Raw genomic sequence first — 41866 nt, 5'->3', positions numbered from 1 at the left:
TCGCCGGATGTGCAATGCTGGCAATCTTTAACGGAATCTTTTTTGTGATGCTGTACACCTCCTTTGCTTGGGTGGACCGGATGGCTGTTCCAGGAGAAGCGATTATGCGCATCACCAATCTTTTGATCGGACTGTCACTCATCCCATTGGGCAATGTCATGCCGAAGGTCAAACGAAACGGTGTGTTCGGATTGCGCACCAAATGGAGCATGGCAAACGACACCTGCTGGAATCTTTCCCAGCGGTTTGGCGGGTTGAGCTTTGTTATCACCGGCTGTTTGATTGTGTTGGGGAGCATCCTCATTTCCAATCCAACCTACCAAAGCATTTTGATGATTGTGCTGATTTTGTTGGATACTGTTTTCTGCGTGATTTATTCCTACCAGGTCTATCAGAAGCATGGAAAATCCTGAAAATATGTATGCAAAAAGGTCAGGGAACCACGGTTCCCTGACCTTTTTGCGATTGGAGATAGATTTTTATTTGGATGCTGTCATCTTCCGAAAACCGACGCTTGCCATCAGATAGCCTGCTGCCGGCGGAACAAAGGCGCAGCTGGCAGGACTGTGGCGTCCATGCTCTTCGCCGCCCTCGCAGATAGCCTTCGCAGGCATCTCTACTGAGTAGATGACCGTCTGTTTTTCTACGCCGCGCTTTTTTAATTCGCGGCGCATGACGCGGGCCAGCGGACAGCCGCAGCCGGTTGTATCCGAGATGTCTCCCCAGCGCAGCAGGGAAGGGTCGACACGGTTGCCGGTGCCAAGACAGGTTACCAGTGGAATGTGCAGTTCCTGACATTTCTGCGCCAGAAAGAGCTTTGCAGTGACGGTGTCGATGGCATCCAGGATCAGGTCGGGATGCTCGTCAAAGAGGAAATCGGCATTGTCCGGCAGGAAGAAGCGTTCGTGGCAGATGAGGTTTACCTTGGGGTTGATCGAAAGCAGACGCTGTTTTGCAGCCAGGCATTTGCTCTGTCCGACCATGTCGGCAGTAGCAAAGAGCTGACGATTGAGGTTGGTGATGTCTACGGTGTCGTTGTCGATGAGGATGAGCGTTCCCACGCCCATCCGGCAGATCGCTTCAGCAGCGGCGCCGCCGACGCCGCCCAGTCCCAGAATGGCAACTTTTTTGTGGGAAAGGTCGTCGATGATCTGTGTTCCAAACAGAGTTTCGGTGCGTTCCAGCCATTTTCTGCTCATAGCTTCTCCTCCAGTTTCCGGTTTTAGACATGAAAAAAGCGCACAGCGGTTGTGCGCTTTTGATTTTTTATAGATACCCCGCCGTGCCGTCGCCATGGCAAGTTAAAACCCGTCGTATGGACAGGTGGGTTGCTGCCCAACACCTTCACGCTCCCTTCGTCCGCAAAAGCGGGAGGTCTGCAATCGTGTGCCGGAGCTTGGCGTCCCTTTTAAAAAGTGTTGGATTATAAAAACCATACTTTCTCGAACACGGCAGGAGTACAAGCAAGATTATTTGCAGCAGTCCTGATGATTATTCCTCATCATCGACAACATCGTAGTCCTCTTCCAGACGTTCCATAAAGATATCGGCGATTTCATCCATCTCGTCTTCGTCCTCGATGGTTTCCAGAAATTCTTCTCCATCCACTGTGACCACCTTGAGGATGACCAGCTCACCGCTGTCCTCCAGGCTTTCCTGTGGGTCATCATAGACAGGGGAAAGTGCCATATAGCGGTTTTCACCGTTGTCGATTGCGTCCAGTACCTCAAAGGTATGTTCTACCCCGTCGTCATCCTCCAGAGTCAGGATATCATTGCCAAATTCGTTGTCGATCATCGTGCTGCATCCTTTCTTTTTTTGCTACGACTATATTATAGCATTCTGGGGGCAAAGTCAATCATAATTCGAGATTTTATAGTTTGTTCAATAAAAAACTTTCAATTTGTTGAAAATATCTATTGAAAAAGTGCAAAGAATCAGCTATAATAAAGACACAACAAAGGTAATATTAAATATAAAACAGAAAGGGTGATTCCTATGAAAACAGGAGCAGAACCAGTTATGATCCTTTCTGAGGAATCAAAAGTTTCCTCAGGGAGATCCCAAAACAGATAATGAAACTCCATTGAATCAGCGATCAGAAACCTGATAAAAAGTAAAAGGAGCATCAAAAGATATTCCAAAGTGCTTTGAAATCGGGAGGAACAAAGATCGAAAGCAATGAAGCAAAATAAAAAAATGGTATCCATTATCTGAAAAGTTTATATTTAATATCAAAAAGATTCTGATGGATGTAGTATCAGAAGAAAAGGAAAAAACCTTTAAAAAAAATAATCAAAACTGAATAAGAAAAAATGAAAGGAAGAAAAACCTTTTTAAAAATTGAGAAGAAAGAAAATCTTCTAAAAAAATCAAAGGAACAAAACCTTTTAAAAAAATTAAGACGCAAAAATCTGAAGAATCATGGTTCAGATTTTTCACAATCAATGATATTACCTTTTCACTGTTAATATAGATCTTGAAAAAAGAAACCTAGTTAACATTGATTTCTTAAAATATACTTGTAAGGTGAGTCCGATGAAATAGCAGATTAAGACAAGGGCATTCCTAATTCGAAGATAAGCGTAAAAGTAAGCAAGGCAAAAGGAAATGTGATAAAAATGAAAGCATTCCCGAATAAACCGAATGTAGTACGTTATCTGAAAGAATATTAAGAAAATGAGGATACTACCCATGTACTAATCTAATTATCAAGAGAACTCCAAGCAAACGATAAAGCTTCCAAAAGGGCTGTGAGAAATCACAGCCCTTTTTTAATGGTATGAATAAGTTTCCATTTTTGGGTTTTGTCGGTGGAAGTTCACAGACTGTATGTAGAATCCCCAAATGGAATATGCTATAATGAACAACAGAGCATGTTTTTTGCAATTACCATCCGATGCAAAGATGACAAGATAGATATACAAATAGGAGATGAACACATGAATTATCCGTTGGCAAGGGAGTGCATCGCTCCAGGCGTGCATTTTTCTTCGATTACCGACCGTAAGTTTAAACATAACCGAATGTCAGTGAATCTGGTGATCAATCTGGACCGCGACAAAGTTACCAATCGTGCGGTTGTTCCGTTTATTCTGCGTCAGGGTACAAAAAAATGTCCTGATTTTACCAAGCTCAATGAGCGTCTGTGCGATCTGTACGGTGCAAGTCTGGATGCAGGCGTCGATAAATTTGCAGAATATCAAATTATCACGCTGGGAATGTCGGGCATTGACAATCGCTATGCGCTCCACGGGGAGGACATGGTGTCCGAGTGTGCCGGACTGCTGGCAGAAATTTTGTTTGAACCTAATATTACCGATGGCAAGTTTGATGCACAGGAAACCGCTTTGGAAAAACAGTACCTGCTGGATACTATCAATGCAGAGATCAACGATAAGCGTTCCTATGCAATGACACGCTGCAAAGATATTATGTGTGCCGACGAAGGCTGTTCGATCAAAAAATATGGCTATGCAGAAAAGGTGGAGCAGATTACACCTGAATCGGCTGCGGAAGCTTATGAAGAATTGCTGCGTGTAGCACAGGTAGAAATCCTGTTCGAAGGCTGCGGCGATCCAACAGCAGCAAAAGAAATTTTCCGCAAAAAGTTTGAGGGCACCCAGCGCACACCGATTTTGGTGGCAAGCTACTGCGGCCGCAACCAGCAGGGCGAGGTCAAACAAGAAGTCGAACGCATGGACGTCAAACAGGGCAAGCTGGTCATGGGCTTCCGTGTGGAAGGCGTCACCGAGTATAAAAAGATGAACGCAGAGAGAATCGCAGTTGCGCTGTTTGGCGGCACTGCAAACTCGCTGCTCTTTAAGAACGTGCGTGAGAAAATGAGCCTGTGCTATTACTGTTCTGCCGGCTATGACCGCAACACCGGACTGATGATGGTACACAGCGGTGTGGAGGCAGAAAACATCGAAAAAACAAAGGAAGCGGTATTGCAGCAGCTTCAGATGATGCAGCGCGGAGAATTTGAGGACAAGGATATTACCGAAACAGTCATGTTTATGAAAACGGCGCTCAAGGCAACCACCGATTCGCTGGGTGCGATGGACAGCTGGTATCTGACCCAGATTCTGGGCGGCACCGAGGTTTCTCCGGATGGAGAGATCGAACTGAGCAGCCAGGTGACCAGGAAAGATGTCATCGAAGCGGTCAGCTGCATCAAGCTGGATACCGTGTATATGCTGCTGCCAAAGGAAAAGGAGGGTGAATAACATGAACAAACAGCTTGTAACCAACGGACGTCTGGGAGAAAGCTACCTGCGGGTGGAACATCCGTCCGGTCTGACCATGCTTTTGTACCCGATGCAGGGATATTCGACCTCCTATGCAATGTTTTCGACCAAGTATGGTTCGATCGACACCTGCTTTAAAACCGGTGAGGACACCGAGTTTGCCACCGTACCGGCGGGTATTGCCCACTATCTGGAGCACAAAATGTTCGAGAGCGAGGACGGAGATGCGTTTGAACGCTATGCCAAAACCGGCGCATCGGCAAACGCCTTCACCAGCTTTGACAAGACCTGCTATCTGTTTGCCTGCTCGGATCACTTTAAGGAGTCGATTGAGATTCTGCTGGACTTTGTGACCGATCCGTACTTTACCAAGGAAACGGTGGAGAAGGAGCAGGGCATCATCGGCCAGGAAATTCGGATGTATGACGATGATCCAGGCTGGCGCGTCATGTTCAATCTTCTGGAAAGTATGTACCAGAACAACACCGTCAAGGTGGATATCGCAGGTACCGTCGAGTCGATTGCACAGATTGATGCGGACCTTCTGTACCGCTGCTACAACACCTTCTATAACCTCAACAATATGGTACTGACGGTAGCAGGCAACTTTGATCCGCAGGAGGTACTGGATGCAGCGGACAAAATCCTGAAAAAAGCGCCGGAGCTTCACATCGAGCGCAAGGTGGCCGAGGAGCCGGCGGCAGTTGCAAGAAAGCGGTTTGTACAGCATCTGCCGGTAGCGGTTCCGATGTTCTATATCGGATTCAAGAGTCCGAATGCGGGAGAAAAGCAGAATTTCTGCAATATGATTTATGATGAAATGATTCTGGACCTTGTCACAGGGGAAACCACCGAGCTGTACCGTCAGCTGTACAACGATGGACTGATCAACAGCGGCATTGTCGGCGAAACGATGCCAGGACGCGATTATCTGTGTTCGATGATTTCGGGCGAGTCCAAGGACCCTGACCAGGTGTATGAGAGGATTTGCAGAGCATTTGAAAAAGTGGCCGTCGAGGGAGTGGATGACGAAGCCTTTGAACGGGTGAAAAAGTCCACCTATGGACGGTATCTGGGTCTGTTTGCAAAGCCGGATGCGCTTGCAAGTGCGATGACCAACTGCTATTTTGCAGGGATCGACATGTATGACCTGGTGGAACTGGTTGCCAATAGCTCCAAAGAGGAGCTGGAAAAACGTTTGCGGGAGGACTTTTCTTCCGAGAACAGCAGCCTTTCCATTGTGATGGCATAAATCAGTTGTAAGGAGCAGATTTTTCATGGAACAGACATTGACGATCGTCTCTTTCCCAGGGTTGGGATTGGAGTTCGATGTAAACAGGGTGGCATTTGAGATTGGAAGCATACCGGTTTATTGGTACGGCATCCTGATTGCGCTGGGCTTTATGCTGGCAATTTTGTATACGAGCAAACGTGCCAAACAATTTGGCGTGGATGCCGACCGCATGCTGGACGTCATCATGGGCGGCGCCATCGGCGGCATCATCGGTGCAAGAGCTTACTTTGTGCTGCTGCGCTGGGATTATTACGGACAGAATCTGGATCAGATTATCAACACCCGCAGCGGCGGTATGGCAATCTATGGCGGTATCATCGGCGGATTGCTGGTCGGCTTATTGATGTGCAAGATCCGCAAGGTAAAAGCACTGCCGATGGTAGATCTGGCAGCAGGCGGATTTTTGATCGGTCAGGCCGTTGGCCGCTGGGGCAACTTTGTCAACATCGAAGCTTTCGGAGGAAATACCAGCCTGCCATGGGGAATGGCGTCCGAAACCATCACTTCCTACCTGACACAGCATGAAGAGGAGCTGGAAGCGCTGGGAATGAACATTGACCCGAACATGCCGGTTCATCCGACCTTCCTGTATGAGTCGATCTGGTGTCTGTTGGGCTTTTTATTCATTGCATGGTACACCAAACGCCGCAAATTTGACGGCGAACTGATTTTGATTTATATGATGTGGTACGGTGCAGGCCGTGCTGTCATTGAGGGACTGCGCACCGACAGCCTGATGATTCCAAACACCTCTCTGCGCGCTTCCCAGATACTGGCTATTGCAATGGTCGTAGTGGCAGCAGTCATCTGGGCGGTAAAAACTGCCAAAGTGAAAAAATCCGGCGGCAGACAGTTGTATGTGGACACCGAAGAAGGCCAGCTGGTGATCAAAGGGGAGTTCTATAAAAAGAAAAAGGATTCCTCCGAGGAGCAGCCGGCAGAACATCAGCTGTTCTCCCAGGAATCTGTACAGGATCAGACAGCTCAGCAGACGGAAGAATCTGAGCAGGATCAGACAGCTCAGGAGATGCAGCAGGTAAACGATTCCTGTGAAGAAACAGCACAGATGCAGGCGGAAGCTGCCTGTGCAGAAATCGAAGCGGAAGAGATGCAGGAAGAAACAAAAAAAGCAGCCGAAGAGGCAGCAAAAACCGAGCTGGAAGCTGCCGAGATAGAGGCAGAAGCTGCTGCGATGGAGAGCGCCGAAATGGAAGCAGAAGCAGCATGTGCAGCAGTAGAAGCAGATTTGGAGGAGGAAAAGACAGAGGAGAACAAATAGTTTTTCTCTGAGGGAAGATAGACACAGGTGTTATTGCGAAGGAGGAATTGCAATGGCCACAATTATTGATGGAAAGATGCTTTCACTGAAACTCAAGGAAGAGATGAAGGGTCGCATCGCACAGATGAAGGAGGAGGGCATTGTCCCGAAACTGGTGGTTGTACTGGTGGGCAACGACAGCGCTTCCCAGGTGTATGTGCGCAACAAGCACAAATCCTGCGGAGAGGTCGGCATCGAGTCCGAGGTCATCACCATGCCGGAGGAAACCACCCAGCAGGAGCTGCTGGAAGTGGTGGAACGCCTTAATCAGGACAACAGCGTCGATGGAATTCTGGTTCAGCTGCCGCTGCCAAAACAGATCGACGAAAAGACCGTCCTGCGTGCGATCCGTCCTGACAAGGATGTGGACGGATTCCATCCGGTCAATGTCGGCCTTCTGAGCATCGGTGATGAATGCTTTGCACCGGCCACTCCGAGTGGTATCGTTGTGATGCTTAAAGAGTATGGCATCGAAATCGCTGGCAAGCACTGTGTCATCGTCGGCAGAAGCAACATCGTCGGCAAGCCGATGGCTGCATTGATGCTCAAAGAGAATGCAACCGTTACTGTCTGCCACTCCAAAACAAACAACCTTGCCGAGATAACCCGTCAGGCGGACATCCTGATCGTTGCAACCGGACGCAGAAACACCGTTACAGCCGATATGGTCAAGGAAGGTGTGGTTGTCATCGACGTAGGTATGAACCGCAATGAGCTGGGCAAGCTGTGCGGCGACGTCGACTTTGAAAATGTCAAAGAAAAGGCATCGTTTATTACACCGGTTCCTGGCGGCGTTGGTCCAATGACCATCACCGAGCTTTTGGAAAGCACCATTCTTGCGGCAAAACGCCACCACTAAGCGGTAGATAAAAATAAAATCACAAGATTTTGAAAGCGGGGCAATCTGCTCCGCTTTTTCCTTTTTTGCAGAAAGAAACAGGGAAAAGGACTTCGGTCAAAAAGCACAGCAGAAAAGCGGTGAAAAGGGGAAGATTTGGCGTAAAAAAGGCGTTTTTTTGCTTGACAAGGTGCGTGCGATATGGTAGGATAAATTGTACCGCATGTCACGGGCTTAAAAAGCGTGCGCCAAAACAGGCCACCGCCTGAAAAGACAGCGAGTTTATACAGAAAGAGGAATATGATTATGTACGCAATTATCAAAACCGGCGGCAAACAGTATCGCGTATCCGTAGGCGATGTAGTTTATGTTGAAAAGCTCAATTTGGAAGCAGATGCAAACGTTGAATTCGACGTTATCGCTGTTGGCAAAGAAGATGGTATGGTTGTAGGCACCCCAGTTGTTGAGGGCGCAAAAGTTGCCGGTAAAGTTATCAAAAACGGCAAAGGCAAAAAGATCACTGTATTTACCTACAGATCCAAAAAAGACAGCAAACGCAAAATGGGTCACAGACAGCCATATACCAAAGTTGAAATCACTGCAATCAACGCATAATGATTCAGGCAACATTTTTTGGGACACCCAAAAAGCTCAGCGGCTTTTCGCTTAGCGGACACGCAGGTTATGACGATTATGGACATGACATTGTGTGTGCCAGTGTCTCTTCGGCAGTGCAGATGACTGTCAACGGCGTCACCGAGGTATTGAAGCTTAATGCCAACGTGAATGTCGAAGAAAATTTAATTGAAATGAAACTCTCAGAACAAAATGCACAGAAGGCACAGCCGTTTTTACAGGCGCTGCTGCTGCATTTGAATCTTCTGTCGGAAGATTATGAGGGAACGATCCAGGTAAATCTTACGGAGGTGTACAACAATGCTTAGACTTAGCATGCAATTCTTTGCTCATAAAAAAGGTGTTGGTTCCACAAAGAACGGCCGTGACTCTGAATCCAAACGTCTCGGCGCAAAACGTGCAGACGGTCAGTTCGTACTGGCTGGTAACATTCTGTACCGTCAGAGAGGAACTCACATTCATCCAGGAGAGAACGTAGGCATCGGCAGCGACGATACCCTGTTCGCTCTGAAAGATGGTAAAGTTAAATTTGAGCGCATGGGCCGCGATCGCAAGAAAGTAAGCGTTATTCCGGTTCAGTAATCATTTTTGATGACGAGAAAAATCCCGAGATGTTTGTCTCGGGATTTTTTTAGGTTTGAAGATAAGATGGTGTATTAGAGTGCTAAATCCCAAAATCTATTGGGAAGCGGTTGCGTATTAAAAACAGAGGGAATTTGGACGTGGAATATCGCGGCAAATAACGCAGAAAATAAATTGCAAGGCATCCACCGATGTAGTAAAATAAGGGCAGAATCACTTTTGGGGAAGAGAGGATCGGCTATGAAAACGATCAACCAAAGTTTGATGCTGTCCAGCTTTCCGATATGGATGGCGTCCTTTTTGCTGCCAATCTATTGCACCAGCTTGGGACTGACACCGCTGGAAACAACGGGAATGTTTTCGGTTTGCTCCCTGTTTATTCTGCTGAGCAAATGGGTGTCGGGAAGATGGTGCGACCGCATCGGAAGAAAAACGGTGTTTTTGCTGGGACTGTTTCTGATGGCATTGTCCTATCTGCTGCTCAGTTTTGCACAGGGAATGTGGCTGCTTTATCTTTCACAGATGGTGGATGGTGTGGCGACGGCGCTGCTGTCGGTTTCGCTTTATGCGATGGTGGCAGATCGCGACAAAGAAATAGCGGTGGAGAGAGGAAAGCAGTCCGCGGCACAAAACCGTGGTGGCTTGATTGGTCTGATTCTCTATTTTGTGCTGCTGTCACAGACCGGTTTTCTGCAGAGCTGGAAGCTGTTTTTCCTCATCAGTGCAGCCGCTGCATTGGCTGCAGTCTGGATGGCAAAAACAAAGCTTCCCAAAGACGAGGGAAATGCGGAGGAAGAAAAGGTTCCTTTGCGAAAATTGCTCACCACAAAGGTCACCCATCTGATTGCGGTGCGCTTCTGCTTTTCCCTGGCACTTAATGTCCTTGGTGCCGTGTTTGTGCTGGTGATGATGCAGCGCTTTGAGAGCAACATGACCGAGATAGGGCTGGTTTGTCTGGTACCATCCTGTTTGCTCACCTGGTGGACGCCTTCCATCGGTGCCGCGGTCAAAAAGTTTGGAGAAAGACGCTCCTTTTTTGCGTCAAGTGTACTGGCACTGATCTTTCTGATCTGGATGGCACAGAGCGGCACGACGCTTTGGTTTGGACTGGGCTGGAGCGGATACAGCTTTGCAGTGTGTGCAATGGGACTTTCCTTTGACGCGATCTTTTCGTTTGAGATACAGGATGCTGCACGCGGAGCTATGAGCGGCTTATATTCGTGCAGCATCAACGCAGGAAGTATGATTGCTTCTGCACTGGGCGGATTTTTGCTGCAAACCTTGGGTGTGCAGGCACCATTTTATGCTACGGCAGCTTTGCTGCTATTGACCCTTGCGGTTTTTGCAGCGCCGATAAACAGAATTCGACGGAGAAATACCGTTTGAGATAGATAACATCATGTCTTTGTACTGGAGAATTGCCGCACGGTGCAAAGAGAGGACTTGCGGCAAACATTGAAAAGAGGCGAAACAAATGTTTATTGATAAAGCGACCATCAAAGTACAGGCAGGTACCGGCGGTAACGGCGCTGTATCCTTCCATCGTGAAAAGTTTGTTGCAGCAGGAGGTCCTGACGGCGGCGACGGCGGACGCGGCGGCAACATTGTTTTGCAGGGCTGCGAGAGCATCAACACCCTGATCGACTTTAAGTACAAGAGAAAATTCATCGCACAGAACGGTCAGAACGGCGGAACCAACCGCTGCTTTGGCAAGAGTGCACCGGACCTTGTCATCAAGGTTCCGGTAGGAACGGTCGTCAAAAACGCAGAGAGCGGACAGGTCATGGCGGACATCGTCGATGAATCGCCGGTCATCATTGCGCGCGGCGGCAAAGGCGGTTGGGGAAACAGCCATTTTGCGACACCAACCCGTCAGATTCCGCGCTATGCAAAACCAGGCATTCCAGGCGAAGGTTTTGATCTGATTCTGGAGCTTAAGCTCCTGGCGGACGTTGGTCTGGTCGGCTATCCAAACGTCGGCAAATCCACCCTGATCTCGGTGGTCAGCGGTGCAAAACCGGTCATTGCAAACTATCACTTCACCACCCTGACTCCGGTTCTGGGTGTGGTCAAAGTTGCAGAGGAAAAATCCTTTGTCATGGCGGACATTCCTGGTCTGATTGAAGGCGCCAGCGACGGCGTCGGTCTGGGACATGAATTCCTGCGCCATGTGGAGCGCTGCCGTCTGATCGTTCATGTGGTGGACGTTTCCGGCTGCGAAGGCAGAGATCCGAAGGAGGACTTCAAGACCATCAACCACGAGCTTGCAAACTTCAGCGAAGAGCTTGCGACCAGAGAGCAAATTGTAGTAGCAAACAAGAGCGATATTGCGACCGAGGAGCAGATTGAGGACTTCAGAAAGTTTGTGGAGGAGCAGGGCTGTCAGTTCTTCTGTATCTCCGCAGCAACCCGCAAAGGTGTCGAGCCGCTGATCCATGCGATCTCTCAGAAGCTGGATGAGCTGCCGCCGATCAAACGCTTTGAGGTCAACTATGTGCCGACCATGCCGCAGCAGGGTGAGGACAAATGGAAATTTGACATCACCGTCGACGAGGACGGCGTTTATGTGGTCGAAGCAGACTGGCTGGTCAAGGTGCTGGGTATGGTCAACATCAACGACGAGGAGTCGCTGGGATACTTCCAGCGTGTTCTGCGCCAGAGCGGCATCATCGACCGTCTGGAGGAGATGGGCATTAACGAAGGGGATACCGTCAGCATCCTGAACTTTGAGTTTGATTATATCCGATAGACGGCACAGCCGGACAGAAGGGAATGTTTGAAAACGGAATCGTTAAGCAATGAAAAAGTAGACATCAGACTGTACAGTCCGCAGGCACTGGCCTTTTTGGGCGACGCGGTATATGAGATTCTGGTGCGGGAACGAATTGTTCACCGCGCCAATATGCCGGTCAACAAGCTGCATCTGCAGGCGGTGGAACAGGTGCGGGCCTCCTATCAGAGCAAGGCGTATGCGGTCATCGAGCCGATGCTCACCGAGGAGGAGCTGGCTGCACTCAAACGCGGCAGAAATATCAGCTCGATCAAGCCTCCGAAAAATGGTTCGATGCAGGACTATCGGCGTGCAACCGGTCTGGAGTGTCTGTTTGGATATCTGTATTTGCAGGGGAAAATCGACAGAATCAATCAGCTGTTTCTGAGTATTGAGGAAAAGTTAGAGCAGGAGCTGGGGGAATAAACCATGACAAAAAATGCGATTGTTCAAAAACAGAATATGGCCAAAACCATTGCAATGGATCTGCTGGTTGACTTGATTGCGGGCATTGCATTCGGCATATCGGTCAATGTATTTACCGCACCAAACCACATTGCGCCTGGAGGCGTCACCGGTTTTGCGACGCTGATGAACTATATCTTCGGCGTGCCGATCGGTTTGATGTCCTTTTGCATCAATGTGCCGCTGCTGCTGATCGGTGTGCGTGTGCTGGGAAAAGAGTTTTTCTTCCGCACACTTAAGTCGGTGGTAATCATCAACTTTTCGGTCGACGTCATTGTACCGATGATGGTGCAGGGCTACGTCTACACCGGTGAAAAGATCATGGCAGGTTTGATGGGCGGCGTGCTGATGGGTGTCTGTGTCGGTTCGGTGCTGCAGCGCGGTTCCACCAGCGGCGGTCTGGATATTGTCGGACGTGTTGTCCGCAAAAAAATGCCGCAGTTTTCCATCGGCAAAATTATGTTTGCCGGCGATTTTACCATTCTTGTTGTCTCGATGCTGGTCTATAAAAATATCGAGAGTGGTCTGAATGGTTTGATCTGTATTTTTGTTTCCTCCAAGGTGGTCGACTATCTGCTGTACGGCATGGAAAAAGGAATGATGCTGTATGTCATTTCGGACAAAGCGGAGGAAATTGCCAAGGAGATCATGTCGAGTATCGTCCGTGGAGCGACCATGATACAGGCAGAGGGCGCCTATTCGCGCGACCCTAAAAAGGTGGTTCTCTGTGCAATCAAGGAACACCAGTATCCTGAGGTGAAAAGGCTGATCAAACAGATTGACCCCAATGCATTTTTGATGGTCAACGATGCACATGATATTTTAGGTTCCGGTTTTAACGATATGAATGCCGACTGATCGGCTGGACACATCAAAAATCCCTGTACGGATTTCCGTACAGGGATTTTTGTGCCTTGTGCAGTTGGAAAAGATGAAGGGAGAATTAGTAGTTTTTGATCTCCGGTTTTTCTGGATGTGGAGTCTTTGTCTGCTGATATTCGTTTTTGCAGTTTTTGCTGGTCTGAATGGTAGTGTCGGTCATGTTGTTTTTACGGCAATTTTTCTCGTTCTTCTTAGCCATGTTTCATCCATCCTTCTTAAGGTAATGATCTGCGGATTTTTTCAAAGAAATCTCTCATCCGCACTCATAGTATGTGATTTTCGGGCAAAGATATACAATGTAAGATTTAAATCTCCAAGGATAAAAATTCCTTGTGATAAGTTACAATTTGCTGGCCAATATTTTTTTCATATTATTTACAAAAACAGGCTTGCAAATAATATACCAATGTGGTATTATTTTTAGGTAAAAGGAATACAAAACCTGCAGAGAGATTTTGTAGGTCATAAGATTAAAGGAGGAAGATTGATTATGAAAAAATGGGTTTGCAAAATTTGTGGCTATGTTTATACAGGTGAAACACCTCCGGAATTCTGCCCACAGTGTAAAGCTCCTGCTTCCAAATTTGAAGAGCAGGTTCAGGGCGAATTTGTATGGGCTGATGAGCACAGAATCGGCGTTGCAGAAGGCGTAGATGCAGAGATCCTCGAGGGTCTGCGCATGAACTTCCAGGGCGAGTGCACCGAAGTTGGTATGTACCTGGCAATGTCCCGTCAGGCAGCAAGAGAAGGTTACCCAGAGATCGCTGAGTACTACAAGACTGCTGCTTTTGAAGAGGCAGAGCATGCTGCAAAATTTGCAGAGCTGCTGGGCGAAGTAGTTACTACCTCCACCAAGAAAAACCTGGAGCTGCGTGTTGCTGCTGAGGCAGGTGCTTGCGCTGGCAAGAAAGAGATCGCAACCAAAGCAAAACAGCTGGGACTGGATGCAATCCATGACACCGTTCATGAGATGGCAAAAGACGAAGCTCGTCACGGTTGCGCATTCCAGGGTCTGCTCAACAGATACTTTGGCAAATAATCGTAGAAACGATAAAAAGGGCAGAACCGAAAGGTTCTGCCCTTTTTTTATAGATCAGGGAGGAAGAACAGATGCTTTTGGTTTTGGAATATCCCAAGTGCAGCACCTGCAAAAAGGCGCTGGGATGGTTAAAAGAAAATGGTGTGGAGTTTGAGGACCGCCATATTGTAGAGCAGAATCCAACGGTGGAAGAACTGACCGAATGGTACCACAAAAGTGGGCTGGAGCTGAAAAAGTTTTTTAACACCAGCGGAAACCTCTATAAGGAGCTGGGACTCAAGGATAAATTGCCATCCATGAGCGATCAGGAAAAGCTGGAGCTGCTGGCAACCAACGGGATGCTGGTCAAACGTCCGCTGGTGGTTGGAGATGATTTTGTGCTGGTCGGTTTTAAACCGGAGCAGTGGGAAAAGTTAAAAGCATAATAAAAAAGACACTTCACGCTCAGTGAAGTGTCTTTTTTATTATGAGGAAATGTGAGAGTATAAAATAAGATTGTCGCCTTCACACAGGACCGTATCTCCATCAGGGATAAATTCGGATCCATCCCTTTGGATGAGCACGACCAGTGCATTCTTTTTGATGTCAATTTCACGCAGCGGACGTCCAATACGGGGATCAAAAGAATCCACTTTACGCTCAATCAATTCGACAGAATCGTTGTCGCTGTATTCCTTGGCGCCGATAATCAGGGTGTCTCCTTCCAGCAGGCAGGTATTTCCTTTGGGAAGAACCGCTTTTTTATCTCGAATAATGGCGGCGATCAAGGTGCCAGGGATGGTCTGGACATCCTTAATCAGCTGATTTTTCCAAGGATGGTTTCCATGGATTTCCACTTGGATAAAATGAATACTGGTTTCTTCGGAGTAGGTGTTGAAGGTTTTCAGTACATTTTCCCGTGCGTCGATCATGTCTGCCTTTTGTGCAACCAGAGGCAGCAGCGTTCCCTGAAAGAGAATCGAGAGCAGGACGACACAGAAAACGATATGGAAGATATACTCCTGACCGTAGGAGGGCGAAACCGCAGCGACGATGGAAAACACAATCGAAGCAGCTCCGCGCAGGCCTGCCCAGGAAACCACAAGCTGCTGTTTTAACGGGGCACGGAAGGGCGTCAGCAGGGCGGCGATGCTGGCAGGACGAGCCACCAATGTGAGGAACAGAGCAATCGCAATCGACGGCAGCAGCACCAGCGGAAGCTGTGAAGGAAATACCAGCAATCCCAGCAGGAAGAAGATGAACATCTGCATCATGCCGTTAAAGGCGTCGAAAAAGTTTGCCATATTCTTTTTGCGAGGAAGATCCTGATTGCCCAGCAGGATACCGGCAATGTAGGCGCTGAGATAGCCATTGCCGCCAAGCAGGGAAGGAATGGCGTAGGAGGCGAGTGCAACGGCCACCAAAAAGATGGAGTCAAATCCGTCCACCTCAAAAAGAAAATTGCGGAAGGCCCAGCCGGCAAGCAGAGCGATCGCAACGCCGGCAATCATACCATAGACAATCTGTGAAAAGATGACATAGGCAATCTGGGAAACAGAAACACTTCCTCCCATGGCAGAAAGAAGGATGACGGTGAGGGTGTAGGCACAGGGGTCGTTGCTTCCGCTTTCGATTTCCAGCATCGGTGCCGTACCATATTTCAGGTTTAGCTTTTGCGAGCGCAGGATGGAGAAAACCGAGGCGGCATCGGTGGAGCCAAGAACAGCACCGATCAACATACCCTCCATAAGATCAAATCCCAAGAAAAAGTAACAGAAAAGGCCGGTCAGTCCAGCAGTGATGAGAACACCAAAGGTACTGAGCAGGACGGATTTGACAGCGACCGGACGGGCTGTATTCCACTTGGTTCCAAATCCACCATAAAACATGATAAAGATCAGTGCGGCGGAACAAAGCTGCTCTGATAGGGCATAATCGGAAAATTCGATTTTGAGCAGTCCATCCGATCCGAACAGCATACCCAGTGCGATGAAGAAAAACAGGGTGGGAATTCTGAGCAGATGGGACAGCTTACTTCCTATCAAACAGGCGGTCAATACAAGGGCTCCCAACAAGAGCAGTAAATTCATTTTTTTCCTCCTTAAATAAATTTGGTGACACCGTCGATTTGTCGATGTAACCCACTAAAGAAAATTGTACCATAATTTTATGAACTTTTCTATTTTGAAATGTTCGAGATTTTCACCAAAAAAACAAAAGACCGGCTGGAATCTTTCCAACCGGTCTTTTGCCAGTATAGTATAGTGAAAAATAGGAGAAGGCCACTTTTACCAGCTCCATTATAGAAAACAAAGGTGATAAATGGATGAAAAAGTTTTGATTAGACCATGAAAGTTAGGACAAACGAGAATGAATGAAAGCTGCCATCTTTCTGTACAGAAGCAGGGTCAGGACGGAAAGAAGCAGACCTTTGATCAGGTTGAACGGAGCAGCGCCAAAGATGATGTAAGCGTCGAGGCTGTCGATCATTGGGTTGACTGCGTTGCAGGCGTCAATAATAGCTTCCAGAGGCATAATTTTAGAATAGAATGGGATCAGCATAAATTTATTGGCCAGAGATCCTACGATGGTAATTGTAACAGAGCCTGCCAGTACCGACAGAACAACACCTTTGGTGGAAGGTTTTTTGCGGAAGATGGTCGAGGAAACCAACGCAAAGCAGCTGAGAATGATCATATCTGCCAGCTCACCGACGCAGCCGGTATGGCTGGAGAGCATCTGAATCAGGTCTTTGATGACGGTGACATAGATGGCAGGCAGTGGACCATAGATAAAGCCCATAATCAAAATCGGAACACCGCTGAGGTCAAACTTCAAAAACGGTGGCATGAATGGAATCTGAATCCCGAAGAACATCAGGATGGTGGAGATTGCAGCAAACATGCCGACGAGTGTGATCATCTGTGTTTTGGAGAGAGAACGCATGGTGTTGTTGGTAGAAATTGTGTTGGTCATAAAAACACATCCCTTTCTCGATAAAAATTTTGCTGGGAGGGTCTGTTGTCTTTGCCAAAAGCGATGGATACAAAAGAGCATAAAAAAAGCTCCCGGAACATCAATTCAGGGAGCGGATGCGCACAATGAATACACCGTTTCTTCATTCCGGACTATACCGTTGGTTTGGGAATCTGACCCAATCGACCAGAATGGTTCGCGGACTCGTAGCTTTTCGCTCATTACCGCCAGTGAGGACTTTCACCTCGCCCTGAAACAGACTTTCTTAGTAAATATGAACTTGTGAAAAAAAGTGTGGCAAAACGTTTTCTCATTTCTTTTTTCCACACACATTATATACGACGAAATCATAGAAGTCAAGCATTTTTGCACAATTTCTTTGTGAAAATAGCAACAATATAACATCTAATTGACTAAAAATTGTCAATGTGAATCGACATATTACACAGCTATTTCTTTAAAACAGAAAATAGAAGCAGGAAAAAACAACAGCCCAGGCGATACCGGCAAGTACATCGCGTACAAAATGAAGGCCGGCAACCAATCGGGAAAGGCCGGTGAGCAGAGCAAAAATCAAAGCAAGCCAGGCAAGGGCTGACGGGAAGATTCCCATTTCTGAAAGCCAGAGGAGAGAGAGGGCAATCAAAAAGGCACAGGCAGTATGACGACTTGGAAAGGATTTTCCGGTATGATGGGAAAGCAGTGGAGTAAAAGAAAAACATTCATAGGGACGCGGTGCGTTGATACGTTTGCGCAGGATACTGACCGATACAAAGCCAAGGCCAGGGACGATCCAGAACGCCAAAAGACGGGCGGAAAAATGACCGGAGAAAAAATAAAACAAAAGATACAGGGAGGATAGTCCATAGAGGACAAAGAGAGTGACAGGGAGAAGGCGGCATAGAGCAGTGATAAGTCGCAGGCGGGAAGGAGAGCGTCGAGCCCAGTCGGTGACGGCCCGATACTGTTGTTCGTTCATAAAAAAACCTCCTGAAGCATAAGTATTGATAAAATCATAGGAGAAGGGGGAGAATAGATGGAGGAATGGATCATCGAGACGATGCAGTCGATGGGAGAATGGGGATTTATCGGTATTCTGCTTTTGATGGCGGCAGAGAATATCTTTCCACCCATCCCATCCGAATTGGTGCTGACCTGTGCCGGCTTTCTGACCACCTGCAGCACCTTGACCCGCGGACAGGCGATTGTATCGGCGACCTTGGGATCGCTGCTGGGAGCGGTGATTTTATATGGTTTGGGCAGAATACTGCCGGTAGAGCGGCTGGAGCGGCTGGGGTTTTCACAGCAGGAAATAGAGCAGGCATCCAACTGGTTTAACCGAAAGGGAAAAATTGCTGTTCTGCTGTGCCGGTGTGTACCGGTGGTGCGCAGTCTGATTTCGATTCCAGCGGGAGCGGCGCGGATGCCGATGCTGCCGTTTTTGCTGTTGACCACCGTGGGAACGGCGGTATGGGACACGGTTTTGATTATGCTGGGTGCAGCGGCAGGAGCATCGTGGCAGACGGCGGCAGGAAAATTCCACTACGATAGCGCCCTCATTCTGCTGGTAGTGTTTTCCTTTGCGGTGACGCTGCTTCCGTTTTATCTTTTAAAAAAGCGAAAAAAGAGCTGAAAACAACAAAGTGCACCTCGACCCGTCAAAAGGTCGGGGTGCATTGTTTTACAGGAAGATTATCGAACGTAAATATGTTCGATTTCAGCGACGTAAACGTCATGAAAATCCTTTAACGGGTAGGTGGCATTGCACAGCTCGGTATCCACAAAGCAATCTTCGCGCAGAGTCTGTACATACAGCTTGCGGCAGATCAGCACGGTGGTCGCTTCCTCAAAGCAGGGAACACCGTCGAGGTGGGTCAATTTCAGACCGGATTTCTGAATCTTATCTTCATCTCGTCCCGAAACCCGTCCCAGGTAGGTCATTTCCTGCATGCGATCTCCGCCAAAGAAGCAGAGGGAAAAACGATCGGAGGTGTCCACAAATTCCTTAGTGTAGCGCTGTGGACGGATAAATACAAAGGCAACCTCTTTGTTCCAGAGATGTCCCAAACCGCCCCAACTGGCTGTCATGGTATTGGCTTCCATCCGTCCGCCAATTTCCTTTTCGGCGGTAATCAACATCCATTCTTTGCCGATTGTCTGAAAAACACTGTTCTGTAATTCACTGGGCTGAATCGAATGAAATTGGTTCATGCAAAGCTCCCCTTTCAAAATAAAATCCTTCCATTTTATGATACCTGATTTCAAGGGAATGTCAAGGGGATTTGTGGCGAGCGAAAGGCGGCGGTTACTCACAGAAAGCGTCGCACAGCTCCCGCTGACAGTCGGCAGAAAGAGAGAGGGTAGCATCGACGTTGCGGGTAAATTCGGCAGGGATAACTCGTGCCGGCTGTGGACAGAGTTCTGCCAGAAAGTTGGCTGCCTGGCGGCGGGTATCATAGTCGGAGAAGGTCAGGTTATTTTTTGTCAGATTGACAGCGGTGGAAAAGAGCGACTGGGAATTTTCCACCATCAACAGGTCGATATGTTGATTGATGCACAGCGCCAGCCACTGACAGAGAAACTCACCCTGCTGCAGTGTCTCGGCGGGAAGCTGGTCACCCAGCCAGGCGCGCATCCGTGTGCCGTCCAACAGCTGAAGCCCCTGCTGGAGGGTGAGCTGGATGCCGTCCACCACGAGAGAAAGTTCCTCTTGAAGCTCGATCTGAGTGAAACCGATGCTGTCCAAAATCAGCGGAAGATTGTCCCGTTTTACCATGAGGTATCCCTGAGTGGGAATATCAAACGTCTGCTGTAATCCTTGCTGGATACCTTCGATGCCAAAGGAGGAAAAAATGTTCCGCACAGGTTCACTCACCTGTTCCCGCGTGAGAACTAGAGTATCAGGAAAGGAGAAAATGAGGATCTCTCCACTGACAGGCTGAAACCGAAGGAGGAAAAACAGGTTGGGAGAGGCAGTATCCTCACAGAGAAGCAAGGTCATGCAGTCGGAAGCATCGGGAAGATAGAGGCTGGCATCTGAATCGGGAGCGACAGCGGAGGAAGAGAGCGAGGTTTGAGGGCGTACAAACAGGATGGCTGCCATCCAAACGGTACAGAAGCAGAGAAAAGCACTGGTAAATCCGATGAAAAAAGCACGGACGTTGAAGCTGCGGCGCATAGGGAAAGACCTCCTTTTGCAACAAGGGTGGACAAAAGAAGGGAACAATATGCATACAGAAGCAGGGTGCGGATTTTTCCGCACCCTGCTTCTGTGTTTTGTGTATTAGTGTGATTTGAAAGAGAAGATGTCAAAACAGAGCTACTGGGCATCAGCAGCGGTTTGTACCAGTTTGACGACGGTTGCATTGGTGGTATCCTCACCGTCGATGGTACCGGTGTAAGTAACTTCCAGCTGGTCGCCAGCCTGCAGTTCGGTGACGCCGGTCTGATCTGCTTCAGCAGGGATGGAGAAGGTGAGCTTTGTACCGTCCTCCGTTTCAATGGTGACTGTATCATCAGCAGCTTCGGTGATGGTGCCGGTGATGGTCTGTTCTTCCGCAGTTTCTGCATCGGTTTCGGTGCCGGTTTCAGCGTCAGTGCTTTCGGTTGTTTCCGATGCTGTTTCTTCGGTTTCGCCTGTGGTTTCTTCCGAAGTTTCATCGGTGGTGTCATCCTCTGCCTGTTCGGTGGTGTCAGCATCCGTTTCTTCGTCGGTGGCAACTTCTTCGGTGGTTTCTGTCGATGTACTATTCGAAGTGGAGCTTTCTTTGCTGCTGGAAGAGCATGCAGTGACCGAAAGCATCATCATTGCCGCAAGCAAAACTGCAAAAAGATTTTTCATGGAAAAAACTCCTTTCAAATGGTGTGCAGCAGATAGACAATTACAAATTGTATATCTTGCTGCTCCTATAAGATAACGCACAAAGATGAACAGAGGATGTATAATATCAAAATAGACTGTTTTAAAAATGTAAATTCGATATTATAAAATTATTATATCAAAAACAGCCGAATAGATTAGTTTACAAAAATAAAAATATCAAATCAATGAAAATACAATAGAATTACTATTTGTTATTTTCTAAAGGGAACTGTTTGCCGGTGTGATCCACCAGACTGCTGTCGGGATAGATTAGCTCTCCTACGGGAACAGGAGTATAGCCGGCATCCTGGATGGCTTGCAGCAGTTGTGGCAGCGCCTGTGCAGTATGCTGTGCGCCTGCATGCAGCAAGAGAATCGCTCCTGGAGCGAGCTGTTGCTGCACCCGTGCGACCATCTGTTCTGTATCCAAACCCTGCCAGTCCAGCGTGTCGATGCTCCATTGAATCGGGATGCAACCGCATTGGTGGATGGTGTCGATGACCAGATCATTGTAAGAGCCGGAAGGCGGACGAAACAGGACAGGAGTCTGACCGCAGGCAGTGTAGATGTTGTTGCGGGAGTCGTTGATCTCGCTGCGAATCTCCTCCGAGGAGAGGGTGTCCATATCTCGATGGGTATTGGAGTGGCTGCCAATTTCGTGGCCTGACAGGGCAATGAGTTTTGCGGTATCGGGATATTTGCAAGCCCATTCTCCCAGAAGGAAAAAGGTCGCCTTGACGTCACAGGCATCTAAGGTGGAAAGCAGAGAAGGGATATCTGCATCGTCCCAGGCACAGTTAAAGCCGAGGGCGATTTTCTTTTCCTCGGTCTGCACCGAATAGATCGGGAGAGAACGTCCATTGGAGGAAGAAAAGGCGGAAATCAGCTTTGGTGTGGCAGCAAAACAGAACAGGGACAGCAAAATTGCCGCTGCTGCGCCGCTAAACAGCAGGGGTTTCCATTTAAAAACGATGATCTTCATAGGGATAGTGACCTCCTTTTAGCTAAGGAGTATGCGCTGAGCAGCCGTTTTAGTCGCAGAAAAACGATAAGTGTTCCCAAGGTTTTTATTCAATGGGGATAAGATACTGTTGGTGGCATCCTTTTTCATTGGATTGTACAGCAAAGAGGGAAAAAGGAGCGTATTCAGCTAATTTTACAAATCTAAAAAGTTTACAAAATACTTATACTGTGGAAATTTCTGACAGGGAAAAGCTCCTTGAAATCAAGGGAGAAATCGGATATACTAAAAGAAGGAAAAAGTGGGAAACCAAGACAATTTGTTCAGGAGGAATGTCATGAATCAACGTGTAAAGATCGCAGCGATTGTCTGTCTGGCAGGTGTTGCAGTTTTATCCACCGGTTTTTCCGCGATGACTTTGATCAGAGTCAAGCAACTGGAAGAAAATGTCAGTGCTGTCCACAATTCGGTGACCAACATTGACAGTGATATAAATTCGACGCTCAATTCGGCGGTGACTACCATCACCCAGACCGCAGAAAAAAGTGCGAGCATTGTCTCCGATTACAAGGTGATCTGGGGAGAGTGCAGCCAAAAAGATCAGACCATGCAGGTGAAGATCCGTATTCTGCCAAAGACCTACAATGACGACACGCAGGTGAGAATCCGTTACAGCGGTCATTCGGCCAAGGGTCAGGGATATGACATGGTATTTGACACCGAGGGCTTTGAGGAAAGAGTCAGCGAAGCGCAGAGGGTAGAATCCGGCGTCTATGAGGCGGAGTTAACGATACCGTTGGTGGACTATATTAGCCTAAATGCAGAGGTGCAAAACGGAGACTCCATCCAGCAGGAAAAGCTGCAGGACCAGTATTCTGCATGGGGATTATATTTACTGCATCCTCAGATGAGCGGCGGATTTGAGCAGTACAGCATTTCTGCCAGCGACAAGACCTCGATTGAATACACCGGCTTTGCACAGGTGGATCTGATGACCAGCTATGATGCAGGCGGCGTTTCCAACGAGCCGAAGATGGTGGGCGGAACAGTGAGCCTTTATCTCAACGGGGAAGAACTGGAAACAAGGGATCTGGGCGCCCAGGAAGTCGAAGTGGAAGGTGAATCCACCGAAGCTGAAAAGACGATACTGGAGGATGGATCTGTTTACAAGGTATGGAACAGCAGCGATACAAGCCATCCGACCAGCTGGACTGGCAAGATCAGCAATCTGAAGGATGGAGATGTAGTGACCTTTGTTGTCCGCATTCAGGATGAAAACGGTTTTACCTACGAAAAAGAGGTACAGCGCACCGTTTTTTATGTGAAAGACGGATGGATCAAAGGCAGCGATGACAGCAATTCATCGCAGGAAATTGTTGTGAAATAAAATAAAAAGTCCGGACAAATTTTTGTCCGGACTTTTTTGCTATTTTTGCTTTTTACGCAGACGCAGAGAAAGCCCAAGTTCATCTGCTGCCTGCTGGAGCAGAGAAGCTGCCAGAGCAGAACGCTCTTTCTGATTGAAAGATTCGGAGTTATCTAATGCGGCGATGATGGATTGCAGCCGTGTCAGTGGAAGCAGGTTGACTGCGGTGCAAAAGAGTGTTTTTTTGCGTCCGTCGTTGTAGTTTTGCAGCAGGTACAGCAGGATTTGACGTTTTTGCAGCAGCTCCTGCGTATAGGGAACGATCCCAAGCTGTCGGGCTTTTTGCAGGTCGGAAAGCTGATTTTTGTGGGTGATAAACGAATCAAATTCGGCAGCCTGACGGTAGCGGGAACAGGGAAACTGGGTACAGTCAAAGCAAAATTCCACTTTGCCATTCTCAAGGCTGCATCGGGCGATGGCGCAGGATTGGTTGCCATCTCCGCCGCCGCAGCCAGGACAATAATTTCCAAGCTGCATCGGGCAAAGGGCGCAGTTGAGGCCACAGAGGGAAAACAGCAGGTTTTTACGGACAAATCCTTTCATGGAAAAACCTCCCTGGACAAGATCTTTTAAGGGGATTATACCATATTTTGTGCAGAACAAGCAGAGGTTGTACCCCAAAAGACAGGCAATTCCAACAAAGCGCAATTTCTAAACCAAAGATACTTTACAAATGGAGAGGAGAGGGTTATAATAGCGTTGTATAAAGCAGAATATCAACAAAGCGCAGCGATGAAAAAGGTCATGTTTGCAGATCTTGCAGAGAGCCGGCGGCAGGTGAAAGCCGGCAGATCGGAAGATGATTTCCACTTTCGGAGCGTTCGGCGAGGAGCCGAGGGGTGGCGCCCCATAGCGCGCCGGTAAAGTGGCAGAAGCACTTGCTCCTGCAATTTGGGTGGCAACACGGAAAAGTTCCTTTCGTCCCATGGGTGGACGGGAGGTTTTTTTATTTTTCGGGCTGCGGCGCTCGAAACATCTGTCTATAAGGAGGATATTTTCATGTTAGACATTAAGCTGGTCAGAACAAATCCTGATCTGGTCAAAGAAAACATCAAAAAGAAATTCCAGGACGAAAAACTGGTTCTGGTGGATGAGGTGCTGGAGCTGGACAAACAGTTCCGCGATGCAAAATCGAGAGGCGACTATCTGCGCAGCCAGAGAAACAGCCTGTCCAAACAGATCGGCGGTCTGATGGCAAAAGGTCAGAAGGACGAGGCAGAGCAGGTAAAAGCACAGGTCAATGCAATGGCACAGGAGCTGGCTGACCTGGAGGTTAAGGAAGAACAGCTGACCGAAGAGATCAAAAAGCGCATGATGGTCATTCCAAATATCATCGACGAGTCGGTGCCGATCGGCAAGGACGACAGCGAAAACGTTGAGATTGAACGCTTTGGTGAGCCGGTTGTTCCGGATTATGAGATTCCATATCATGTGGACATCATGGAGCGTCTGCACGGCATTGATCTGGACAGCGCAAGAAAGACCAGCGGTACCGGCTTCTACTATCTGTGCGGCGACATTGCAAGACTGCAGTCGGCAATCCTGTCCTACGCAAGAGATTTTATGATCGACAGAGGTTTTACCTACTATATCCCACCATTCATGATCCGTTCCAGCGTTGTCAACGGCGTTATGAGCTTTGCTGAGATGGAGAACATGATGTACAAGATCGAGGGTGAGGATCTGTACCTGATCGGTACCAGCGAACACTCGATGATCGGCAAATTCATCGACACCATTCTCGACGAATCCCAGCTGCCACAGACACTGACCAGCTATTCTCCATGCTTCAGAAAGGAAGTTGGCGCACACGGCATCGAAGAGAGAGGCGTTTACCGCATCCACCAGTTCGAGAAGCAGGAAATGATCGTTGTCTGCAAACCAGAGGAGAGCATGGAGTGGTTCAAGAAACTGTGGACCAACACCGTTGATTTCTTCCGTTCTCTGGACATTCCGGTTCGTACTCTCGAATGCTGCTCGGGCGACCTTGCTGACCTGAAGGTCAAGAGCCTGGACGTAGAGGCATGGAGCCCACGTCAGCAGAAATACTTCGAGGTAGGAAGCTGCTCCAACCTGGGCGATGCACAGGCACGCAGACTGAGCATCCGCGTTAAGAACAAAGAAACCAAGCAGACCTATCTGCCGCATACCCTGAACAACACCGTTGTTGCACCTCCACGTATGCTGATCGCATTCCTGGAAAACAACCTCAACGACGACGGTTCGGTTCGCATTCCAGAGCCTCTGAGAATGTACATGGGCGGCAAAGACGTCATCCGCCCATAGTTACCTTTTCTTTGCTAAAAGAAAAGGTAACCCAAAAGAAAAGTGTTCGGCTTCGCCGCAAAGACGGGTAGCGTGAGAGCGAAACAGAAGTTTTCGTCCACCTTTTTCAAAAGGTGGTGGTGTCCAGAGGCAACGCCTTTGGCCGCCTTCCGCAGAAGGCGGAATACCTTTATCGTCAGGCGCTCATTGGGAGAGCTCGGGATTGAAAAAGGTTTTCAATCTCCTTTTCTGCAAGAGAAAAGGTTCTCGAAAGCCGATTGCAGGCAGAAACTACCCCTCAAAAATTATCCGGTGGATGATTTTTGAGCAGGCTGATTCTATATCTATTATCACACCTTAGCTTTGTGCGAAATGGAAGATTCAGCACACGGTATTCTGTAGAGTGCTACAAACTAAAACAATAAAATCAGACAAAGAAAGGAGTTGCTTATTATGGAACTTGATTTACAGGTAATCAAACAGCAGGTGGAGCACGTTACTGAGGAGCTTTTGAAAGTGGCAAACCTAAAAGCAGGTGATGTTTTCGTGCTGGGATGCAGCTCCAGCGAAATCTGCGGCGGACATATCGGCAAAGCTTCCAGTGCGGAAGTCGGTGAAACCGTCATCGACGCTATCCTGCCAATCCTGAGAGAAAAGGGAATTTACCTTGCTGTTCAGGGCTGTGAGCACATCAATCGTGCGCTGGTCATTGAGCGGGAAGCGGCAGAAAAATATGGCTTTGAGATTGTCACCGTAAAACCGGCGCTTCATGCGGGCGGCGCCTGCTCGGTAGCAGCCTATGCCAAAGCAAAGGACCCTGTAATGGTGGAGCACGTTGTTGCCAAAGCAGGAATGGACATCGGCGATACCTTTATCGGGCAGCACATCAAACATGTGCAGATTCCGGTCCGTCTGGACTTGAAGGAAATCGGCGGCGCTCATGTCACCTTTGTCCGCAGCCGTCCAAAGCTGATCGGTGGTCCGAGAGCAGAATATCCAGAGGCATAAGCCTTATGAAAAAAGCTGACCGGAAGGTCAGCTTTTTTCAACTTATTATCTTTGTGCAGAGAGCCAGACCGCACAGTGGAGAAAGGTGTGGGAAATAGAATTTCTGGCAGCAAAGTATTTTTTGTGGGAATGGAAAATAGAAAACAAAAACCGGTTTTGCTCCAAAGTACTGCTAAAAATAGAGGATCATAAAAAGCAGTCAGAGGGAAAAACAGGTTTTTTCGGAAGACAATGGATAGGAGACATCATGGAAAAGAAACAGGTACTGAAAAAGGTCACATTGAGAATAAACAAAGAGCTGGGGAAACAGCTGGAGCAATTTGCAAAGGGGGAAGGAATCAGCCGGCAGGAGGCCGTCGGAATACTGGTGCAGTTTGCGATGGACCATCAGAAAAAAACGGATCCATCCGAGGAAACGCTTTCCTGACAGCGTGCCTTGCCTTTTAACAGAGGATGTAATATAATAAGAAGAAGCTTAAAGATCAAAAATTTACCCTATGGTTTTGATAAGAACAGGAGGACAATATGGCAGAATCCGAAAAAGAAAAAGCCCTTCAAACAGCACTGGCACAGATTGAAAAACAGTTTGGTAAAGGTGCTGTGATGAAGCTGGGACAGAATTCGTCCCTGAATGTAGAAGCAATCCCGACCGGTTCGCTTTCGCTGGATATTGCGCTGGGAATCGGCGGCGTTCCGCGCGGAAGAATCATCGAGATTTACGGTCCGGAAAGTTCCGGTAAAACCACCGTCGCTCTGCACATCGTTGCCGAAGCACAGAAGATGGGCGGTGAAGCCGTATTCATCGACGTTGAGCACGCGCTCGATCCGGTCTATGCGCAGGCACTGGGCGTAGACATTGATTCGCTGCTGGTTTCGCAGCCGGATACCGGTGAACAGGCGCTGGAAATCTGCGAGGCACTGGTGCGTTCCGGCGCGATCGACGTGGTTGTTGTCGACTCGGTAGCAGCGATGACCACCAAGGCAGAGATCGAAGGCGAGATGGGCGACTCGTTCGTCGGCTTGCAGGCAAGATTGATGTCCCAGGCACTGAGAAAGCTGACCGGTGCAATCTCCAAATCCAATGCAGTCTGCATCTTTATTAACCAGCTGCGTGAGAAAATCGGCGTGATGTACGGCAATCCGGAAACTACTCCTGGTGGTCGTGCGCTGAAGTTCTATTCCTCGGTACGTCTGGACATCCGCAAAAAGGACCCGATCAAAGAGGGCGGCGAGGTTATCGGCAACCTGACCAAGGTCAAGGTCGTCAAAAACAAGGTGGCTCCTCCGTTCAGAGAGGCAGAATTTGATATTATGTACGGCGAAGGCATCTCCCGTGAGGGCGAGGTCATCGACCTGGCAGTCAAGCTGGATATCATCAAGAAGTCCGGTTCCTGGTACAGCTATCAGGACAACCGTATCGGTCAGGGCCGCGACAAGGTAAAACAGTATCTGAAGGACAATCCAGAATTCTGTGAGCAGATTGCTAAGGAAGTTATGGCACAGAAGGATCGTCTGCTGGCTACCAACAAAGCAACCAAGAAGAAGGAAAAGGACGAGGAACCGGCAACGGTTCAAGAGCCTGTCGAGGAGACACCGGTACCACAGGAAGCAGTGATTGCCGACATGGAGGATGATTTTGGCACACCGAAATCTTCGGCAAGCAAGCTGATCGACATTGAGGCGGACGATAAATAATGCTGCGCACCATCACAGCCCTGAAGGAAACAAAACAGGGGAGAATGGCGATCTTTTTTGACGATGTGTTCGACTTTTCGGTGGATGAGGAAACGCTGGTCCGACATAAGCTCAAGGTCGGACAGAAGTTTACTCCTGAGCAGTACGAACAGCTCAAAAGTGAAACGCAGTATCAGAAGGCAAAGGAAAAGGCGTTTTCGCTGCTGTCCTACAAATCCTTTCCGCGCAGACAGCTCAAGGAGCGGTTAGAGCGGGATTTTTCTGAGGATTGCGTGGAGGATGTACTCGACCGCTTGCAGGAGCTGGGCCTGTTAAATGACGCCGACTATGCGCTGCGCTGTGCAAGGGATTTGTTTGCGCTCAAACATTATGCGCCGTCGCGGGTTCGGCAGGAGCTGGCTGCACGAGGCATCGGGTCAAACGACATCGAGGACGTCATGGAAGAATTTTCAGATTTTGATGCATCTGCGGCGGTGCTTGGGCTTCTGGAGCGGAAGTACGGCGATTCCCTTCGGGAGGAAAAGGTGCGCCGCCGCGCGTTTGCGGCGCTGATGCGCTTAGGATACGAGCCGGACGACATCCGTGCCCAGATGGCACAGCTGCTTTCTACCCTTCCACCGGAGGAAGAAGAACAGGAGGAAGCAAAAGAGCGGGACACGCTGGGAGAGATCCGTGCGCTGCTCTTAAAAAAGTACGGAGGTGTGCTGGGCGACCAGAAAGGCAACGATCGGGCGATCCGTGGACTGATGCGCAAAGGCTATCATTACGGGGAAATTCGACAGGTATTAAACGAGATTTTGGAAGAGATGGAATAAACTACAAATTTTGGAAAGGAAAAAATTATGGCAGTAAAAGTTGGAATGGTATCTCTGGGCTGCTCGAAGAATCAGGTCGATGCAGAGATTCTGCTTGCGCTGATGGTCAACAACGGCTATGAGCTGTGTGCCGACGCGCAGCAGTGCGATGTGGTGATTATCAACACCTGCGGCTTTATCGAGGACGCAAAAAAAGAGTCGATCGAAACCATCTTTGAGTTTGCTCAGCTGAAAGCACAGGGCAAGGTCAAGGTTCTGGTTGTCACCGGCTGTCTGGCAGAACGTTACCGCGAGGAACTGGTCAATGAAATTCCAGAGGCGGATGTCGTCTTAGGCATCGGCAAGAACAGGGACATCGCAAAAGCGGTCAAAGAGGCGCTGGACGGTCAGCGCGTGGCAGCGTTTGGCGACAAGGCAGACCTGCCGCTCAACGGCGACAGAGTGCTGAGCACCGAAAAATATTCGGCTTACTTAAAGATTGCAGAGGGCTGCGACAACAAGTGCAGCTACTGTGCGATTCCGCTGATTCGCGGCGGCTTCCGTTCCAGAAAGATGGAGGACATCCTGGAGGAAGCAAGAGGACTGGCAGCAAGCGGCGTGAAGGAATTAAACCTCGTTGCACAGGATACCACCAAGTATGGACAGGATCTGTACGGGGAGTATTCGCTCGACAAGCTGCTGACCGAGCTGTGCAATATTGACGGATTCCACTGGATCCGTGTCCTCTACGGTTATCCGGACCGTGTGACCGATGGTTTGCTGGAAGTCATGGCAAAAGAGCCAAAGGTGGTTAAATACATCGACCTGCCGCTGCAGCACGCAAACGAAAAGGTTCTGCGTGAGATGAACCGCAACGGCAGCTATGAATCGTTACTGGCACTGATGCAGAAAATCCGTGACAAGGTTCCAGGCGTGGTACTGCGCACCACCTTTATCGCCGGTTTCCCAGGAGAGACCGAGGAGGAATTTGCACAGCTGTGCGAATTTGTGCGCGCTGTCCGTTTTGAGCGCATGGGCTGCTTTGCTTACTCCACCGAGGAGGATACACCGGCAGGCGAGCGTGAGGATCAGATCGACCTTGAGGTTCGCAGACACCGTGCAGACCTCATCATGGAGGAGCAGATGGACATCGCCTTTGAGCTGGGCAAGTCACTGGTCGGCAAAAAGCTGGAGGTTCTGGTTGAAGGTTACGACGACGAGCAGCAGATGTATGTCGGCCGCAGCTATATGGATGCGCCGGACATCGACACCAAAACCAGCTTTGTGACCGAGAGCGAGGATATTAAGCCAGGCGACTTTGTCTGGGTGGAAATCTTGGATTCGGTCGGATATGATCTGATCGGTCGACAGGTTTTATGATACAAAAAGGAAAATAATAATAGATTATTGCTGATTGTATCAAAAAAGTGAGTTAAAGAAGGTTTCAAAATGAATTTACCAAACAAATTGACCATGCTGCGAATCCTGATGATTCCGGTGTTTATGGTGTTTGTGGAGCTGGAAGTGCTGCCAAACCATCTGCTGTGGGCATTTGTTGTATTTGTGGTGGCCTCGCTGACCGATATGCTGGACGGCAAGATCGCGAGAAAATATAACCTTGTCACCGATTTTGGAAAGTTTATGGACCCACTGGCGGACAAAATTCTGGTGACGGCAGCGCTGGTCTACTTCATCCCGCTGGGACTGGCTCCGGCATGGGTGGTCATCCTGATTCTGGCAAGGGAATTTCTGGTGACCTCGCTGCGGCTGATTGCGTCGGGCAAGGGAATCGTCATTGCAGCGGACAAATGGGGCAAGTACAAAACTGCCACTACCATGGTGTGGATTGCGTACTCCCTGCTGATGACAAACTTTATGCAGAATATGTCGCAGGGAATTTCGAGCATCTGCTACGGCATCCATATCGCACTGATGGTTTTGTCGCTGGCGCTGACCATGATCTCCGGTGCAAATTATCTGTGGAAAAATCGTGCGCTGATCGCGCAGGCAAAGTAGGAACAAGCAAGGCTGTCGGCTGCTGCCGGCAGCCTTATGTTTTGCTGCGGGCGGAAAGGAGAAGGCATGAAGGAAAAACTGGTGCATCCAGCCTGGGAATACTGCGAACAATGTGCAGAATTGCTGCGGGAACGGAAGGCGTCCGGAGAGAAAATCCATCCAGGAGCGCTGCGGCGCTGTCCCTGTTTGCAAAATTCCAACCTTTCCCGAAGAAATTGGGAGAACTGGCTTGCGGAGGAACAGCAGCAAGGTCAGCAGCTCTTTTTTCTTCTGCGGGAGGATGGCAAGCTGCTGGGTGCAGTCAGCATCCGTCCGCAGGAGCGGGGAGAGAATCTTCGGATCAACGGGCACTGCGGATATGGAATCCGACCGTCGGAGCGAAGAAAGGGTTATGCGGTTGAAATGCTCAGTATGGCGGTAAAGCTGCTGCAGGAGCAGGGAGTGATGCCGGTGATTGTTACCTGTGACAGGGAAAATATCGCTTCGGAAAAAACAATCAGGCGGTGTGGAGGCGTGCAGGTTGGAGAGATACCAGACCCTGACACCGGAGGAAGAAACCGGATTTTTGAGATTAGCATACCGAAGAATAAGGAATAGAAAAATATTTTTTGCAAAGGTGGTTTTTCCCCACTTGCAATCGCAGGGGAAATATGGTACGCTGATTAAACAATCAGGATCAAGGCAAAAGCGATGATGCAGGAGAAGTAGGAAAGAATTTTCCCCGACAGAGAGACCGGAACAGGTGAGAGCCGGTCAGGAAAGGATTCTTTTTGAATGCACCTGCGAGCTGTCCTCTGGAAAGCAGATACAAGCGAGTATAGAGGGACGTGGCCCCTGCGTTAAAGGGAAGAGCGATAAATTTGAAGTGGAACCGCGGAATTGTTACGCCGCCTTCATCTGCCAGCAGGCAGGTGAAGGCGGTTATTTTTATGTTCTGAAAAATCGGTCGAGAGAAGGGAGGAAGGAACGATGGGAACCTATATTCTGACTAGCCTGTTTCCAAATGGAATTGGAGAACAGTTAGCGGATGTGCTGCGGGAGCTGATTGTGAAGCGGGGGCATTTTGCATTTATAGCGTCGGATTTTCGCAAGGAAGCGCAGGAAGAAACCGATCATCACGCACAGGGAATTGGCAATCTGTTGGAGAGTATCGGGATCCGTTTTGAGCGGTACAGCATCATTGATGCGCGGATGAGCCCTGAACAGGCCAGAAAAGAAGTGGAGCATGCCGACGTCGTGTGGCTGGCCGGCGGAGATACGCCGACCGAGTATGCAGCGATGAAGGAGTACGGTTTATGCGAGGTGCTGCAGCAGCACACGGGAGTTATCATCGGAATGAGCGCGGGCAGCATCAACATGGGCAGGGAGGCGGTTTGCACGCTGACCTGTGGTCACGACCGGCAGCAGGTGTATCCGGCGCTGGGACTGGTGGAGTGGTCGGTGGAACCGCACTTTCATCCCGACGGTCCGCTGGAGGAACTATTGGAGCTGTCCAAAAGCTACTGCATCTACGGTTTATGTGATGAAGGAGCGATTCTCCGTGTAGATGGTGCATATCGTTTTTACGGAGAGATTTATCGGATGCAGGATGGAAAAATAGAACCGGTGAACAGTTTGCCGGTATCCGAAAATTTGTCATTATAACCAGGTCTGAAAGGAGAGATTCTCTTATGAAAATATTCAACACCTTAACCAGAGAAAAAGAGGAGTTTGTACCGATTGAACCAGGCAAGGTCAAAATGTATGCCTGCGGACCGACGGTATACAACTTTATTCATATCGGAAATGCGCGTCCAATCTGCGTGTTTGATACCATGCGCAGATATTTGGAGTTCAAAGGCTACGACGTTACCTTTGTGCAGAACTTCACCGACATTGATGACAAGATCATCAAAAAGGCAAACGAAGAGGGTGTGACCGCAAAGGAAATCGCAGAGCGTTACATCAATGAATATCTGACCGATACCAAGGGACTGGGCATCCGTGAAGCAACCATCCATCCAAAGGCAACCGAAACCATCGACGAGATCAAGCACATTGTGGAAACGCTGGAGGACAAGGGATTTGCCTATGAGGCAAACGGCGACGTTCTGTTCCGCACCAAGAAGGACCCAGGTTATGGAAAGCTGTCCCATCAGCCATTGGAGGAGCTGGAGAGCGGCGCACGCATCAGCGTCGGCGAACACAAGGAGGACCCGCTGGACTTTGTACTGTGGAAATCGGCAAAACCAGGGGAACCGCATTGGTCTTCCCGCTGGGGCGAGGGTCGTCCAGGCTGGCACATTGAATGTACCGCGATGATTCACAAACATCTGGGCGAAACCATCGACATCCACTGCGGCGGTCAGGACCTGATCTTCCCACATCACGAAAACGAGATTGCACAGTCCGAGTGCTGCACCGGCAAGGAATATGCACACTACTGGATGCACAACGGCTACATCAACGTGGACAACAAAAAGATGAGCAAGTCGCTGGGCAACTTCTTTACCGTTCGTGAAGTAGCGGAGAAATACGGCTATGAGCCAATCAAATACATGATGCTATCCGCACATTACAGAAGCCCGATCAACTACAATCTGACCATCATCGAGCAGTGCAAGGCAGCGCTGGAACGTCTGCACAACTGCCGCGACAATCTGGACTTTGCCATCAAAAATGCGCTGCCGGAAACAACCGATGCAGCTGCGGATGAGGCATTCAAACAGCAGGTGGATGCAAGAAAGGCACAGTTTATCGAAGTGATGGACGACGACCTCAACACTGCAGATGGTATTGCTGCAGTCTTTGACCTGGTTCGCGACATCAACACCTTCATCGCAGTGCCAAGAGCAAAAGAGGCGCTCTCTTATGCAAGCGAAATGTTCGACCATCTGGTCACCGATGTACTGGGTCTGCTGTACGACCGCAAGGAGGACAGTCTGGATGCAGAGATCGAGGCACTGATCGAACAGCGTCAGCAGGCAAGAAAAGAGAAAAACTTTGCACTGGCTGACAAGATCCGTGATGATCTGAAAGCACGCGGAATCGTTTTGCTGGATACTCCACAGGGCGTAAAATGGAAGATGGAACAGTAAGTATAAAAAACACATCCTGTTTATCAGGATGTGTTTTTTTGATGCAGAGGCAATCCTTGCAAAGAGACGCAATGATTTTTATTGAGGCTTACAAAAAGATTGACTTTTTTACTGATTTTAGCACAAGAAACCTTGCATTCGATACATTGCTGCGGTATACTGAAAACAAAAGCCGATGGTTTTGGTATATCTTTTGAGCACGCAACAAAATGAAGGAGACTTTACAATCCGAGGATCAATTTAAACATTTAAAAGTAAGGTTTTTTGCGAGGAAACAGTTCTCATTTTACTGTGATGCGGTCAAAAAATACGGCTTCGGCGGGATTGACAGGAAAGCTGGTATTTATCAGAGAAGGTTATATTCGGCACACAGTTTTGCCAATGAGACGTGCTTGGAAATGACTGTGCTTATTCACTGATGCAAAGAGATTTTAGTTAAGGAGGAAAGAATGATGTCCGAGAAAAAACTGGGCCGCAATGACCCATGCTGGTGCGGCAGCCAGAAAAAATACAAACATTGTCACATGGATTTTGATGAAAAAATCGACCATTTTCGCAGAGAGGGACATATTGTCCCCAATCATGAGATGATTAAAACACCGGAGCAGCTGGAAGGCATCCGTCAGAGCAGCAAGATCAACATTGCAGTGCTTGATCTGGTGGCGGAAAAGATTCATGCAGGGATGACCACCGAGGAAATCGACCAGATCGTTTACAACGAAACAACCCGTCTGGGCGGTATTCCGGCGCCGCTCAACTATGAGGGGTTTCCGAAGAGCGTCTGCACTTCGATCAACGATCAGGTTTGCCACGGCATTCCTTCGGAAAAAATTGTACTTCGCGACGGAGACATCATCAACGTCGATGTTTCCACCATCTACAACGGTTATTTTTCCGATTCGTCCAGAATGTTCTGCATCGGAGAAGTATCCGAGGCTGCTGCCCATCTGGTGAAGGTGGCAAAAGAATGTGTGGAACTGGGACTGAAAGAAGTGAAGCCCTGGGGCTTTTTGGGAGACATCGCGCAGGCGGTTTCCGACCATGCACACAAAAACGGATTCACTGTCGTTCGGGAGATCGGCGGTCACGGCATTGGACTGGAGTTTCATGAGGACCCATGGGTCGGCTATGTCGGCAAGCGCGGCACCGACATGCTGCTGGTGCCAGGAATGGTCTTTACCATTGAGCCGATGGTAAACGAAGGCAGCTACCACGTCAAGATGGACGAAAACGGTCAGGACTGGGTGGTAATCACCAGCGACGGCAAGCTGAGTGCACAGTGGGAGATTACCGTAGCGGTCACCGAGGACGGCTACGAGGTATTGACCTACTAGGTGTCAAGACAAAAAGAGGTAGAAGCGGTCAGCATTTGCTGGCCGCTTTTGATGTCCGGCGTTATTTGGATGGGCAAGATACTTATTGCAAATCAGAAGTGGGTATGGTATCCTGAGGTACAGAAATTGACAGGGAAAGGCGGAAAAGTATGAAAATCATGTCGGTGGATTTTGGCGATTCCAGAACGGGAATTGCCATCTGTGATAAAAGTGAATTGCTGGCAAGTCCGGTGTGTGTGGTGGAGGAAAAGCACTTCCCGACGACCATCCAGAAGGTAGCAAAGCAGGCGGAGGAACAGGGCGCAGAGCTGGTTGTTGTGGGACATCCACTCAACATGGACGGCTCCAAAGGACCGCGTGCGCAGCTGTGCGAGGAATTTGCCGAGAAGCTCGAGGAGCTTGTTTCGGTGCCGGTGGTATTATGGGATGAACGTCAGACGACCGTCTCGGCGATTGGATTTTTAAACGAAACCAACACCCGCGGCAAAAAGCGAAAGCAGGTGATCGACGCGGTAGCGGCGACAATCATTCTGGAAAACTATCTGGCATACCGCAGAAATCATCGCGAGGAGGAATAGGATGGGTGCAATGCAGAAGCTGTGCGGTTTGATGCGCAGAGCGATTGAAAAATACGAGATGATTCAGCCTGGAGACAGGATTGCCGTCGGTGTATCGGGCGGCAAGGATTCGGTGGCGCTGCTCTATGGGCTTGCAAAGCTGCGGGAATACATTGGGATTGATTATGAAGTGGTCGCCATCACGCTGGACCCCTGCTTTGGTGGAGTGGAGACCGATTATTCTCCGATCGCAAAGTTATGTGAGGAACTGGGAGTGCCTTATGTACTCAAGCGAACCGAGATTGGACAGATCGTCTTTGATGTGCGCAACGAAAGCAATCCATGTTCTTTATGTGCGCGGATGCGCCGCGGTTGTTTACACGATGCAGCCAAGGAAAACGGCTGCAACAAGATTGCGCTGGGGCACCATTACGACGATGCAATCGAGACGTTTATTATGAATCTATTCCAGGAGGGACGGGTTGGGTGTTTCCAGCCGGTGACCTATCTTTCGAGGAAGGATCTGACGATGATCCGTCCGATGGTGATGGCAGAGGAGAGCATGATCTCGGCGGCGGTACATCACGAGGGTTTACCGATTGTCAAGAGCAAGTGTCCGGCGGACGGCAACACCAACCGTGAGCGCACCAAGGAATGGGTGCGGATGATGGACAAGGAGCACAAGGGATTTAAAAAGCGGATCTACGGTGCAATGGAACGAGGCCATATCTCCGGTTTCTAGTTTACCTTTTCTTTGCTAAAAGAAAAGGTAAAGCCAAAAGAAAAGTGTTTTGGAGAATGGAGCGCAGTGACATTCTCGGGGGCAATGAGAAGAAAATCAATTTGAGCATAGAGTAAAAACATTGCCCTGCTGAGCCTGCACGCAGTTTCGCGTTCGGGTTTACAGTGAGGATTTACTGTTGAGCCCGCGGACGGAGGAAAGGCGGATTTGTTGCGCAGAAAAGAGGACAAAATATGTCCCATATTTGTCCCACCAAAAGAAAAGTGTTTCGGAGAATGGAGCGAAGCAATATTCTCAGGGGTAAAGGTGACGGTTAGAGCAAACAGCTCAAATCAAAATAATTTGCTGTCACCACGAGAATTGAATTTGATTCAACTCTCCGAAAATGGAAAGTGAAACATGGTTCATTCGCCCACGGTGCAAAGACAGGTGGTCTGTGTAAACAGGCAAGTGTCTAATGTGAGCGATTGTCGGGTGTGGAGCCTAAAGTGACACATCTTTATAGAGCAGTTAAACAAATCCAAAGTCGGAGGAAATACAGTGAAAAGATGCGAATGGTGTAATCTATCTGAAGAGGACAAGAAGTATTTATTATTAGATGCCAAGTATTGGACTGTTTACCTTGCGGATGAACAAGATTATATCGGACGGTGCATTATAGTATTAAAACGTCATTGTGGTTCTTTGTCGGAACTCAAAGATGATGAATGGATGGAACTTTTTCTGTTGATAAAGAAATATGAAAAATGCATAAAAGCAGTTTTCAATGCAGAGCACTTTAATTGGAGCTGTTTAATGAACAGTTTTTATAAGTCACCGGAGCCATGTCCACATATGCATATTCATGTCAGACCGAGATACAAAAATCCAGTTGTCATCAATGGTAATACTTATGTGGATAGTAATTTTGGACATCACTACTCAAGAGGAAGATCCGAACAAATGTGCAGCAAAGAGGATGTTCAAACCATATATGGATTATTGAAAAAGTGGCTGAATTCGTAAATTCCAGTTTTAACGTGGTGAGAGAATCTGCCAGAGAACAGGAACAGACTTCGGATAGATGGTACGATTGAGCGCTATGATAAGATGATGGAGAAAATAAAACAGTATCAGCTATAACAAGAACCCCTGAGGAAATTGTTTCCTCGGGGGTTCTGTATACTATGAGTTTTTTTTAGTATAAAAGCGTGGTAGAATGAGGTTGGAGAGATATTGGAAAATAAGGAGGGAGGAAGAAATGATGAACAGGTACAAAAAGAGGATAGTCATAGTGGTTTTGCTGTTGATTGTATGCGTGGCGGGGATTTTTCTTGTATATATCATCAGCAAAGAAGGTGGAACGCAAATAACAATGGAACAGGAGAGTAAGCAGACAGCAGATTCGAAGTATGGAATTGAAAATTTTGTTGCTCTTAACATACCATATGAAGAATCATCCGTTATGCCGTATGCAGAAAAGGAAGAAGTCAAATTAGGGAAAGACCTGTTAAATGATGCTTTAATTTCCGAAATAAAAAAAGTAAATCCTGACTTTGAGACGGAATATTATTTAGTCATCTACAATCCGTCGGGAGGTTTGCTCTTTTTGTCAAAGGTAATTCCTACAAAATATGGAAATGTTTTTGCGGGAGTTGGATATACCATTTATATTGAGAATGGCATGGCATTGGAATTAACTTATACGGATAGTCCCATTCAGAAGAAATGGAAGCAAGAGGAGACTATTTCAGAAAGAATACAGGATTTTGTGGAGAGTGGTGGAGAGAATGTTCAACTGCCTGATATTCCGAATGCGCTGGTAGAGATAGACGAAGATCAGGTCTTTTACAGCTACGATGCCGAAACGGATGAGCTTACTTATACAGTGGGTTATGAAATAACCCATCTGGATGAAGATGGGGCATTATCAACGGGCGAGATTGTGGTACAGATTCCGTCAAATGAAGAGCGGTGGACAGATAAAATATTTCTGATTGTATCAGGAAGTATTGTTTTTGTTCTGATGAGCTTTCTCTGTCTGGGCAAATTTAAAATCAACAAGGAAAAGTAAGAAAACCCCTGAGGAAATTGTTTCCTCGGGGGTTAGTGTTAGATACAGACTTTGAACCAACTTTCCAGAACAGAAAGATCGTGCTCGGTATGAAAGTAATGTTCCGATTCTGGGGAGAGGGTAAGGCTACAATGATACTGCTCAACAAAGCTTTGGAGGGTTTGTGGGCTGCACAAAGTATCTTTAGCACCGGAAAGAATCCAGGTTGGAGTATTCCAGCGGGAAACGGGGTGCTCCTTTACATAACAGTAGTAATCCCAATAGAGCGTTTGTCCAATCGGAGTAGAAATGGTCTGTTCCTGATACAGTTGTTCTTCACTGATGCCAAAAGCCGCCATCATCCCTTGAATGATTTCCAACATATTCAGAACCGGAGAGAGGAACAGGGCACGCTGAAGAGAAATATTCTGAAGTGCGGTCAGACTGAAGTATGCACCAATACTGTTAGCAAAGAGCGAGACGTTCTTCCAATGGACAGAAGTATAGTCGATAATTTGATGCAATTCCTGTACACAGGTCTGTACCTTACAGAGGGTTGCTTCTTCTTTGCGATCGCCATGTTCCGGCAGATCAAAGCTGAGAACCTGATAACCTTTGGCAGAGGCAACTTTGGCTAAAATTTGAATTGGAACATCCGTCTTGGAAGACAGGTTTCCATGGACGGTGAGAATAATTTTATCGGACGGATTTCCCCATAAAACACAGGGAATATGATGCAAATAAAAAGTGTTCATAAGCAAACTCCTTGATTTCAGATGATGTGGTTATAAATGGGAGTTTGATAGTTGTGCGTTCTTTGATAATTCCTTCTTTCCGTAGATGATACCAGTTTGGTTTATTTCCAAAGATACAAGCGCTGATCCTCTACCGAGGCCTCACCGATGTGATAGAAGATGCCGTCGATCTCCTCCTGGAAGGTGCCGTGGCAGTCGCCGCCGCAGGTGATGAAAAGCTGATGCTGCCGGCAGAAATCGACGCAGCGCCTGCGATATTCCGGCGAATGAGCCGGATAATAGCATTCCACGCCCTGTACGCCCGCACAGACCGTTTTTGCAAGATTTTCCTCCAGCTTATCATCGAGTGCAAAGTAGTTTCCTGGATGGGCAAGGACGGCATAGCCGCCGGCCTCCCGAATGGTGCGGCAGGTATCCTGCATCGAAGGAAAAGAGCTCTTTTCATAGGTGACATGGTAGCGGGTATACAGTGCCATGACCTCGTCAAAGTCGCTGGCAAGTCCTCGGTCGATGAGGTAGTTGAGCCCCTTCCAGCCGCCGCGGGAAGGATCGTTCTGATAGGAGAGGTAGTCAGGGGTGGAAACTGGAAGTTGAGGGTCCTGTTGTTCGATTGCAGCGATGAGCCGGTCGCTCATCTGATCGAGCACCAGGCGGGCATCTTCCAACAGTTTCCGCAGTCCGTTGTGGAAAATATCGACCTGATAGCCCAGCACGTGATAGCTTTTTCCATCGAGGATACAATCAATCTCAACGCCAGGGATACATTGCAGTCCATATTTTTGGGCAGCCTGCATCGCTTCGGGATAGGCGGAGAGCAGATTGTGGTCGGTGATCGAAAAGCAGCCGATCTGTTTTTGCTTACACAAAGCGGCAATCTGTTCAGGGGACCAGGTTCCGTCCGAATGCCAGGAGTGAATATGGAGGTCATACAGCATGGAAATGCTCCTTTCTATCGTTGCGGGTCCAGGCGCATCGAGCACAGGTCATACGGTGTGGACTGGTATACATAGTAGTTGAGCCAGTTGGAATAAAACAGATAGGCATGACTGCGCCAGGTGCGGATTGGTTTTTGGGTCGGATCGTCATTGGGAAAATAATGATAGGGAAGTTCCACAGTATCGAGTTTGCCAAGATCGCGGAAGTATTCTTCTGCAAGGGTGTTTGCCTCGTATTCGGAGTGGCCAAAGATAAAAATTTGGCGTCCGTTATGGTTAGAAACAATATTTACGCCTGCAATGGGAGAAGAGGAGAGGATATACAGGCCCTCGACCGAACGGATCTCCGATTCGCGCACCTCAGTGTGGCGGGAATGAGGCATCCAGTAAACTTCGTCAAAGCCGCGCAGCAGAGGAACGGTCTTATCGTGCATGGTATGAGGAAAAACGCCAAACATCTTTTTGGGCAGCTGAACTTTGCGCAGGCCATAATGATAATGGAGTGCGGCCTGAGCACCCCAACAGATATGCAGAGTGGAATGAACGTGCGATTTAGACCATTCCATGATGCGGCAGAGTTCCGGCCAGTATTCGACCTGCTCAAATTCCAGATGTTCAACCGGTGCGCCGGTGATAATCATTCCATCGAAGTTTTGATCCTTCAATTCATCGAAGGTTTTATAAAATTTAAGCAGATGTTCCTGCGGCGTGTTTTTTGGGAGGTGGGAGGAGGTTTGCATCAATTCGATGTTTACCTGAAGAGGAGTATTGCTGAGCATTCGGAGAAGCTGACGTTCGGTATCAATCTTTTTTGGCATTAAATTTAGAATTAAAATATGCAGTGGACGGATATCCTGGGAGGCTGCGCGCTTTTCAGACATGATAAAGATGTTTTCTTTTTCAAGAGTCTGCCATGCGGGCAGGTCGTTTGGAATATTGATCGGCATAAAAGTTCCTTCTTTCTCAAGAGCAATTTTGTAACACAGGTTGTCCTCTATGGGGTTATTTTACAATAGAGAGGGAGCTTTTTCAATGATTTTACGGATTGTGGCTTTAAGGAGAGGGCTAAAAAAACCGCATAAACAAGGGAAAAAGTGGGGGCGACCCCACTTTTTTCAAAAAATGGCAATTTTTTTGAAAAAAAGTGTTGACAAATAGATTTGGGCGTGGTATTATATATGAGCTGTCAGCGAGACAGCGACACGCAAGGCTCTCAAAACCGCATGGTTGAGCCAAAAGTTAAGAAAAGCGCTCCTCAAGTTACTGAGATTCGAACGAAAAAGAATCTCAAAAATAATTTGAAAAAAGTGCTTGACAAACTCAAAACCGCGTGATATAATAAATGAGTTCACTTCGGTGAATGAAACGCGAGCTTACG

At 48.3% G+C, this 41866-nt stretch carries 45 protein-coding genes, 1 other RNA gene, 1 riboswitch and 1 other annotated feature; of the genes, 31 read left to right on the top strand and 15 right to left on the bottom strand.

From position 1 onward, the window contains the following. Positions 1–413, top strand: a 413-nt coding sequence (locus tag Q0L39_RS03485; RefSeq protein ID WP_296626947.1) for an SdpI family protein, incomplete at its 5' end; no start/stop codon positions are given. A 66-nt stretch (positions 414–479) separates the two neighbouring features. Here Q0L39_RS03485 and Q0L39_RS03480 read toward each other — a convergent pair. The 3 genes from Q0L39_RS03480 to Q0L39_RS03470 form a co-directional block, all read right to left on the bottom strand. After that, positions 480–1199, bottom strand: coding sequence for a ThiF family adenylyltransferase (locus Q0L39_RS03480; protein WP_296626946.1), 720 nt, complete (start codon positions 1197–1199; stop codon positions 480–482). A 72-nt stretch (positions 1200–1271) separates the two neighbouring features. After that, positions 1272–1461, bottom strand: a non-coding RNA gene (gene ssrS, locus Q0L39_RS03475) — 6S RNA. Positions 1462–1491: 30 nt separating this feature from the next. Beyond that, complete coding sequence (locus Q0L39_RS03470; RefSeq protein ID WP_296626945.1) at positions 1492–1797, bottom strand: DUF1292 domain-containing protein; 306 nt, start codon at positions 1795–1797, stop codon at positions 1492–1494. A gap of 1145 nt (positions 1798–2942) precedes the next feature. On the opposite strand from Q0L39_RS03470, the gene Q0L39_RS03465 reads away from it, so the two are divergent. From Q0L39_RS03465 to Q0L39_RS03415, 11 genes are all read left to right on the top strand, one after another. Further along, positions 2943–4229 carry an insulinase family protein gene (locus Q0L39_RS03465; protein WP_296626944.1) on the top strand — a complete coding sequence of 429 codons (1287 nt, stop codon included), beginning with the start codon at positions 2943–2945 and terminating at the stop codon, positions 4227–4229. A gap of 1 nt (position 4230) precedes the next feature. After that, complete coding sequence (locus Q0L39_RS03460) at positions 4231–5502, top strand: pitrilysin family protein (protein ID WP_296626943.1); 1272 nt, start codon at positions 4231–4233, stop codon at positions 5500–5502. A 25-nt stretch (positions 5503–5527) separates the two neighbouring features. Further along, positions 5528–6823: a prolipoprotein diacylglyceryl transferase gene (lgt, locus tag Q0L39_RS03455; protein WP_296626942.1), complete on the top strand. Its 1296-nt coding sequence runs from the start codon at positions 5528–5530 to the stop codon at positions 6821–6823. Between the two features lie 52 nt (positions 6824–6875). Further along, positions 6876–7721, top strand: a complete 846-nt coding sequence (gene folD, locus Q0L39_RS03450) for a bifunctional methylenetetrahydrofolate dehydrogenase/methenyltetrahydrofolate cyclohydrolase FolD (protein WP_296626941.1) — start codon at positions 6876–6878, stop codon at positions 7719–7721. 285 nt (positions 7722–8006) lie between these two features. Continuing rightward, the gene (gene rplU / locus Q0L39_RS03445) at positions 8007–8315 is read left to right on the top strand and encodes a 50S ribosomal protein L21 (protein WP_296626940.1); all 309 of its coding nucleotides are present in this window, start codon (positions 8007–8009) and stop codon (positions 8313–8315) included. Beyond that, positions 8315–8644, top strand: a complete 330-nt coding sequence (locus Q0L39_RS03440) for a ribosomal-processing cysteine protease Prp (protein WP_296626939.1) — start codon at positions 8315–8317, stop codon at positions 8642–8644. The genes rplU and Q0L39_RS03440 overlap by 1 nt, the downstream gene beginning before the upstream one ends. Continuing rightward, a complete protein-coding gene (gene rpmA, locus Q0L39_RS03435) occupies positions 8637–8918 on the top strand; it encodes a 50S ribosomal protein L27 (RefSeq protein WP_022116380.1) in 282 nt (93 codons plus the stop codon). The genes Q0L39_RS03440 and rpmA overlap by 8 nt, the downstream gene beginning before the upstream one ends. A gap of 240 nt (positions 8919–9158) precedes the next feature. Beyond that, complete coding sequence (locus tag Q0L39_RS03430; protein WP_296626938.1) at positions 9159–10304, top strand: MFS transporter; 1146 nt, start codon at positions 9159–9161, stop codon at positions 10302–10304. An 88-nt stretch (positions 10305–10392) separates the two neighbouring features. After that, positions 10393–11667: a GTPase ObgE gene (obgE, locus tag Q0L39_RS03425; protein ID WP_296626937.1), complete on the top strand. Its 1275-nt coding sequence runs from the start codon at positions 10393–10395 to the stop codon at positions 11665–11667. Between the two features lie 27 nt (positions 11668–11694). Continuing rightward, positions 11695–12114, top strand: coding sequence for a ribonuclease III domain-containing protein (locus Q0L39_RS03420; RefSeq protein ID WP_296626936.1), 420 nt, complete (start codon positions 11695–11697; stop codon positions 12112–12114). 3 nt (positions 12115–12117) lie between these two features. Further along, complete coding sequence (locus tag Q0L39_RS03415) at positions 12118–13011, top strand: YitT family protein (RefSeq protein WP_296626935.1); 894 nt, start codon at positions 12118–12120, stop codon at positions 13009–13011. A gap of 85 nt (positions 13012–13096) precedes the next feature. On the opposite strand, the gene Q0L39_RS03410 is transcribed toward Q0L39_RS03415, so the two are convergent. After that, positions 13097–13234 carry a hypothetical protein gene (locus tag Q0L39_RS03410; RefSeq protein ID WP_296626934.1) on the bottom strand — a complete coding sequence of 46 codons (138 nt, stop codon included), beginning with the start codon at positions 13232–13234 and terminating at the stop codon, positions 13097–13099. Between the two features lie 291 nt (positions 13235–13525). On the opposite strand from Q0L39_RS03410, the gene Q0L39_RS03405 reads away from it, so the two are divergent. Next, positions 13526–14074, top strand: coding sequence for an NADH peroxidase (locus tag Q0L39_RS03405; RefSeq protein ID WP_296626933.1), 549 nt, complete (start codon positions 13526–13528; stop codon positions 14072–14074). 71 nt (positions 14075–14145) lie between these two features. Beyond that, the gene (locus Q0L39_RS03400) at positions 14146–14499 is read left to right on the top strand and encodes an arsenate reductase family protein (protein WP_296626932.1); all 354 of its coding nucleotides are present in this window, start codon (positions 14146–14148) and stop codon (positions 14497–14499) included. 39 nt (positions 14500–14538) lie between these two features. Here Q0L39_RS03400 and Q0L39_RS03395 read toward each other — a convergent pair whose 3' ends face one another. The 3 genes from Q0L39_RS03395 to Q0L39_RS03385 form a co-directional block, all read right to left on the bottom strand. Then, positions 14539–16143: a potassium/proton antiporter gene (locus Q0L39_RS03395; RefSeq protein WP_296626931.1), complete on the bottom strand. Its 1605-nt coding sequence runs from the start codon at positions 16141–16143 to the stop codon at positions 14539–14541. A 265-nt stretch (positions 16144–16408) separates the two neighbouring features. After that, positions 16409–17029, bottom strand: coding sequence for an ECF transporter S component (locus tag Q0L39_RS03390; protein WP_296626930.1), 621 nt, complete (start codon positions 17027–17029; stop codon positions 16409–16411). A 131-nt stretch (positions 17030–17160) separates the two neighbouring features. Further along, a riboswitch (FMN riboswitch) is annotated at positions 17161–17291 on the bottom strand. Between the two features lie 195 nt (positions 17292–17486). Further along, a complete protein-coding gene (locus Q0L39_RS03385) occupies positions 17487–18008 on the bottom strand; it encodes a phosphatase PAP2 family protein (protein WP_296626929.1) in 522 nt (173 codons plus the stop codon). 57 nt (positions 18009–18065) lie between these two features. On the opposite strand from Q0L39_RS03385, the gene Q0L39_RS03380 reads away from it, so the two are divergent. Continuing rightward, entirely contained in the window at positions 18066–18662 is a 597-nt protein-coding gene (locus Q0L39_RS03380) for a DedA family protein (RefSeq protein WP_296626928.1), read from the top strand. A gap of 59 nt (positions 18663–18721) precedes the next feature. On the opposite strand, the gene Q0L39_RS03375 is transcribed toward Q0L39_RS03380, so the two are convergent. The 4 genes from Q0L39_RS03375 to Q0L39_RS03360 all read right to left on the bottom strand — a co-directional run bounded on the left by Q0L39_RS03375 (position 18722) and on the right by Q0L39_RS03360 (position 21873). Continuing rightward, positions 18722–19240, bottom strand: coding sequence for a flavin reductase (locus Q0L39_RS03375; RefSeq protein WP_296626927.1), 519 nt, complete (start codon positions 19238–19240; stop codon positions 18722–18724). Positions 19241–19334: 94 nt separating this feature from the next. Further along, positions 19335–20207 carry a hypothetical protein gene (locus Q0L39_RS03370; protein ID WP_296626926.1) on the bottom strand — a complete coding sequence of 291 codons (873 nt, stop codon included), beginning with the start codon at positions 20205–20207 and terminating at the stop codon, positions 19335–19337. Positions 20208–20348: 141 nt separating this feature from the next. Then, complete coding sequence (locus Q0L39_RS03365) at positions 20349–20870, bottom strand: hypothetical protein (protein ID WP_296626925.1); 522 nt, start codon at positions 20868–20870, stop codon at positions 20349–20351. Positions 20871–21096: 226 nt separating this feature from the next. After that, entirely contained in the window at positions 21097–21873 is a 777-nt protein-coding gene (locus Q0L39_RS03360; protein ID WP_296626924.1) for a polysaccharide deacetylase family protein, read from the bottom strand. A 316-nt stretch (positions 21874–22189) separates the two neighbouring features. Here Q0L39_RS03360 and Q0L39_RS03355 point away from each other — a divergent pair, with 316 nt between their 5' ends. Next, on the top strand, positions 22190–23239 hold the full coding sequence (locus Q0L39_RS03355) for a hypothetical protein (RefSeq protein WP_296626923.1): 1050 nt from the start codon (positions 22190–22192) through the stop codon (positions 23237–23239). Between the two features lie 39 nt (positions 23240–23278). Here Q0L39_RS03355 and Q0L39_RS03350 read toward each other — a convergent pair whose 3' ends face one another. Continuing rightward, positions 23279–23821, bottom strand: a complete 543-nt coding sequence (locus tag Q0L39_RS03350; protein WP_296626922.1) for a DUF3795 domain-containing protein — start codon at positions 23819–23821, stop codon at positions 23279–23281. A 456-nt stretch (positions 23822–24277) separates the two neighbouring features. On the opposite strand from Q0L39_RS03350, the gene serS reads away from it, so the two are divergent. From serS to Q0L39_RS03275, 15 genes are all read left to right on the top strand, one after another. After that, positions 24278–25564: a serine--tRNA ligase gene (serS, locus tag Q0L39_RS03345; RefSeq protein ID WP_296626921.1), complete on the top strand. Its 1287-nt coding sequence runs from the start codon at positions 24278–24280 to the stop codon at positions 25562–25564. Positions 25565–25996: 432 nt separating this feature from the next. Then, positions 25997–26551, top strand: a complete 555-nt coding sequence (locus Q0L39_RS03340) for a TIGR01440 family protein (protein ID WP_296626920.1) — start codon at positions 25997–25999, stop codon at positions 26549–26551. 85 nt (positions 26552–26636) lie between these two features. After that, positions 26637–26978 (top strand): hypothetical protein, encoded by a 342-nt coding sequence (locus Q0L39_RS03335; protein WP_296626919.1) that lies wholly within the window; start codon positions 26637–26639, stop codon positions 26976–26978. 98 nt (positions 26979–27076) lie between these two features. Continuing rightward, positions 27077–28246: a recombinase RecA gene (recA, locus tag Q0L39_RS03330; RefSeq protein WP_296626918.1), complete on the top strand. Its 1170-nt coding sequence runs from the start codon at positions 27077–27079 to the stop codon at positions 28244–28246. Continuing rightward, on the top strand, positions 28246–29061 hold the full coding sequence (locus tag Q0L39_RS03325; protein ID WP_296626917.1) for a RecX family transcriptional regulator: 816 nt from the start codon (positions 28246–28248) through the stop codon (positions 29059–29061). Before recA ends, Q0L39_RS03325 begins: the two co-directional genes overlap by 1 nt. Before the next feature lie 27 nt (positions 29062–29088). Further along, positions 29089–30420 (top strand): 30S ribosomal protein S12 methylthiotransferase RimO, encoded by a 1332-nt coding sequence (gene rimO / locus Q0L39_RS03320; RefSeq protein WP_296626916.1) that lies wholly within the window; start codon positions 29089–29091, stop codon positions 30418–30420. 69 nt (positions 30421–30489) lie between these two features. Further along, a complete protein-coding gene (gene pgsA, locus Q0L39_RS03315) occupies positions 30490–31056 on the top strand; it encodes a CDP-diacylglycerol--glycerol-3-phosphate 3-phosphatidyltransferase (RefSeq protein WP_296626915.1) in 567 nt (188 codons plus the stop codon). 66 nt (positions 31057–31122) lie between these two features. Further along, positions 31123–31653, top strand: coding sequence for a GNAT family N-acetyltransferase (locus Q0L39_RS03310; protein ID WP_296626914.1), 531 nt, complete (start codon positions 31123–31125; stop codon positions 31651–31653). A gap of 84 nt (positions 31654–31737) precedes the next feature. Beyond that, positions 31738–31954: a binding site (T-box leader), on the top strand. Positions 31955–32025: 71 nt separating this feature from the next. Further along, positions 32026–32700, top strand: coding sequence for a Type 1 glutamine amidotransferase-like domain-containing protein (locus Q0L39_RS03305; RefSeq protein WP_296626913.1), 675 nt, complete (start codon positions 32026–32028; stop codon positions 32698–32700). Positions 32701–32726: 26 nt separating this feature from the next. Next, entirely contained in the window at positions 32727–34133 is a 1407-nt protein-coding gene (gene cysS, locus Q0L39_RS03300; RefSeq protein WP_296626912.1) for a cysteine--tRNA ligase, read from the top strand. 449 nt (positions 34134–34582) lie between these two features. Next, the gene (locus tag Q0L39_RS03295; RefSeq protein ID WP_296626911.1) at positions 34583–35467 is read left to right on the top strand and encodes a methionyl aminopeptidase; all 885 of its coding nucleotides are present in this window, start codon (positions 34583–34585) and stop codon (positions 35465–35467) included. A 149-nt stretch (positions 35468–35616) separates the two neighbouring features. Then, positions 35617–36045: a Holliday junction resolvase RuvX gene (gene ruvX, locus Q0L39_RS03290; protein ID WP_296626910.1), complete on the top strand. Its 429-nt coding sequence runs from the start codon at positions 35617–35619 to the stop codon at positions 36043–36045. A gap of 10 nt (positions 36046–36055) precedes the next feature. Beyond that, positions 36056–36766 carry a tRNA 2-thiocytidine biosynthesis TtcA family protein gene (locus tag Q0L39_RS03285; RefSeq protein WP_296626948.1) on the top strand — a complete coding sequence of 237 codons (711 nt, stop codon included), beginning with the start codon at positions 36056–36058 and terminating at the stop codon, positions 36764–36766. Between the two features lie 540 nt (positions 36767–37306). Further along, complete coding sequence (locus Q0L39_RS03280) at positions 37307–37771, top strand: HIT family protein (protein ID WP_296626909.1); 465 nt, start codon at positions 37307–37309, stop codon at positions 37769–37771. Between the two features lie 235 nt (positions 37772–38006). Beyond that, on the top strand, positions 38007–38819 hold the full coding sequence (locus tag Q0L39_RS03275; protein WP_296626908.1) for a hypothetical protein: 813 nt from the start codon (positions 38007–38009) through the stop codon (positions 38817–38819). A gap of 38 nt (positions 38820–38857) precedes the next feature. On the opposite strand, the gene Q0L39_RS03270 is transcribed toward Q0L39_RS03275, so the two are convergent. The 3 genes from Q0L39_RS03270 to metA form a co-directional block, all read right to left on the bottom strand. Next, complete coding sequence (locus tag Q0L39_RS03270) at positions 38858–39559, bottom strand: alpha/beta hydrolase (RefSeq protein WP_296626907.1); 702 nt, start codon at positions 39557–39559, stop codon at positions 38858–38860. A 95-nt stretch (positions 39560–39654) separates the two neighbouring features. Continuing rightward, positions 39655–40488, bottom strand: coding sequence for a PHP domain-containing protein (locus tag Q0L39_RS03265; protein ID WP_296626906.1), 834 nt, complete (start codon positions 40486–40488; stop codon positions 39655–39657). A 14-nt stretch (positions 40489–40502) separates the two neighbouring features. Further along, the gene (gene metA / locus Q0L39_RS03260; protein ID WP_296626905.1) at positions 40503–41435 is read right to left on the bottom strand and encodes a homoserine O-succinyltransferase; all 933 of its coding nucleotides are present in this window, start codon (positions 41433–41435) and stop codon (positions 40503–40505) included. Between the last annotated feature and the right edge of the window lie 431 nt (positions 41436–41866).

The organism is uncultured Negativibacillus sp., assembly GCF_944388365.1.
GTDB lineage: Bacteria > Bacillota > Clostridia > Oscillospirales > Ruminococcaceae > Negativibacillus.
Note: the sequence above shows the minus strand (reverse complement) of the source record. Positions and strands in the feature narration are given on the sequence as shown.

Coding starts and splice junctions, on each gene's coding strand:
- Q0L39_RS03480 (WP_296626946.1), bottom strand. CDS start 1,199: ATGAGCAGAAAATGGCTGGAACGCACCGAAACTCTGTTTGGAACACAG.
- Q0L39_RS03470 (WP_296626945.1), bottom strand. CDS start 1,797: ATGATCGACAACGAATTTGGCAATGATATCCTGACTCTGGAGGATGAC.
- Q0L39_RS03465 (WP_296626944.1), top strand. CDS start 2,943: ATGAATTATCCGTTGGCAAGGGAGTGCATCGCTCCAGGCGTGCATTTT.
- Q0L39_RS03460 (WP_296626943.1), top strand. CDS start 4,231: ATGAACAAACAGCTTGTAACCAACGGACGTCTGGGAGAAAGCTACCTG.
- lgt (WP_296626942.1), top strand. CDS start 5,528: ATGGAACAGACATTGACGATCGTCTCTTTCCCAGGGTTGGGATTGGAG.
- folD (WP_296626941.1), top strand. CDS start 6,876: ATGGCCACAATTATTGATGGAAAGATGCTTTCACTGAAACTCAAGGAA.
- rplU (WP_296626940.1), top strand. CDS start 8,007: ATGTACGCAATTATCAAAACCGGCGGCAAACAGTATCGCGTATCCGTA.
- Q0L39_RS03440 (WP_296626939.1), top strand. CDS start 8,315: ATGATTCAGGCAACATTTTTTGGGACACCCAAAAAGCTCAGCGGCTTT.
- rpmA (WP_022116380.1), top strand. CDS start 8,637: ATGCTTAGACTTAGCATGCAATTCTTTGCTCATAAAAAAGGTGTTGGT.
- Q0L39_RS03430 (WP_296626938.1), top strand. CDS start 9,159: ATGAAAACGATCAACCAAAGTTTGATGCTGTCCAGCTTTCCGATATGG.
- obgE (WP_296626937.1), top strand. CDS start 10,393: ATGTTTATTGATAAAGCGACCATCAAAGTACAGGCAGGTACCGGCGGT.
- Q0L39_RS03415 (WP_296626935.1), top strand. CDS start 12,118: ATGACAAAAAATGCGATTGTTCAAAAACAGAATATGGCCAAAACCATT.
- Q0L39_RS03410 (WP_296626934.1), bottom strand. CDS start 13,234: ATGGCTAAGAAGAACGAGAAAAATTGCCGTAAAAACAACATGACCGAC.
- Q0L39_RS03405 (WP_296626933.1), top strand. CDS start 13,526: ATGAAAAAATGGGTTTGCAAAATTTGTGGCTATGTTTATACAGGTGAA.
- Q0L39_RS03400 (WP_296626932.1), top strand. CDS start 14,146: ATGCTTTTGGTTTTGGAATATCCCAAGTGCAGCACCTGCAAAAAGGCG.
- Q0L39_RS03395 (WP_296626931.1), bottom strand. CDS start 16,143: ATGAATTTACTGCTCTTGTTGGGAGCCCTTGTATTGACCGCCTGTTTG.
- Q0L39_RS03390 (WP_296626930.1), bottom strand. CDS start 17,029: ATGACCAACACAATTTCTACCAACAACACCATGCGTTCTCTCTCCAAA.
- Q0L39_RS03385 (WP_296626929.1), bottom strand. CDS start 18,008: ATGAACGAACAACAGTATCGGGCCGTCACCGACTGGGCTCGACGCTCT.
- Q0L39_RS03380 (WP_296626928.1), top strand. CDS start 18,066: ATGGAGGAATGGATCATCGAGACGATGCAGTCGATGGGAGAATGGGGA.
- Q0L39_RS03375 (WP_296626927.1), bottom strand. CDS start 19,240: ATGAACCAATTTCATTCGATTCAGCCCAGTGAATTACAGAACAGTGTT.
- Q0L39_RS03370 (WP_296626926.1), bottom strand. CDS start 20,207: ATGCGCCGCAGCTTCAACGTCCGTGCTTTTTTCATCGGATTTACCAGT.
- Q0L39_RS03365 (WP_296626925.1), bottom strand. CDS start 20,870: ATGAAAAATCTTTTTGCAGTTTTGCTTGCGGCAATGATGATGCTTTCG.
- Q0L39_RS03360 (WP_296626924.1), bottom strand. CDS start 21,873: ATGAAGATCATCGTTTTTAAATGGAAACCCCTGCTGTTTAGCGGCGCA.
- Q0L39_RS03355 (WP_296626923.1), top strand. CDS start 22,190: ATGAATCAACGTGTAAAGATCGCAGCGATTGTCTGTCTGGCAGGTGTT.
- Q0L39_RS03350 (WP_296626922.1), bottom strand. CDS start 23,821: ATGAAAGGATTTGTCCGTAAAAACCTGCTGTTTTCCCTCTGTGGCCTC.
- serS (WP_296626921.1), top strand. CDS start 24,278: ATGTTAGACATTAAGCTGGTCAGAACAAATCCTGATCTGGTCAAAGAA.
- Q0L39_RS03340 (WP_296626920.1), top strand. CDS start 25,997: ATGGAACTTGATTTACAGGTAATCAAACAGCAGGTGGAGCACGTTACT.
- recA (WP_296626918.1), top strand. CDS start 27,077: ATGGCAGAATCCGAAAAAGAAAAAGCCCTTCAAACAGCACTGGCACAG.
- Q0L39_RS03325 (WP_296626917.1), top strand. CDS start 28,246: ATGCTGCGCACCATCACAGCCCTGAAGGAAACAAAACAGGGGAGAATG.
- rimO (WP_296626916.1), top strand. CDS start 29,089: ATGGCAGTAAAAGTTGGAATGGTATCTCTGGGCTGCTCGAAGAATCAG.
- pgsA (WP_296626915.1), top strand. CDS start 30,490: ATGAATTTACCAAACAAATTGACCATGCTGCGAATCCTGATGATTCCG.
- Q0L39_RS03310 (WP_296626914.1), top strand. CDS start 31,123: ATGAAGGAAAAACTGGTGCATCCAGCCTGGGAATACTGCGAACAATGT.
- Q0L39_RS03305 (WP_296626913.1), top strand. CDS start 32,026: ATGGGAACCTATATTCTGACTAGCCTGTTTCCAAATGGAATTGGAGAA.
- cysS (WP_296626912.1), top strand. CDS start 32,727: ATGAAAATATTCAACACCTTAACCAGAGAAAAAGAGGAGTTTGTACCG.
- Q0L39_RS03295 (WP_296626911.1), top strand. CDS start 34,583: ATGATGTCCGAGAAAAAACTGGGCCGCAATGACCCATGCTGGTGCGGC.
- ruvX (WP_296626910.1), top strand. CDS start 35,617: ATGAAAATCATGTCGGTGGATTTTGGCGATTCCAGAACGGGAATTGCC.
- Q0L39_RS03285 (WP_296626948.1), top strand. CDS start 36,056: ATGCAGAAGCTGTGCGGTTTGATGCGCAGAGCGATTGAAAAATACGAG.
- Q0L39_RS03275 (WP_296626908.1), top strand. CDS start 38,007: ATGATGAACAGGTACAAAAAGAGGATAGTCATAGTGGTTTTGCTGTTG.
- Q0L39_RS03265 (WP_296626906.1), bottom strand. CDS start 40,488: ATGCTGTATGACCTCCATATTCACTCCTGGCATTCGGACGGAACCTGG.
- metA (WP_296626905.1), bottom strand. CDS start 41,435: ATGCCGATCAATATTCCAAACGACCTGCCCGCATGGCAGACTCTTGAA.